The sequence below is a fragment of the Limoniibacter endophyticus genome (assembly GCF_014652835.1).
GTDB lineage: Bacteria > Pseudomonadota > Alphaproteobacteria > Rhizobiales > Rhizobiaceae > Limoniibacter > Limoniibacter endophyticus.
The window spans coordinates 343,588-401,258 of record NZ_BMZO01000001.1; the positions used below are offsets into that span (position 1 = coordinate 343,588).

Sequence of the window (57,671 nt, forward strand, 5' to 3'; positions counted from 1 at the left end):
GTCTTGAGCGTTTCAGCGACCAATGCCGAGGATCAGTTCGACAGCAAGGCCCATCAACTGATCGGCAGCGAAGAAGAAGATCGCAGCCAGAAAAGCGAAGATCAGAACCATGATCGTCGAAATCATCGTCTCACGACGCGACGGCCACGACACCTTCGCGGTCTCGCTCTTGACCTGCTGAAAGAATACGAATGGATTCTTGGTTTTCGACGCCATGACCGCTCATCGAGACGCCGAAACGCCTCACCATTAGCCCGTTACCGGGAAGATTTCCTTAAGGCTCAATCCGCAGCTCGAATCAGCAACGAGATTTAACCATGAACACAAGGCGCGTAGAACCAATTACAGGCTCTGCGCACCTTGATCTGAACCACTCAATAATGACGATTCTTCTTTTCCGCAAGGGTTAAATTTGCAGATTTACCCAACATCGCGCGAAACGCATAGATGCATGACGTTAATGGCGGATTTGTGACTACGATCCCCCGAACCTTCTGAATGGTGCAGAAAACCGAAATGGCAGGGGCAGCAGGGCTCGAACCCGCGACCTGCGGTTTTGGAGACCGCCGCTCTACCAACTGAGCTATACCCCTTCGCAAGAGGCATTTCAACAGCGCCTCGTGAAGACAGCGGCTTCATAATCCAGTTCGGTTCTCCATGACAAGCCTTTTATGATCCCTTGTCGACAAAAAACTTTGAGTATAGGCGAGCTACCATCGCCAACCATAGCTGGCGCGGGCCGAAGCTTCCCTTTCATCCCTAGCGGGATTGTTGAGTGTCAGATTGAGATTGACGTTCTGCAACGCATTTTGCTCAATCGAAAGACTATTTGTCACGTCCGTATTGTTACTCGAGATTGAGCTACGCGCCACGATCGCGGTCTTTGTTTCGGGTACACTGAGGCGCACGGACTGGGAAGCGTTCGCGTCGTGGCAATAAGCCTCATAGCTGTTACATTGGAGGGTGAGATTGCGCACGACCTCGACGTCGAGTTTCTCAGTTGCAATCCATCGACGCATCCGCTTGATGCTGATCTGCCCACGGCCCGATCGTGTGTCTACATTGAGATCGAGTTCGCGACGCACCGTCCGCCCATGCTCCACTGCCTCATCAACAGCCCTGCCCCAGACAGCGACGCGAGCGGCATTTTCTACCAACTTGCCGTGCTTGTCAGCAGCAAGGGAAAAATCAGTTCCGCCTGAGGCTTGCCACCCGTTCTGATAGTTAATGCCACTACGGACTTTATAAGCGCTATCATTGAGCTTGGAGGGCACCCATACATAAGCCCTTTCCTGCGCGACGGTCGAGGAAGAAAAGTTTGCGACAAACAATGCGAGAGTGGCCATCTGCGCCACTTTACGCGCCTGTTTCATTTCTGCATATCCTTGGGTTTGTTACGGGATGTCCCATCCGACACGCGTCTCAAATCGCGAAGAACCGCCGCAACAGAACAGGAAACGGGGGCGCCGATCCCTGTTCTCGCCATGTTACGATTTTAACATTTCGTAACAGTACGTGATAAATGTGATTATCCCGCGGACAATCTATGGCGATATTCAGGCAGAAAAATCCGCTACGGGCTTCTCCCCACGGTTGCTACTTTGCATACCGTGCCTGAGCGGGCAACCATTATGCCCAGAGAAGAAAGAGCGTGAAACGGTTCCTGATTTTTCGCCCCCCTTAAAGCAGCGGCCGTGTGGAATAACTGGACCTGTAATTCGAGCCGTAGCAGGCTCGATCTGACCTCCATCACAAGGAATACCCAAATATCGCGTGCGCCATGAGTTTCGAACCGTCGAGCTTCACTCAGGGACGGGCCTGAAAGCCAGACAACTGATGCGCTCACGAACCACGCACCTGCATCGATGGCCGTCCTTTGCCGGAAAAGGTCCTGGGGATGTCGGAACGTAACGCCGCGCAGCTGGTTGAATTCGGAAAGGAGACGATCATGCCTGGACTAATTCATAGCCTGATAGCGGAGTTGAAACCGCGATGGCTGCACGACAAGCAGGAAGAAACCCTGGCGTTTCCCCGCGAGAATCAGGACGATCCGCCTATGCCCGCACCGACCTGGAAACCGGATATCAGCGAACCGCCAATAGAACCGGAGAGCGACGAGACGGAAGAGATCATACCACCCGTGAAAAGAAGAGAGATTCGCGATCCGGAAAATAATAATCCGCGGCTCCGCCCCAGCCCCCATTCTGTGGCTGAATCAGGTGACACTCATCCATACCGACAGCGTCAGGAAGAGATTAATACGCTCGACAAACAAGAAACTCGGGCCAGGTAGATCGGACCGACGTGCAAAACTGCGTAGCCAGCCACGCTTTCTCTTTACAGCGTCGTAAATTATGCTAGGGAAGCGCCCATTGCCCTTGTAGCTCAGCTGGTAGAGCAGCGGTTTTGTAAACCGAAGGTCGCGGGTTCGATTCCTGCCGGGGGCACCAGTTCTCTTTCACCGTTCAATATCCACGTTCGAGTTTCACGATTCCTCGCATCGGCTCCCCCACCCGATAGTAGTGCAGATTGGTCGCGATTGCATTGGCCAGCATTTCGACGCGCGTGATGCAGGCGACATGCGGAGTCAAGATAATCTTAGGATGATGCCAGATCGGATGATCTTGCGGCAGAGGTTCCGGATCGACGACGTCGAGAAAGGCCGAGCGCAGGTGGTCGTTGTCGAGTGCATTCAAGAGATCGTCTTGCTGGAGATGCTGTCCACGCCCGGCGTGGACAAGCGATGCACCCTTCGGCAATTGCGCAAACAGCGTCTTGTTCAGGATGCCGCGCGTCTCTTCCGTCAAAGGAAGCAGGCAAACAAGAATATCGAGAGAGGAAAGAAACGCCGCGATCTGATCCGGCCCATGGAAACACGCTACGCCGTCGATCTCGCGTTTGCTGCGTGCCCAACCTGAGCGCTGGAAACCTAAACGCCCCAATATATCAAGCGCTCCCCGCCCAAGTTCGCCAAGCCCCATGACGCCGACGCGACGCTCGCTTGCAGGCGGTGGAACCGAAACCTGCTTCCAGACGGCAGCTTTCTGCTGCGCGACATAGGCGGGCAGATCGCGGTGGACGCTCAGGACGCCCATCGTCACATATTCCTGCATCATTGCAGTCAGCCCGGAATCCACGAGACGAACGAGCGTCGCGCCTTTCGGAACACCCGTTTGAATGAATTGATCGACTCCCGCCCCCACGGAGAAGATGATTTCCAGATTGGAGAAGCGCTCGAGGTTTTCTGGTATCTTCCAGGTTAGAAGATAGCGAACGTCACTGGCAGCGAAATCCTCATCCGGCAAGACAAGCCGTTCGTTCGGCACGATCGCAGCAAAACATTGACGCAGCTTTTCGCCCCGTTCTCTGTCGATATTCGCAAGAAGCGCCATGGTTTTCGAAACCCTACATATGATCGCTGCGAACGTCGAGCGCGTCGCGCAAGCCGTCACCGATGAAATTAAAACTCGTTACAGCAATGGTGATGGTGATACCCGGAATGATGGCGAGCCATGGCGCAGTCGAAAGATATTGCTGCGCGCCATTCAACATGTTGCCCCAGCTCGGCAGTGGCGGCTGAATGCCATAGCCAAGGAAGCTCACATAAGCTTCAAGCAGGATAGCGCGCGCGACGGTCAAGGTCGCGGCAACAATGATCGGACCCATTGCGTTCGGCAATATCTCACGGAACATGATATGCGCGCTACTCAAGCCGATCATGCGGCTGGCCTGCACGAAGTCGCGCTCGCGCAGGGAACGCACTTCCGCCTCGACGATACGTGCAACCTCCATCCAACTCGTCAGCGCAATGATGACGGTGATCATGATCGGTGTAGGCTGCAGGAGGGCAGCGAGCGCTAGAAGCAGAAAGATTGACGGAAAGGACAGAAACGCGTCGACAAAGCGCATCAAAGTTGCGCCGATCGCGCCGCCAAAGTACCCCGAAACAACGCCGATGACTGTGCCGACAACGGTAGATAGCAGCATCGCGAAGAAGCCAACGAGCAGCGAAATGCGCCCAGCTTCGAGAAGACGCGCGGCAATGTCGCGCCCCAGTGGATCGGTTCCGAGGAAATGATAGCCTGTGAGCGGCGGTGCGAAGCGGGCCCGCAAGTCGATATAGAGCGAGTCATACGGAAGAAGGTAGGGGCCGATTACACAAGCCAATGTCAGCAAGGTAATCATGACGAGACCGATGATCGCGAGCTTGTGACGGGCAAAGCGACGCACGCCACGGCTGCGCCACCACGGCGTGGATGCGGGGGATGTGGCGATAACGCTCATGATACTGTTTCCTGCTTATGCGCGTTCATGAAGCATCAGCCGACGCGGATGCGTGGATCGACCATTGCGACGAGAAGATCGGCGATGAGATTTCCCAGCAGCACGAGAATGGCTGAGACCATGAGAAGCCCCATCACAACGGGGTAATCGCTATAGCCAAGACTATCGAGGAAAAGACGTCCCATGCCCGGCCATGTGAAGACGGTCTCGGTGACGAGCGCGCCGCCGAGGATGCTCGGCAGTTGCATACCAGCCAGCGTGATCATCGGCACCAGCGCGTTGCCTACGACGTGCTTCATCAGCACACGTTTTTCGGTGAGGCCCTTGGCACGTGCGGTCTTGACAAAATCCTGGTTGATGACGTCCAGCGTGGCCGTGCGCATGTAGCGACTCCAGATTGCAACGTTGACCAGCGAGAGCACGAGACTTGGCATGATCAGATGGTGCACATAGTTCAGAAACGAGCCATTGCCGATCGTGTACATGTTACCGGCTGGCAGCCAGCCCAGTTCCAGGGTGAAGATATAGATCCCGACGAGGCCGAACCAGAAAGTGGGGATCGACAGGGCGACCATTGCGCCAATCGTGGCGGCATAGTCGAACATTGAGTAGCGGTGCGTTGCACCGCGAATGCCTATCCACGTACCGATGGCGATCGAAAACGCGGTGGATGTCCCCATTAGAAGCAGAGTAGCGAAAATGTGGCGACCAATGACCTCGAGCACCGGCTGGCCGTCGCGATAGGAGGTTCCCCAGTCGCCCTGCAGGAGTCGCCAGCCCCACTCGAGATATTGCACCGGCAATGGCCGGTTCAGACCCATCTGCTCGGCAATGCGATCCATCGCCTCCTGCGTCATACCGGGCGTCAGCGCAAATTGCGAAAGCGGTCCGCCAGGTGTCAAATTGAGCACGGCAAAGCCGATGATCGAAACGATCACCAGCAGAATGAGGCTCTGCCACAGGCGATTGAGGAGATATCCCGCCATGATCTGATTCCTGCAATTAATATAAATAGATAGACCGACGGCACAGGGAACGTGCCGCCGGCATGTGGCGAAGTCAGCTCGCCCAGTAGTAGGCAGCGGTATTCCAGGTATCGATACGCGTATTGATATTCGGCTCTACGCCCTCGATTCCTTCTTTGCGACCCCTTACCGTCATATTCTGATAGAGTGGCAGAAGCGGAAGATCGGCACGGATTTTCTCCTGCACCTGACGATAAATAGCCTTGCGGGCTTCCTGGTCGAACGTCTTGCCACCTTCTTCCAATAGCGCGTCCACTTCCGGATTTTTGTACTGGCCATTATTGGCGCCCCGTCCTCCTTGCGCTGGAATCGCGTCGGAGTGGAACCGGGAGGTGACGTCGGGATCTGCGCCTATCATGAAGATGACACTCACCAGAACGCTGTCGAACTGCGACTGCGTCCAGAATTCCCCCCACATGACGGCGGGCGGCAGGTTCGATATTTTCATCTCGACGCCGATTTCGGCAAGTGACTGCTGAATGAACTGCTGCGCCTGTTCTCTCAGATGATTTCCCGACGTCGTGGAATTGGTGAAGGAGAGACGTACGCCGTCCTTCTCGCGAATACCGCCAGCCCCCGGCACCCAACCCGCTTCGTCAAGCAACTGCTTGGCCTTCTCCGGATCATATTCCTGCTTTGGAAGGTCCGGATTATAATAGGCCGATTCTTGCGGCATATAGGTTTCCGTGGGCGTCGGCAGACCGTAATAGAGCGCGTCGATGATCGTCTGCTTGTCGATCGCGGCATATATCGCCTGGCGAACGGCGAGTTCCTTGAACTGCGGACGCTCCAGATTGAGATAGACGGACTCGATGCTGGCCGTTGGAACTGTCGTTATGACCTTGCCTGGAAGGGTTTTGGCTTCCTCGTAATTGTCCGGCGTAATATATTGCGAACCGATGATGTCGATGTCACCGCTTTTGAACTGTGTGTAGAGGACCGTGAGATCGGGAATATACTTATAGATCAAACGTTCGATATATGGCCCTTCGCCATAATATTCTGGATTTGCTACGACCTCTATATGATCCCCCGCAACGCGGCTTGCCCATTTGAAAGGGCCAGTACCGATCGGAGCATTATTAAAAGGCGCGGTATTGGGATCTTCCGCCTCTCCAAGAATATGTTTAGGAACGATAAAGGTGTCCGCTAGGAACGAAAGATAGGGAGCGAACGCGCTCTCCATTTTCCACGTAATCTCTGTCGGCGAGACTACAGTGATGTCCTTCACCAGCGTGTGGCCGGTGGTGCGCCAGCTGCGGAAATTCGGGTTGACGATCAGTTCCAGTGTGTATTTGACATCCTCGGCCGTAAAGGGCGTTCCATCGTGCCATTTCACATCATCCCGTACCTTGACGCGCCAATCCAGGCCGTCCTCGGAAATGCCGCCATTTTCCACGGATGGCACTTCCGCCGCCAAAGCTGGCTGAAACGAGCCGTCCGGCCCAATGCGAAAGAGAGCGTCAAACAATGAGAAATGAACGCCATCGTCAACTTCGATGCGCGGCATCAATGGGTTGAACACGGTTGGCTCTTGCGAGAAACCAACGACAATGCGTCCCGTAGGCGTCGCTGGCGGTGTCGCGGCGAAAGCAGGCTTTCCCAAGAGGGCTGGTGCGAATATGGCAGCAGCGCCGGAAAACCCCATGAACTTGAGGGCGTCGCGGCGAGTGGCGGTGTATCTGGATGGCTGATCGGTCATGCGAATGTTCCCCTAGCTTTTTACAGTTCGTCAGACGATTTGCGTATTGATTTCAGGCCGCGACGTTTTCTCCAGGAATCGCTGCGACAAGCTCCTGCGTGTAGGCGGATTGCGGATTGCGGAAAATTTGCGAGGGCGGTCCCTGTTCCACGATATGACCGCGCTGCATAACCACGATCTCGTCACAAATCTGGCTGGCGACGCGTAGATCATGCGTGATGAAGATCATGGAGACACCTGTTTCGCGCTGGATCTGATCGAGCAGCTTGAGGATCTGCGCCTGGATCGAGACGTCGAGCGCCGAGACAGCCTCGTCGGCGATCAAGAGCTTCGGCTTGAACATCAACGCTCGGGCAATGCCGACGCGTTGGCGTTGCCCACCAGAAAATTCATGTGGGTAGCGCTCAAATGCACCACTATCCAGACCGACATGCTCGAGCAACGCCCTCGCCTGCCGGCTCGCTTCCTTATAGGACACCCCGTGGGAAACAGGTCCCACCGTTAAAATATGACCAATGGTAGAGCGTGGATTGAGCGAGGCGAAGGGATCTTGGAAGATCATCTGGATTTGCGGGCGAAGCGCACGGAATTCCGCTTCCTTCATCTGAGCGATGTCCTGTCCATCGAACAATATCCGCCCGCCATCACTATCCATCAGCTTAACAAGAAGACGTCCGAGCGACGATTTGCCCGACCCGCTCTCGCCGACAATGCCAAGCGTTCTGCCGGGCTGCAGCGTGAAAGAAGCCTCCTGCACAGCCTTGACGGCCCGTTCCTTGCCGAAGAATTTGCTACCGCTACGATATTCCTTTGACAGACGTTCCACGGCCATGATGGGTTCGGAGACTTCGCCCGGTTCATGCGCCCGATCATTTTCAGAAAGGCGCGGCACGGCGGCAATGAGTCGTTTAGTATAGGGATGTTCCGGGCTTTGGAGGACTTTTTCAGCCGTCCCCTGTTCAACGATGTGGCCCTTTTCCATGACGATCACACTATCGGCAATCTCGGCGACAACGCCGAAATCATGGGTGATGAACATGACACTCATACCTTTGCGGCGCTGAATATCGCGGATCAGGTCGAGTATTTGCGCCTGAGTAGTGACATCCAGTGCCGTCGTGGGCTCATCGGCAATGAGAATGGTCGGCTCCAGTGCCAGAGCCATGGCGATCATTACGCGCTGACGCTGTCCCCCCGAGAGACGGAATGGATACTGATGATACATCAACTCCGGCTCTGGAAGGCCAACCTCCTTCAGCAGCGCGAGAGAACGGGTGCGACGGCTTTCGCGCGCCCCTTCGCCATGCGCCAGCATGACTTCCTCAATCTGTTCGCCAACGGTCATCAGCGGATTAAGCGCGGAAAGCGGATCCTGGAAGATCATCGAAACCACGCGACCACGAATGCTTCGGAACGTCGCTGGCGAGGCATGCGTCAGATCAAGATCGCCACAGGTGATACTGCCTTCAGAGATATTGATCACCCTCGGAAGAAGCCCCATCACAGCATTCGCGGTCACTGACTTGCCTGAACCGGACTCTCCAATGATACAGAGGATCTGGCCCGCTTTCAGGTCGAAGGAAATATCCTTGACCGCGTGCTTACGCTCCATGCCCTTCGGCAGGTCCACGGTCAGATTGCGGACGGCAAGCGCAACTTTGGAGCCAACTGTAGCGTCACGATTTTCCATCCCTGAACACCCCTCTTGTTTTTTTCATTTTTCTTGGATGATACGCGTATATTGAAAATTTTGACAAGAGCGATTTGAACGGCTTCTGTCGGTAAATTTTAAAATCCCACACACATACTACTTAAGCTACTGTTTTTAATAATTTATTTTTCTCGACATCGCATGCTTGTCATTTTCTGCACGCCTAGGAGAATAAAAATATTGAAATTCACTCCACAATATTTCACTTTTTTGTTTATGCGAGGGGCAGGAGAAATAGATTGAGCGAAATAACTAAAGGAGCGCAGTTCCTGCTAGGAGCCACGCTCCGACAATTGCGAACGGCAAAGGGCATGTCGCTCCAGCAGCTGGCAGACAGCTCCGGCGTCTCTGTTGGCATGATCAGTCAGATCGAGCGCGATCTTGCGAACCCTTCCATGCGCGTGCTCACTGCTATCCGGCGTGCCTTGAACATCTCTCTCCAGGAGATGTTTGGAGAACAACCGGACGATCCTGTTCACCAGGGTGATCCCGCTTTTGTACGCCGGCACGAAGATCGACCCTTGATAGACCTCGGATTGCTCAAGAAGGAATTACTGACTGCCGGAGGCCATCACCATTTGCAGATCATGATTCTGCGCGTGGAGCCGGGGGGGGTGTCTGGCAATACGGCGCTTAGCTATCCAGCGGAAAAGGGCGGCCTGATCCTTTCCGGCGAGTTGACGCTCACCATCGATGGGCAGGAAGCAAACCTGCGAACCGGAGACAGCTTCGTTTTCGACAGTTCGCTACCCCACAGTTTCCGAAACACGGGAGAAAAACCGGCCGAAATCCTCTGGATCATCGGCGCGGTACAATTTGACCGTCATCTCTAAAAGCTCAAAATAATGAGGGGAGCGCGAGAGCGACATGCAATCAAATTCGCAACACGACCATAAAACGACGCCATTCTGGTGGGAAGCAGCACCAGTCAAGCCGTTGCCACCTAAATCGCTGCCAACCAAAATCGACGTGGCAATCGTCGGCGCAGGCTATGCGGGATTGAGCGCGGCCCTGCAGCTCGTCCGGGCAGGACGATCCGTAATCTGCCTCGACAAGATGAACCCTGGTGAAGGGGCTTCTTCGCGCAATGGTGGCATCACCAGTGGCAACATTCGCCTTGACCACGCGACGCTGGTGCGTCGTTTCGGCGAAAACCGTGCGCTTGCGATCGAGGCAGAGGGAAAAAAGGCGCGCGAATTTCTTTACAGCTTCATCGAAAGTGAGGGGCTGGCCTGCGATTTCAAACGCGTAGGGCGTTTCAGCGGTGCAGTTGGCAAACAAGATTATGAGGGCCTGGCTCGTACGGCGGAAAAGCTGGAGAAGAAGCTTGGAATTGAAGCCTTTGCGGTGCCACAAGCTGAACAGCGAAATTATTTAGGTACGGATTTCTATCGTGGCGGATCGGTCCGAATGGACATCGGCGGTCTCCATCCAGCAAAGTTTCATGCCGAGATTTTACGTGTGGCGTTGGAGGCCGGGGTGCAGGTGCATTCCGGCGCGGCTGTTCGCAAGGTAGATCGCCTCAATGACGGCTTCAACGTATTGACCGACGCCGGCCAGGTCTTGGCACGGCAAGTGCTTGTCTGCACGAACGGCTATACTGATGCTTCCGATCCATGGCTGCGTCGCCGCATGGTTCCCGTGCGCAGCCGCATCATCGCAACGGAGGAGCTGTCGCCCAATCTAATGGCAACGCTGATGCCCAGATTGATGATGTGCAGCGAAACGCGCAATCTCGGCTTCTATTACCGCCCCTCGCCCGATGGAAAGCGGATTCTGCTTGGGGGACGCGACGGATCAACGAGCGGTGATCCGATCGAACCCACCCTCCATCTCAAGCGCAATCTCGATGAACTTTTCCCCGAATTGCAGAACGTATCCGTCACCCATAGCTGGTTCGGACATGTGGCGATGCATCGCGACATGATACCTCGCATCTTCGAACGTGACGGGATCGTCTATGCCACGGGATTCTGCGGTTCCGGGGTGGTATGGGCACCATGGATTGGCGCGCAGGCAGCAAAGAAGCTGCTCGATGCACAAATGCAGGCCCGTTCAGCTTTCGACTTCCGTCCTCCAGCAGCCGTACCATTCTACAGCGGCAAGCCCTGGTTCATGCCCGGTGTCATGGCATGGTATCGCCATCTGGATCGCAAACTGATGCGGCGCGCCGGACGTTAAAATCACCCGGCTCATGCGCGGAAAAGTGTATGAGCCGCTCCCTCTGATTGGAAAGCTCATGTCCCCTGCCCATGATACCAGTTCCGTTGGCACGCGTTATAATTTGAACACCCCTGCCCTTGTGCTCGATCTCGATGTGTTCGAGCGAAACGTTGCGACGATGGCGGAGATCATAAAGGCGCATGGTAAAGGTCTGCGCCCGCATGCCAAATCGCACAAGTGTCCGACCATCGCACAAGCCCAGAGAGACGCCGGCGCCATCGGTCTTTGCTGCGCAACGTTAGATGAAGCGCAAATCATGGCCGCAAATGGCCTTTCGGGAATTTTGATTACTTCGCCGGTTACGACAGGATACAAGATCGGGCGTGTCGTTGCACTTGCCGAGCAAACTCCGGACACGATGATCGTAGTGGACAATCCGGACAATGCCCGGAATCTTGCAGCAGCAGCAGAACAGAAGAGCCTTCAGATCAACGTCCTGATCGACGTTGAATTGGGCTTTGGGCGAACGGGTGTCACGTCTCCGGAAGCAGCGGTACAACTCGGAAACACAATCAGAAACCTGCCTTCCCTCGTCTATTGCGGCATTCAGGCCTATGGTGGACATCTTCAACATACTGTCGATCCAATCGAGCGGCTCGATCTATGCCGTCAAGCTCATCGACGGATCGAAGGGATCATGGATGCTCTTGCTTCGATCGAGATGAGTCCCCCCATCGTCACGGGTGGCGGGACGGGCAGCCATCTTATAGATGCCCAGGAAGGCCCATTTACTGAAATTCAGGCCGGATCCTACATTTTCATGGACGCAGAATATCAGACGGTGATCTATGCAGAAGGCGAGAAATGGCCGTTCGATAATGCGCTCTTCGTGCAGACATCCGTCACAAGCACAAACGTGCCCGGCTTCGTCACGACGGACGCCGGTACAAAAGCTTTTGCTCTGAACGGTCCCGAGCCGCGTGTAATCACAAGTGGCCTGGAAGTGACGACTTACGAATATGCCGGTGACGAACATGGCCGGCTGCATCTGAATGGTGCCAATGTTCGACCTTCGATCGGGGATATCATCGAATGCGTCGTCCCACACTGCGATCCTACGGTAGCTCTTTATGGTCGTTACCATTGCGTCCGGGGCGATAAACTCGTCGATGTGTGGGAGATCAGCGCACGTCGTTGAATTCAGGTGCAGATATTCTGGGAAATGCCTTGAAGGCCATGAGCAAAAGCGTGAAGAATTTAGCGGCTAATGAAAATTGCGGCTTTTTATCCTGAGCGTCTCGCCCTCTTGGTCTTGAATAGGCTTGTCTTCTAAGTGCGCTCGATGAACGTTTGCTTTGCTATGAGAAAATCCATCGCCTCGGCAAGCAGGAAGGGGGAAATCATGATCCCGATCGGCAAGACCAGCGAGTTCGCCTGAGAGGTCGAAGAGTTTCCTGGCAACGAGATGCACAACCTCGCCCTCCCTCTGCACCTTGGCGTCAATTCCTATCATCGTCGCACCAAGGACGACTTGTCTTTGTCGCTCGAAGAGCTTTGGCCAGACGACGAGATTGGCTGATCCCGTTTCGTCCTCAATAGTGACGAACACAACGCCTTTTGCCGAACCGGGTCTTTGGCGGATAAGCACGAGTCCGGCGGTTCTCACCCAATATCCGTCGCGCGATCTCATAGCCTCCTCGCAGGTGATTATTCCGCGTAAGGCAAGATCACGTCGCAAGAAGGAAAGCGGATGATCACGCAACGTCAGGCCAACATGCGTATAATCCTTCACGACATTGTGTCCCGCAGTCATCTGCCGCAGATCGATTTGCGGCTCCTGCTGTTCGACAATTACACGGCCCTCTCGAGCGGTAGCAGCGGCAAATAATGGTAGAGGTTCGTCGCGTAAAGCTTTGATTACCCAGAGCGCATCGCGTCTCTGAAGCGCCATTGCAGAATAGAATGCATCGGCCTCTGCAAGCTCTACGAGCGATGCCACCGACACGCCGGATCGTCGCCAAACCTCGTCTATACTCTGGAATGGCTGATCTGCCCGTGCAGCAACAATCCGCGCTGCCTCGGTTGATGCAAGCCCCTTTACCATGCGCATCCCTAAGCGAACGGCATGATCATCGGTACCCTCGATCTTTTCCAGCGTACAGTCCCAACGAGATTGATTTACACAGACCGGCCTGACCTCAATGCCATGCTTTCGGGCATCCGCAACTATCTGAGCAGGCGCATAAAAACCCATAGGCTGAGAATTGAGCAAGGCAGCGCAAAATGCCTCCGGATAATGGCATTTAACATAGCTTGATGCATAGGCGATCAACGCGAAAGAGGCAGCGTGCGATTCCGGAAACCCATAGGAACCAAACCCTTCGAGTTGAGCGAAGGTTTTCTCAGCAAAATCGCGCGTGTAACCATTTTTGATCATGCCGTTGATGAGCTTTTCTTTGAAGCGGAAAACTCCGCCAGTCATCTTGAAGGTGGCCATGGATTTGCGCAGTTGGTCCGCCTCACCGCCGGTGAATCCAGCACAAACCATTGCGACCTTCATGGCCGACTCCTGAAATAATGGAACTCCAAGCGTTTTTTTTAACACCGCTTCCAACTCCGGCGTAGGATAACTGACCTCCTCCTCACCTTCGCGTCGACGGAGATAAGGATGAACCATATCGCCTTGAATCGGTCCGGGCCGCACGATCGCAACCTGAATCACCAGATCGTAAAACTCTTCCGGTTTCAGGCGTGGCAGCATTGACATCTGAGCACGCGACTCGATCTGGAAAGTGCCCAAGGTATCGGCACGCCGGATCATCGCGTAGGTCTTTCTGTCATTTGTTTGCTTTATCTTTGCCAGGTCGAGATTCTTGCCCTTGTGCGTGCGAATGAGATCAAAAGCCTTGGACATACAGGTCAACATTCCCAACGCGAGCACATCGACCTTCATCATCTTCAGGGTTTCGACATCATCCTTATCCCATTCGATGATTTGTCTCCCCTCCATTGCGGCCGGTTCTATCGGCACCAGCTCATCAAGCCTGTCCTGCGTCAGCACGAAACCGCCCGGATGCTGGCTAAGATGACGTGGCGCGCCTATCAGTTGCTGCGCCAGCTTCAATGTCAGGGCAAGGCGACGATCGTCAGGGTTGAGATTGAGCTCACGGAAACTGTTCTCACTTACGCCTTCAGACCAAGACCACAGGCTGGATGAAAGCGTCTTGATCAGGTCCTTCGGCAGACCAAGTGCCTTGCCTATATCGCGAATCGCCCCTTTTGCCCGATAGCGAATGACAGTTGCACAAAGAGCAGCCTTGTCTTGTGTATAGGTCTTGTAGATCCATTGGATGACCTCCTCGCGGCGCTCATGCTCGAAATCGACGTCGATATCGGGCGGTTCATCACGCTCCTTCGAAATGAACCGCTCGAATAAAAGATCGATTTCCTCGGGATTGATGGAAGTAATGCCAAGCACATAACAAACAACCGAATTGGCTGCCGAACCGCGCCCCTGACATAGAATACCCTGCGAGCGCGCATAATTGACTATGGAGAAGATCGTCAGGAAATACGGCGCATATTTCATGGTATGGATCAGGTCGAGCTCATGACGTATGGCTGCGGCAATCTTCGGCGGAACCGCTTGCGGATAACGCTGCGCCAAATATTTTTCGACATAATGCTCAAGCGATTGCTGTGCATCCATGCCCGGCATCAGGGCTTCATCCGGATACTGATAGGTCAGTTCTTCAAGCGAGAATGTGCAGCGCTCGACGATCTCAAGGGTCCTAGCCAATGCCTCAGGATAACGCGGAAACAGACGCGCCATTTCTTCCGGCGGTTTCAGATAACGATCGGCATGACGTTCGCGCTCAAATCCCACATCGTCGATTGTCGTGTTGGTGCGAATGCAGGTTACGATATCCTGCAATTGTCGACGGGATGGCTCGTGAAATAAAACATCGTTGGTAACGACCGTCTTCACCTGAAAGCGTGTCGCCAGATTGGAAATATCATGCAGACGCAGCTGATCGTTCGGGCGACGTCGCAGACATAGGGAGACATAAGCCCGATCTGCAAATATCTCGGCCATTTTTCTGAGCTGCAGCGCACAGATTTCATCAGCAATATCCGGTACAAGAATACCAATCAGTCCTTGCGCATGCTGCTCGACATCGTCGAGATGAAGAATGCAATTGTTCTTACCGCCACGCTTCTTGCCCAGCGTTATCAGTCGCGTCAGCCGCGAATAGGCCGCCCTGTCGGTCGGATAAACCAGAATCGACATGCCATCCTGTAAATCCAGACGGCAACCCACGACGAGCGGCAGACCCGTAGCCCGTGATGCCTCGAGCGCACGCACAATTCCGGCCAAGGAATTCCGGTCGACTACGCCGATAGCCTGAAGCCTTAAAAGTTTGGCGGCAGCAAACAACTCGTCTGCTGAGGACGCCCCGCGAAGAAAGCTGAAGTGAGTGGTTACCTGCAACTCGGCATAGTTCATGCGAAAACTCCGTGCAGGAACCATTCCTGAGAACCTGTTTGCGCATCCACGCCATCGCCGGTGCGAAAAATCCAGAACCGCGCGCCCTCGTCTTCCTCAACCACGAAATAATCCCGCACCAAATCATACTCGGCATCACGGTGCCACCATTCGCCGAAGATGCGCTCTGGCCCATCCGCACGCTTGATACGACGGCGCTTGCCGCGCCATGTGACGCTAACAGGAGGGTGATCGGGAAGAAGCGCGATCACTTCTACTGCCTCCGGACGCGTCAGAAGACGAACTGGCCGCGGCCAAAGCTGCGTCCAGGAAAGTTCAGGGGCCGTCTCATTGAATGCGACCCGACGTACCGATCGCTCTGGAATATCCGACGCATAGGGCAAAACACGGTACACGCGCTGCCCTCGATTGGCATAAATATCCATCAGAGGAACAATGTCCATGTCATCGTCCGCAACCAGGGAAGACGATTTTTGCTCCTCGAGCAAAGATTCGGCTACGGAGGCAACAAGCGATAACCTCTCGATACCAGCGCCTGGGTCTATCTTTTCCCGACGATCCCGCAAAAGCCTGGTGAGCCATGCAATATCGCGCGTTGGTTTTGCTGTTCCTATGCGCAGGGCCTTGCGTGTCCCGTCAACCTGCTCCACGACAAGATCGGCCTTGCGCACACCCAATCCTTTTTGTTGCAATGCTTCAACCAGTTGAACGGTGAGACGGGCAACATACTTGTCAATTGTCTCAGCTGCACCTATCGGCTCGGCAAACAAACGAGTGACTTCGATCTGTTCAGTCGCGCGAATGGGAATAATAGGCTCGGCGATTTGTCCAAACATCTGGTCAAGACGTCGCCCCACCTCTACCCCGAAACGAAGCACCAGGGGACCGCGCGGCAGACGAGAAATTTCGCCAATGGTTCGAAATCCAAATGTGCGAAAATCCCGTACAACGTGTTCCGGCAGCCGAAGACCAGCGATGGGCAGATTCTCGACGGCACGAGCATTTTGCCCTCTCGGCACTATGACAGTCGGACGGCGGATTACCCGCGCACAGGCATGAGCAGCTCCCCACGTGTCGGCAATGGCAACACGAGCCGTCAAGCCTTTTGCCTGAAAACATTGGAAAATTGCATCGAGCATGGCTTGCTCACCACCGTGCAGATGGTCGGCACCTTCAGTGTCCAGCACGATACCATCCGGCACATCGACAGCAACCAGGGGCGAATATTGCCGCAATGCCCATAGTGCAATCTGTTCCAAGACTTTCTGGTCAGCGTCATTATCCTCATCGAAAATCAGTAAATCGCGAAAAACCGCCTGCACCTTCGCAGCCTGCATACCGATCCGTACGCCGGCGCGTCTGGCGGCCTTGTCGGCAGCCGATACAAAACGCTTCGATCCGCTTTTCATCAGAACGACGACGGGCTTCTCAGCGCCAATGGAGGGATCGAGCCGTCTTATCCTGTCCGTAGCCAGATCGGGAAAGTATATCGATACAACCCTTGTCATCGCAGGCTCCAACTACAAATGCGGCGGGTTCTCCCGCCTTTGCGCGAACCAATTCGAGAAACCATTGCGCCCGCCCAACACCCGGCACCGGAAGCGGCGCGGAAGGCAGCAAGCTGATGCGCCATTTCGTGGCAGAGGCGGTCGGCTGGCTGAAATCGTCAGCATCCGCCATTCGTCCCCACCGTCTGACGGCAAGAGCCAGGTTACCTTTCTTTTCCGCTGCCAATTGCAAACGGCGCGATGCTGTCATCGGCAACCGGACGATCTCACCCACCACTGCTCCAATCCGACCATAGGAAAGCCCCTCTTCCATGTTTGCCAGAACATCCTCCTCTCTGTCAGATTCAATGAATGTGACACGCGATGGATGAAGACCAGCCTGCGCCAGTGCCGGAAAAAACAAATCTGGCCGGGTCAGACACCAGACGATGGGTCCTTTCGTACGAGCCGCGATACCGGCAGCAAAAAGAGCGGCGGCCGCACCATCGGTCGCTCCATCTTGATTGCCCGCAAACTCATGCAATGCTCCGTAGCTTAATCCACCGCCAGGAAGCACAGCATCAACTTCTCTCACGCCAAAAGGGAGTGATCCGACCTTGCGTTTGCCTTCTCTTTCCAGAGATGCAAGGCGCTGGCGCAAATCGGCCATGACGTGCGCACGGGATATCGTCATAATGCACCCTTTGACTTGCGATCCTTCATCAGACGCAAGGTAAGTTGAATTAATGTTCTTCTTTTGTTCTTTTTAACAAAAAAGTCAAGCCAAGCCCGACACAACCCACAGCAAAGGAGTTTCATAAGCGGCGGTGAACCCCATATAGGCCATATCGACGCGGTGCTTTGTACGATGTCGCCATCTCCTTAACCCTTCATTTTCCTAAACACAGCCTTCGTGCCGCATCTTGCGCGCACGCGCTCAAGACCGTACATCCGTTGGCTAAGAGTTGCTTCGTGCGCTCGATCCGAATGATGCGAACGGGGTGCGTCTCCTTGAAAATCGCCTTTACTTACGCCGCGACCGATGATGCACGTATCGCTGCCGAGACACTTACTCATCGTTACGGCCACTGTCGGATCGACCAGGCCGACGTCATCGTAGCGCTTGGCGGTGATGGCTTCCTGCTTCAGACGCTGCGCGAGACTATGGGTTCTGGCAAACGCATCTATGGCATGAACCGCGGAACGGTCGGTTTCCTGATGAACGAATTCGAGGTCGACGGCCTGTATGAGCGGCTTTACGCGGCCGTTCCGGATACGATTCGTCCGTTGGAAATGCATGCTGTGACACAGGAAGGCCGTATTGACGCAATTGCCATCAATGAGGTCGCGCTCTGGCGTCAATCCTATCAAACGGCGCGCATCCGTATCTCGATAGATGATCACGTGCGTCTCGACGAATTGAGCGCAGATGGTGTCATGGTGGCAACACCTGCGGGTTCAACCGCCTATAATCTTTCGGCGCACGGCCCAATCCTGCCGCTCGATGCACCGCTGCTGGCCCTGACACCGGTCAGCCCGTTTCGTCCGCGACGTTGGCGTGGTGCCCTCATTCCGCAGATCTCGAAGGTGCGCTTCGATATACTTGAAGCGGAAAAGCGTCCGGTCAACGTGGCAGCTGACCATATTGAGGCAAAGTCCGTCCTTTCCGTGGAGATCGTGCAGTCGCGTCTCCTGACTGCGACGCTCCTCTTCGATGCAAAACATTCCTGGAACGAACGAATTCTCACCGAACAGTTCAGATATTGACCGGAAATGATAATTATTATAGCGCAGAGACCACGGATTCATCCGGTTTTGCGGCTGTTGCGGTTGACAAATTCTTCGTCAAACCTTACGCGAACACAATCTCTGCAGGTCAAGGCGGTCCCTGCGTCAGTCACTTAAAGCCGCCTCCAATCAGCTAGAATTTGAACGAGCAACTTGTCCTCTGATTCTTTGAACGAACAAGACGCCGCGACCACATTTGCAGACCTCGGACTTTCCGACAAAGTCGTGTCTGCCGTCGCTGATGCAGGCTACACCACACCGACCCCGATCCAGGCCGGGGCCATTCCCCATGCGCTCGCCGGCAAGGACGTGTTGGGCATTGCCCAGACCGGAACGGGCAAGACCGCTTCCTTCGTTCTGCCGATGCTGACGCGTCTGGAACGAGGCCGTGCCCGTGCCCGTATGCCGCGCACGCTGATCCTGGAGCCGACGCGCGAACTGGCAGCCCAGGTTGAGGAAAATTTCGTCAAATACGGCAAGAACCACCGCCTCAACATCTCTCTGTTAATCGGCGGCGTTTCCTTCGACGAGCAGGACCAGAAGCTGCAGCGCGGGGCCGACGTGCTTATCGCCACGCCTGGCCGCCTGCTCGATCATTTCGAGCGTGGCAAGCTGCTTTTGACAGGCGTCGAACTGCTCGTCATCGACGAAGCCGATCGCATGCTCGATATGGGTTTCATCCCCGATATCGAACGTATCTGCAAGCTGATCCCATTCACCCGCCAAACACTGTTCTTCTCGGCTACCATGCCGCCGGAAATCACCAAGCTGACGGAACAGTTCCTGCATGCGCCGGTGCGCATCGAAGTGGCAAAGGCGTCAAGCACGGCCACCACAGTCGAGCAACGCCTCGTCAAGTCAGCACCGAAGCCTTGGGACAAGCGCGCGGTTCTTCGCGATCTCATCCTCTCTGAAGGCGACGAGATCAAGAACGCCATCATCTTCTGCAATCGCAAGGTTGACGTCTCGGAGCTTTTCCGCTCGCTGACGCGCCACGAGTTCAGCGCCGGTGCCCTGCATGGCGACATGGACCAGCGCGCCCGCATGACGATGTTGTCAAACTTCCGCGAAGGCAAGCTCAAGCTTCTGGTGGCATCCGACGTCGCCGCACGCGGGCTCGATATTCCCGATGTCAGCCACGTATTCAATTACGATATCCCGATCCATGCCGAAGATTACGTGCATCGTATTGGCCGCACCGGCCGCGCGGGACGCTCGGGCAAGGCCTTCACGATCATCACCAAGAACGACAAGAAGTATCTCGATGCTGTTCTGTCATTGATTGGCAGGGACATAGAGTGGCTGGACGGCGATCTTTCCACACTGCCTGCCGTGACGGAAGAAGACGATACTCCGCGCAAAGGGCGTGGAGCCAAGAAGGAAAAAAAGCCTACGCGCGAACGTGCGCGCGGTCCTCGTCGATCCGGTCACGTCGATGCCGGAACGGTGGCTATAGAGCAAACAGAGCAGCCATCTGTTGCTGTACCGGAAGAAGCGCCGAAACAACAGGCCCGGGTCGAGAAGCAGGAACGTCCGGTCCGTCAGGAACGTCAAAGCGATAATCGCCGTCCGCAGCGTGACGACAATCGTGATCAGAATCGCGACAATAATCGCCGCCGCTACCGTCGTGATGATGATGATTTCGAGCCGGTTCTAGGGTTCGGTGACGATGTCCCCGCCTTCATGCTCATCAAGACAACGAACGTCTGAAAAAAAGCCCGGCAAAGACCGGGCTTTTTTTTGGTATCATGTTTAAATGCGAGGCGGAATTTAGGCCCGCGCCTCCGCCAGCGCCTTCAGATCCGCCGCCTTCAACTCGACCGATTCGCCGCAGCCGCAGGCTGACGTCTGGTTGGGATTGTTGAAAGTGAAACCGGTGCGCAGCGTCGTGCGCTCGAAGTCCATCTGTGTTCCGAGGAGATAAAGCGCTGCTTCCGGTGCGACATAGATGTGCGCACCTGCGTGTTCAACATGATCGTCCTTCGCACTCGGCTCGGTGACAAGGTCGATTGTGTATTCCATTCCCGCACAGCCGCCCTTTTTGATGCCCACGCGGATACCCTTCGCGTCGTCGCGCGATTTGACGATCTCGCGCACACGTTCGGCTGCTGCGTCCGTGACTGAAATAACCGAAAAACGACCCATTTTTTCATCTCCATCTGCTTTCTGATTCAAGGTCAGAAGCGGATTGTAATCTTTATTATATGCGGCCTGCCCTCTTAAGGATCAATAGAAACCGGTCGCGACTTGAGCTTCTTCGGACATGCGATCCGGCGTCCAGGGTGGGTCGAACGTGATCGTGGCGGTACAGTCGAACACCCCTTCGACGGCTCGCACAGCATTTTCTACCCAGCCTGGCATTTCGCCCGCCACCGGACATCCCGGAGCGGTCAGCGTCATCTCGACCTTGACGTGGCGATCATCTTCAATGTCGATACGGTAGATCAGCCCAAGCTCATAGATATCGGCGGGAATTTCCGGATCATAGACTGTCTTGAGAGCCGCGATAATATCGTCAGTCATCCGCAGAAGCTCATCCTGCGGAATAGCGGAATTCGCCAGCGGATTTTTGCTTACCGACTTTTCGGTCTCTATGGTTTCATCAGTCATTTTCGAGAACCCCATGGAAACTCGGAACATCCGGTTTCCTTCACCATGTCGCGGTAGCTGTTCAATATCCTACCGCCTTTCGAAGCGCATTAAGCGAAGAAACTTTTAGCCTTCAGAAGTGCCGCCGCGAGCGCATCGACTTCCTCAAGTGTATTGTACATACCGAACGATGCCCTGCATGTGGACGTGACGCCGAAGCGTTTCAAGAGGGGCTGCGCGCAATGCGTGCCTGCACGTACGGCCACACCTGCGCGGTCAATCACCATCGAGACATCATGCGCGTGGATGCCTTCCAGTTCGAAGGAGATAATCGCCCCCTTGCCGGGCGCCTTACCGAAAATGCGCATCCCTCCGATCGCCTCGAGTCTGTCATGCGCGTAAGTACATAGCTCGGATTCATGTGCGGCAATGCGGTCACGGCCGATTTCGCGCATGAAATCGAGTGCGGCGCCAAGGCCTATGGCCTGAACGATGGGTGGCGTACCGGCTTCGAAGCGATGCGGCGGCGCGTTATAGGTGACGTCGTTTTCCGACACATCAAGGATCATCTCGCCACCGCCTTGGAAAGGACGCATGGCCTCCAGTGCTTCGGCCTTGCCGTAAAGCACGCCAATGCCCGATGGACCGTAAACCTTATGCCCGGTGAAGACGTAGAAATCGCAGTCCAGATCCTGCACGTCCACATGCATATGCACGGCCGATTGTGAGCCATCTACCAATACAGGAATACCCCGCGCGTGCGCGGCTGCGATGATCTCCTTCATAGGCGTGACAGTGCCTAGCGCGTTCGACATATGCGTAATAGCGACGAGCTTGGTGCGATCCGTCAGCCGTTTTTCAAATTCCTCCAGGTGAAACACGCCGTCGTCATCGACTGGTACCCAGACGAGTTTAGCCCCTTGGCGCTCACGAATGAAATGCCACGGAACGATGTTCGAATGATGCTCCATGATCGAAAGCACAATTTCATCGCCCTCTCCGATCCTGGGCATCCCATATCCATAGGCAACCGTATTGATCGATTCAGTCGTGCCCTTTGTGAAGACAATATTATCGGTCTGAGGAGCATTGAGAAAGGCGCGGACCTTCTCACGTGCCGCTTCGTAGGCCTCCGTTGTCGCATTAGAAAGGAAATGCAGGCCACGATGCACATTCGCATACTGGTTGCGATAGGCATCATCAACGGCTTCGATGACGGCCAGCGGTTTCTGCGCCGACGCCCCGTTGTCGAGATAGACGAGTGGCTTGCCGTGCACCTGTCGCGACAGAATCGGAAACTGGCGACGGATCGCCTCGACATTGTAGGGAGCAGCGCTCATCTGATCCATTTCTTGATCTCCGGACGGAGTATTGCAGCGGCCCGCCAAAGGTCCGGGCGGGCCACTTATTCAGATCAACCGTGATTGACGAACCAGTCGGACAAACGCCTTTCCAGCGCTTCTACGATAGCCTCATCTTCCAATTCCTCAATCACTTCGGCAAGAAACGCCCTAACCAGGAGGCCACGCGCCGTCTTCTCATCAACACCGCGCGCCATCAAATAGAACAGATGGTCGGGGTTGATTTCGGTAACGGTCGCGCCATGGCCGCAAGCAACATCATCCGCAAAGATTTCCAATTCGGGCTTTGCCGAGAAATCCGCGTCATCCGACAGAAGCAGCGTGTTGCATGCCATGCGCGCATCGGTTTTCTGCGCTACCTGATGCACGTTGATGCGCCCCTGGAAAACGCCGGAGGCTTTCCCGGTAACGACATTTCGGACGATTTCCGTTGAAGTCGTTTCCGGAACGGCATGGTCGAGAACCATGGTCACGTCCGTGTGCGTATCGCCGGCCAGAAGATTGACACCGCGCATCTGAAAATCAGCACCCTCGCCCTCCGCAATGACGCGAACTTCCTGACGCACCAGCTTGCCGCCCTCATTCATAAAGAACAGCGTCAGCTTGGCGTTCTTGCCGAGTTTGGCGTTGAATTGCGCAAGATAGGTGGAATCTGCCGTCTGGTCCTGAAGGACGATGTAGAGCACTTCCGCATCATCTTCGATGACGAGATCAGTAACTGAACTGACGAAAGCCCGCTCGGTGCCCGCCTGACGCTCGACTATGGTAGTCTTGGCGCCCGGTTTCACATCGACAACGAAACGAGCAAAGACCTGGCCGCCGCCGTGCAGGTTCTGCAACTCGACGGGCTTCTCGTGCTCCCCTTCGATTGAAAGCATATAGCCGTCGCCGACAAAAGCCGCATTGATCGCACCAACGGCGTCGTCGTCTGCTGCCGGAACGAGCGCAGCCGCCGCCGTGCCGTCGAGCAAACTCTTTTCAAAGCGCGCGATCGTCAGGCCTTCGATGGCAGCGGCATTGGAAGCAACGCCATTTTCCATGACAAGCACGTCGCTGTCAGCCAGAAGTGGTGCTAGCGTCTTTGCGTTGGCAGAAGGCTGCGCACTCGGCAGAGTCGTCAGCAGACGACGCAGATCCGTATAATGCCAGGCCTCTATGCGCTTGGTCGGCAGGCCGCGCTTGAGCATTTCGATGGCTGTGTCACGGTTCGCAAGCACTGCGCTGTCGCCGGCAAGCGTCGAAAGCCGTTCGCCGTAAGCCTCTACCAGCGCAGTTTCGGCCGCCGTACGCTGGGGTGGGTTTGCGTGGAGGTTCATGGATATTCCCCTTACGCAGCTTCGCCGATGATGCCGGCGTAACCGTTATTTTCCAGTTCGAGCGCAAGATCCTTGTCGCCTGACTTGATAACCTGGCCCTTGTAGAGCACGTGAACGCTGTCCGGCACGATGTAGTCGAGCAGACGCTGATAGTGGGTAATGACGATCATGGCGCGATCCGGCGAACGCAAAGCGTTGACGCCATCAGCAACGATCTTCAGCGCATCGATGTCGAGGCCGGAATCGGTTTCATCAAGAACGCAGAGCTTGGGTTCCAAAAGTTTCATCTGCAGAATCTCGGCACGCTTCTTCTCACCGCCCGAGAAGCCGACGTTGAGAGGGCGCTTGAGCATCGCCATGTCAACATTAAGCTCATTCGCGCCTTCCTTGACGCGTTTCAGAAGATCCGGAACCTTCAGCGGTTCTTCGCCACGCGCCTTGCGCTGCGCATTAATGGCGACCTTGAGAAATTCCATGGTCGCAACGCCCGGTATTTCCATCGGATACTGGAAGGCGAGGAAGACGCCAGCCGCCGCACGCTCGGCAGGATCCATTTCCAGGATGGACTCGCCGTTGAAGAGAATGTCGCCTTCGGTGACTTCATAATCCTCACGTCCGGCCAGAATATAGGAAAGCGTCGACTTGCCCGAACCGTTCGGTCCCATGATGGCAGCGACTTCGCCAGCCTTCACGGTCAAGTTCAGGCCACGAATGATCTCGGTGCCTTCTTCAGCAAGGCGGGCATGGAGGTTTCTGATCTCAAGCATATTTCTTTTCCTGATTTTGTGAGCGTCGCGCGCGAATTATCCAACCGAGCCTTCAAGGCTGATACCGATAAGCTTCTGCGCTTCGACGGCGAATTCCATCGGCAGTTCCTGGATCACTTCCTTGACGAACCCATTGACAATAAGCGCGATCGCTTCCTCCTCCGGAATGCCGCGCTGCATGACATAAAACTTCTGATCGTCAGAAATTTTCGATGTGGTTGCCTCGTGCTCGAACTGTGCCGTCGAGTTCTTGGCCTCTATGTAAGGCACGGTATGCGCGCCGCACTGATCACCGATCAGAAGGCTGTCGCACTGGGTGAAGTTGCGGGCATTGGTCGCCTTACGATGCGCAGAGACCTGACCGCGATAGGTGTTGCTCGAATTGCCGGCGGAAATGCCCTTGGAGATGATCCGGCTTGACGTGTTCTTGCCGAGATGGATCATCTTGGTGCCGCTATCGATCTGCTGATAACCGTTGGAAACGGCAATCGAGTAGAACTCGCCGCGGGAATCATCCCCGCGCAAAATGCAGCTGGGATATTTCCACGTGATGGCAGAGCCTGTTTCAACCTGAGTCCAGGAAATTTTCGAGCGGTCGCCACGGCAGTCGCCCCGCTTTGTAACGAAGTTATAGATGCCACCCTTGCCCTCAACGTCCCCGGGGTACCAGTTCTGGACGGTCGAGTATTTAATTTCGGCATCGTCCAGCGCAACGAGTTCCACCACAGCTGCGTGCAGCTGGTTTTCATCTCGCTGCGGAGCGGTGCAACCTTCGAGATAGGAGACGTAAGCGCCTTCTTCAGCAATAATCAGCGTACGTTCGAACTGACCAGTGCTCTTTTCGTTGATACGGAAATAGGTCGAAAGCTCCATGGGGCAGCGGACGCCCTTCGGAACGAAGACGAAAGAGCCGTCGGTGAAGACCGCCGAGTTCAACGTCGCATAGTAGTTGTCGGTGGTGGGCACGACCGATCCGAGATACTTGCGCACCAGATCGGGGTGCTCACGCACCGCTTCGGAGATCGACATGAAGATGACGCCGGCCTTCGCCAATTCTTCTTTAAAGGTAGTGACGACCGAAACGGAATCGAAGACGGCATCGACTGCGACGCGACCAGAAGCATAGACATTATCGCTCGGTTCATCCGACTGAGGCTTCTGAACACCAGCGAGAATTTCCTGTTCCTTCAGCGGAATACCTAGTTTTTCATAAACCCGCAGAAGCTCTGGATCGACGTCATCAAGAGACTTTGGACCGTCAAAATTCTTCGGGGCCGCATAGTAGTAGAGCTCCTGAAAGTCGATCTTCGGATAATCGACACGCGCCCAGCTGGGCTCTTCCATCGTCAGCCAGCGCTTGTAGGCGTCGAGACGCCATTCAAGCATCCATTCCGGCTCCTGCTTCTTGGCCGAGATGAAGCGGATGATATCTTCGTTCAGGCCCTTCGGGGCCTTGTCCGTTTCGATGAAAGTCTCAAAACCGTACTTATACTGGTCGACGTCAATCTGGCGGACCTGATCAATGGTTTCCTGCACCGCAGGCATCAGCGTTCTCCATTCTTGCCGGTTCAAGTCCCGGCAGTTTCCTTACGCAAGGTAGGCAGTTGCCCGCTATATAGTCGATCCTCGCGCTCGATCCATTAGCCCAGACATAAAAATGGAGTGTCTGGGGAAAGTTTCTCCCTTTATTCGGCAGCTTGTGACGGTATATGCCGCTTCACCAGCCGATCGAGTACTTTTTCAAAGGCCTGAAGTTCACGTTCCCCGGTCTCGCAACCGATCGATACGCGCAAAGCGCCAAGATCGCCCTCGACGCCCATGGCCGCTAGAACATGGCTTGGTCCTACCTTGCCCGATGAGCAGGCGGACCCTGCGGAAAGCGCTACGCCGTCGAGATCAAAAGCAATCTGCGCCGTCTCGGCCTTCAGCCCGGGTACCGAAAAGAAGAGTGTGTTCGGCAGGCGCGGCGCCTGCGCCCCGAATATAATAGCATTATTGAAGCGCGAAACGATCGCAGCTTCGAAACGATTACGCAGCACGCCGACCTCGTCTGCATGCACGAGATTATCCAGCGCATTGCGCGCAGCAGCTCCGAACCCCGCAATTGCCATCACGTTCTCCGTTCCGGCGCGATGACCCTTTTCTTGCCCGCCGCCCTTGACGAGCGGAACAGGCGTCAGCACCTCCCCTTGAGAGACGATTGCCCCTGCTCCCTTCGGCCCACCGATCTTGTGGGCCGAAAGAACAAGAAAATCGGCACCAAGCGCAACCATATCAAGTGGAATCCGGCCGGCGGCCTGCACGGCGTCAAGAACGAGAAGCGCACCATGCGCCTTGGCAACGGCTGCAATAGCAGGTGAATCCTGAATCACGCCGGTTTCGTTGTTGGCGAGATGGCAGGCGACCAGCGGCAGGCCTTGCACCTTGTCATGCGCTGCCAGAGCATTTTCCAACATATCCAAACGCAGCAACCCGTCCGCGTCGACCTCGATTCGCGTCACCTGCTCGGTCGCGAAATGGCCGCCATTCAGCATACAAGGATGATCCGCCGCGCAGACGTAGAGGTGCGATACGTGAAGCGGAGCAGCCCCCATCTTCCATGACGGGGTCAGAAGCATCGAAGCCGCCTCCGTCGCGCCAGAGGTGAATATCACATGCGAAGGATCGGCATTGACCAGCGCAGCAACATCCTTGCGAGCCTGCTCGATAATGCGTCGCGCCTCCCGCCCCTCATGATGCACAGAGGACGCGTTGCCGCAAAACGCCAAGGCAGCACTAGCAGCCGCCAACGCATCTTGCGTCAGAGGGGCGCTGGCATTGTAATCGAGATAGGCGCGCGCAAGCGACATGAAGCGATTATCCTGTCATTTCAGGCAATAGTTGCTAGCTGTGCGTTATTTCCTTGAATTTCCAAGGTCAAACATCCTAATTAGCGTCATCAACAGAATGCGCAAGATAGGCTACCTTGGAACCATTCTAATCTGGTTTTAAGTCCCTGTCGCGGTCGCGTCAAGGGCAGTTACCGACGCAACCGAGCCGAAACCGGAGTACCCTATGCCCGAAGTGATCTTCAACGGTCCAGCAGGTCGTCTCGAAGGCCGTTATCAGCCTTCGCCAGAGCGCCACGCACCGATCGCCATCATCCTGCACCCTCATCCACGCTTCGGCGGGACGATGAACAATCCGATAGTCTACAACCTCTTCTACATGTTCCAGAAGCGCGGCTTTACGACGCTTCGTTTCAATTTCCGCGGCATCGGCCGCAGCCAGGGCGAATTCGACCATGGCCAGGGCGAATTGTCGGATGCGGCGGCAGCTCTGGATTATATCCAGGCCATCCATCCCGATTCAAAGAGCTGCTGGGTTGCCGGCTATTCCTTCGGCGCCTGGATCGGCATGCAGCTTTTGATGCGGCGCCCGGAAATCGAGGGCTTCATCTCGGTTGCGCCCCAGCCGAACACCTACGACTTCTCCTTCCTCGCCCCTTGTCCATCTTCGGGCCTGATCATCCATGGCGATCAGGACAAGGTGGCGCCGCCAAAGGACGTGCAGGGGCTTGTCGACAAGCTCCACACACAGAAGGGCATCACCATTACGCAAAAGACGATGATCGGTGCGAACCACTTCTTCACCGGTCAGGACGATGTTCTCATCGACGAGTGCGCAGATTATCTCGATCGTCGTCTGAATGGCGAACTGGCTGAGGCGCGCCCTAAGCGCCTGCGCTGATTCTCGAAGCATAAAGCAGAAAACCCCGGACATCGTGTTCCGGGGTTTTCTACTTCATAATCAATTAGCGGGCGCTTTCGCGGTTTCCGGCGGCGGAACATTCGATTTCTGCAAACACGCCTTCAGCCACACATCGTAAACGGGGTGTTCCACGGCGCTGATGCCGGGGCTTTCTGCAAACATCCAGCCGGTAAAAATGCGGCGAATCTTGCGGTCCAGAGTGATTTCATCAACCTCGACAAAGGTGGTGGTTTTAGGCTCCTCCTCATCCACGCGCGAATAACAGACGCGAGGAGTGACTTGAAGCGCACCAAATTGTACGGTCTCGCCGATATATACGTCGAAGGTGATAATGCGGCCGGTAATCTTATCGATACCAGCAAACTGCGCGACCGGATTTTCAATACGTTCGGCCTGCGCTTGAGGAACCACAGCAAGGACGGCAATGAGCGCGGCTAGAGCTGATGCTTTCAAACGCTGCATGATCATCCGTTTTCGAGTCTGCATCCGCCCCCACTCTCCTTATCAGAATACTTGACGGATAAGCCTCGTAACCGCTTCATACGTCAAAAACGAGGCATGCTAGCCAGCAGCTTAATCGCCAGGTGTCCAGGCGTCGTAGTCGCCGGTGACGCGCGGACGCGTACCGTTGCTGGTCATTGATCCCTTGGGGCGATAGGCCTCCGGCGAACCGGTCAGATTCGGCTTGTGCGGTTTCTGCCACTCGCGCGGCTGATATTCTTCCTGGCTTGGCGCAATATCGGTTCGATGGTGCATCCAGCCGTGCCAGCCCGCAGGAATAGCCGAAGCTTCTGCATAACCATTGAAGATGACCCAGCGACGCGGACGGCCTTCATTATCTTTCGGACCTTCGTAATAGCTATTACCGAATTCGTCCTGACCGATCTTATTACCAAAGCGCCACGTGTAGAAGCGCGTTCCGATCGTCTGTCCGTTCCACCAGGTGAATACCTGCTTGAGAATGCTCATCTCACGGTCCTCGCAAACGGCATAAAGCCGCCATAGTCCTTCAATTCCTGCGCAGGGCTTTGCACCCGGCACAGCTTTATGTCAATCGCGCAGTTTCATTTTGAAGCCCGCATGGCTATGCGAAAAGCCCAGGCGTTCATAAAAACGGTGGGCATCCACACGGACATTGTTAGACATAAGCTGTATAAGACGTACGTCTTCACTTTTTGCCTTGTCGATCGCGAATGTGATCATTCTGGCACCGATCCCACGACCGCGCATCGTGCTTTTCGTCTGCACCGCTTCGATGATCATGTTCCTGGAGCCCCGTGCCGTCATCGACCTGACGAAGGTCAACTGAAACGTTCCCACCACCTGGCCATCCATCTCAGCAACGTAAAGCGTATCATTGGTGCTCTGCTCAATTTCGATGAATGCGCGACGATAGCCGGGCAAGGCATCTGCGCCTGTAGTGTCACCATGACCGCCTAGCGCATCATCGGCAAAGAGCGCAACGATTGCTTCAACGTCGCTCTTTTTAGCCTCGCGGATAATTAGCTCGCTCACTTTCAGTCCGCCCAGAGAATTGGTCGCTCAAGCGTCACGGTCGTGAAGCCTTCCATCGGTCCTGGCTCCGACTTTACGCGGGCGAAGCCTTGAGCCAGGCAATAGGAGATAGCACGCACATTCTGCTCCTCAACTTCGAGGCGGATGCGTTCAGCGTCGGGAAAGCAGCCCTCTATCTCGTCGAGAAGGCCGGTGCCTATGCCCTGCCCCTGCAACTCCGGGAGCACATAGAGCTGGCGCAAGATAATTGTCTTGCCACCGTCAATCGCTTCGGCGAAGACCACACCGCCGATGCGCTTTCCGTCGTCAGCCAGCAGGAATTCCGACTGCGGCTTCTCGATGTATCGCGAAAGAACACTGATGGAATGCCACTCATCGGTAATGCGCGCCACGGCATCTGGACCGTAGATCATGTCATAGGTCGCGTGCCACGTCTCCGCGAGTAGCGAGCGCACTGCCGCCAGATCGCTCTTGGCGACAGTGCGTGCAAAGAACATCATTCGACAATTCCGAGCTTTGTCTTGACGAGATCGTTAACTGCTTGCGGGTTGGCCTTGCCGCCAGTTGCCTTCATCACCTGGCCGACGAACCAGCCGGCCATGGAAGGCTTTGCCTTGGCCTGTTCGGCCTTGTCCGGATTGGCGGCGATGACATCCTCAACAGCCTTTTCGATAGCACCAGTATCGGTAACCTGCTTCATGCCGCGGCTCTCGACGATCCCGGCAGGGTCCCCACCTTCGTTCCAGACGATTTCGAACAAATCCTTGGCGATCTTGCCGGAAATCGTGCCCTGCTTGATGAGATCGATGATCGCACCAAGCTGTTCTGGCGAGACCGGAGACTCTTCAATATCCTTGCCAGCCTTGTTCAGCGCACCGAGCAGATCATTGATGACCCAATTGGCAGCAGCCTTGCCGTCACGTCCCTTTGCAACGTTCTCGAAATAATCGGCAATCGCTTTTTCGGATACGAGAATCGACGCGTCATAGGCCGATAGCCCCATCGAATTGGTCAGGCGCTCCCGCTTGACATCCGGTAGTTCCGGCAGGTCCTTAGCCAGATCGTCCACATAAGCCTGATCGAATTCGAGCGGCAAGAGGTCCGGATCCGGGAAATAGCGGTAGTCATGTGCTTCTTCCTTGGAACGCATGGACCGCGTTTCACCCTTGGTCGGATCGAAGAGACGCGTTTCCTGCACGACGTCTCCACCATCCTCGATAAGCGCGATCTGGCGGCGAGCCTCATACTCGATGGCTTGACCGACAAAACGGATCGAGTTGACGTTCTTGATCTCACACCGCGTACCGAACGCACCGCCCGGTCTGCGCACGGAAACGTTGACGTCGGCGCGCATCGAACCCTCGTCCATGTTGCCGTCGCAGGTACCAAGGTAGCGCACGATCGTGCGCAGCTTGGTAAGATAGGCCTTCGCCTCATCAGACGATCGAATGTCGGGCTTCGACACGATTTCCATCAGCGCCACACCGGAGCGGTTCAAATCGACATAAGACATGGTCGGATGCTGATCGTGCATGGACTTGCCCGCATCCTGCTCCAGATGCAGGCGCTCGACGCCGATCTCGATCTCCTCGAACGCGCCTTTATTATCGGGGCCGACGGATACCTTGACGACGCCTTCTCCGACAATGGGCTGCTTGAACTGCGAGATCTGGTAGCCCTGGGGCAAATCAGGATAGAAATAGTTCTTGCGATCAAAAACGGACTTGAGATTGATCTGGGCATTCAAACCAAGCCCGGTGCGGATCGCCTGACGCACGCATTCCTCGTTGATGACAGGCAGCATACCGGGCATGGCCGCATCGACGAGACTCACATTATTATTCGGTTCGGCACCGAACGTCGTAGACGCACCTGAAAACAATTTGGCTTCGGAGGTGACTTGCGCATGTACTTCCATGCCGATGACGATTTCCCAGTCACCGGTCGCGCCAGAAATGAAGCGTTTCGGATCGGGTGTGCGCGTATCAACAAGGGTCATGGGTCATCCGAGAAAAAGTGTCATGTCAGATTGCTCCGCACTGGCTAGTCCAAAGCGGGCCGTGGCGCAAGATCGTTGCGCCTCAGAATCCCCGTTAAGTGGGCATCAGGCAGAAGCTATGTATGCTTTCATATGCTCAGCCTCCTGCTCGACTTCGCTGATCCGCCATTTTACGACGTCGCCGATGGACACGATGCCATCGAGCATGCCGTTCTTCTCTACAGGCAGATGACGGAAGCGACCATGGGTCATGACGCGCATCAAATCGTCCAGCGTATCCTCTTCCTTGCAGGTCTTGACCGCACTCGTCATGACGCTGGCAACCGAGTGCGACCCGACATCCGCGCCATGCTTGGCCATTGCACGAACAATATCACGCTCCGACAAGATTCCGACGATGCGCCCATCGACTCCCAAAACGACAAGCGCACCGACGCCCTTTTCCGCCAGAAGCGTAACGGCATCTACGAGAGTTTTAGTACCTTCGATAGTAAAGACACCATGGCCTTTATCTTCCAGGATCAGTCTGACTGACATGCTATCCTCCACCTTGTCCCTCATCCATGGTGCGACTAGTTGAAGGAGAAGGCAAGATCATAAGCTGCGGCAAACTTAGGCGTAGCTTCGGTCTCGACGCGGCGTAAAGGCGTCAATGACAAGAAAACCGGCAAGAAAACCGCCGACATGAGCTTCCCACGCGATCTGCGAAACATTGCCACCTCCTACACCCACCATGCCCGTCACAAAGTTGACCGCGAACCAGATCAGCACGAAGGTCAGAACTGGTCGGTAGCGCAGGCATTCGATATGGCCGAGCGGCTCGCCCTGAAAGGCCGGCATGCGGCCCGAACGGTCGATCTGGAAGCCGAAACGAGCCGCAGCTCCCATCATGCCTGAAATTGCACCGGATGCCCCGACAACCGGCACCATTTCGCCCGTGTGCAGGAAATAGTGGAGCGCTACGGCACAGAGCGAAGAAAAAAGCCAGAAACCCAGAAAGCGCGCAGTGCCTAGTCGGGTAACCAGCGGCGAACCGAAGGCGGCGAGCCAAACAGAATTAATGATGAGGTGCGCCCAGGATGCATGAAGAAAGGCGTAAGTGAATGGCGACGTGAGCCACGACATGTCCCACCCGCCATATTCCGGTAGATAGCGCGCAGGGATGAATGCCCCATAAAGCATCATCGCAATGTATCCATCGCTGTCGAGAACATATTCCTGAAGGATGAAACTGAACGCGCAAATGGCGATCAAGGCCGTGATGATGCCGGGAATATTGAAAAGCGGCTCGCCGCGCCCGCCTGTTGAATCGTTCATGAATGTCTCTCGGTGCTGGAGATGCTCGTGCAGGATAAATGGTAAAAAAAGGCCGCCAGGTCAAACCGGGCGGCCGAGTTCCACTGCACAACGAACTTGGAGGTCTCCAGGAACAAATGTCTGTTCCCACTGGATAATCAAGTTGGCCCTCATCTTACGCGAACCGGCGGGGAGCGCAACAGTAAGCTTTTATTAACCTTAATTCGTAAGTTTCATGAACAAAGAATTAATACACCTGTGCCGCGCGGCGCATTTCAGTCATAAGATTAGGTCAAATCTATAAACAAGATATGTTGCGCGAACTCTGCGTAACCGCGGCGGACATTATAAATGTATCTTCAAGGCTCCCTGAATCTTCTGCAGCAGTGGGAAAGATGGCGCGGTCGGAACGTGGTGCCAGCACGTCACGATATTAAGCCGCTCGACGTCAAGACGCTGCTGCGCGATATGTTCATTCTGGATATTGATGCCGATGCACACGTTAATTTTCGTCTTGCCGGTACGAGGCTTTGCTCGGCCTTTGGACGAGAACTCCGCAGTACCGCTTTCGCAACGCTGTGGCAGCGTATCGACCAGCCCGTAATGCTTAACAAGCTTGGACGAGTGATCACGGATCGCGAAGCAGATGCGCTCGATGTCGTCGGCGTAACGGGCACAGGACGCGAAGTTGCTTACGAAATTGCATTCTTCCCCTTGCTGCGCGAAGGCGAAACGCACCACGTTCTCGGCCTGGCTACGCCAAAGGCCCTGCCATATTGGTTCGCCTCGGAACTTCTCCTCGGATTTCGCAGCCTCTCCGCCCGGACGCCTAAACCGGATTTTCTAGATGTCCGCGAACGTGTCTCACGCGGTCGCCTACCCCCGATGCACATCAATGCGCGGCAGGTCGGCCACCTAACGGTGTACGACGGCGGGAAGTCATAAGTAATCCTCCGAAATCTGAAATGATTTTAGCTATTTAGCTCTTACTTAGGAAAATGTAGGCGAAGGCTCTTTCCCTGTAACTTACCCTACGTTAAGACGAACCTGCCATAGTACCCTCACCTACGGAAAGACGTAGCGACCAAGGCTGATGGCTTTCAGAGCATGACGAGACGGCTGGTGAGGATTGAGACTAAAATGATGACAAACCAGATACAGATCGACGGAGGTCTTGCCGAACGGCGCCAGAATCAACGCGTGCGTATCAACGTCACGGGGCGCTACATGCTGGAGGACCATCAAGATTACGAATGCCTCGTTACCGAAATGTCGCGTGGAGACATGCTACTGCAAACGGCCAAGGTGGGAAATGTAGGCGAACGCGTTATAGTCTATCTTGATCATTTCGGACGCCTTGAAGGCACGATCGAACGCATTCTGGCCGACGGCTTCAGCCTGGCCGTGCACGGAAGCGATCACAAGAAAGATAAGCTCGACGCCCAACTGAACTGGTTCATAAATAAGGACAAGCACGGACTTCCTGAAGATCGTCGCCACGCACGTATGGCCCCGAAAAATTCGAACAATGTTCTGCGCTTGGACGACGGACGCGAGTATCATTGTGAGATCATCGATCTGTCGCTTTCGGGTGCCGGTATCCGGCTCGAAATCCGCCCGTCCATCGGGACACATGTTGCGCTCGGCTCAATGACGGGAAAAATAGTGCGCCATTTCGAAGACGGCGTCGCCATCCAGTTCGATGATGTTCAGGACCAGGAGACCTTAGACCAGAACTTCCGTTAATTCATTCAGTTAGGAAATTCTCCTAATGTACCCACTGAAGATCCTCATCTATATTCAAAGATCGATCTGAAGATGCCGGGCGCAACCGCCGATAGCGGATTCAACTCCAACGTCGGTGAGTCGAACAAGCCGGTAAGGCGATAGGTGACACCGATCAGCCCCCGGTCGCGACCATTGCCGAGCAGCGCACCGATTACCGGAATTTCGCCGAAAACGCGATTGAGCCCGTAGGCGGGCATAAACGTGCCTGTCATGTTAATCCGGTTGTTCGCGTCGATAAGCGTTCCCTGGAAGGTAGAGCCGATTTCCGGTCCGCGTACTACGCCCTGACTAATATCGATACGGCCGCCCGAAAAGGAAAGGAGCGCTTCCCCACGCTGAAACTGTACGCGCGTCGTATCCAACTGGCGATTAATAGCCTGATTGAGGCTCCGTTTGTCGCCAGGCGGTGTGCCTGAGACGAGAGACTTTAACTTTGGCTCGTTGACGACGAGAAAATTGTCTATTGCGAGTTGGCCGCCATAGCTGCCCCGTCCCGACTGCGACAACGCAAAAAGCATGCTTCCGCCCTGTACGTTGCGATAGAGATCCGTGAATGAAAGCGCAGCGCCTGCGTCGCTAGTCCGCACGACAAGTTGCTTTCCTCCATTTTGCGCCTCGACAAGCGCACCTGAGGGAAATACGCCCCGCATTGAAACGACCCCTGTCACTGGATGCGTACCGCTGTAATCGAGACGGAAACCATTAATGCTCTGCCCTCCAAAGCCGCGCAAGGTTTCAATGTTTGCGGAAATGCTCGTTCGCACGGCCTCGTTTGAGTCGCCTCCGCTACCGCCAGTACCAGGTGCCGCCAGATAATGTTTGATAAGCGCTCGAGCATCCAGCGCGCTGCCATTAGCCCCAATTCTATAGCCACCCTTGGAGCGGGCGATCGTAACGGAGAAATTATCGCCATCATTGAGCTTGGCACGTGTGAGCTTCGCCTCGATCAGACTTCCTTTGTTCAAAGCGATCTGGCCGGAAGCGCCGAAGGACTTCCCGACGAGATTGAAATCCTGCAACGTCTTTCGATCACCGTCCTGCACGAGATTAAAACTCGCTTTGGCTGCGACGCCTTTCCCCTTGCTCCATCCTATCCATGGCAGGGACAATGTAGCGTTCGCCATGTCGATCGTCACAGCGTAGCCGCCTTCATCACGAAGACTTGCCTCGACATTGACCGGACCGCTGACCATCTCCCCGAGTCCCGGAACGAGCTTATCACGGTTTTCATCGCTGAGTGACAAAGTCACGCTGCGTTTGCGCGCCACGGCGTCTTTTCGTACCGGCTCAATAATATTGAGCTTACCCTTGACGCCGTTCAAAGATGCGTCTGCCGTAATTTGGGCCTGCTGCGGATCGACGACCAAAGTTCCATCCGCGTCCGCGATCGAGATGCCGTCAAATGGTTTGACGATTGCAAGTTTCGAGAAATCAAGAGCAACGCGCCAGGCCAGCGGCGGCATGTTCTCCACACGCGTGAGAGGCACATCGGCAACGACTCGACCTTTCGCTGTACCCGAAAGGTCCTCTGGTTGGAAAGGAAGGTCGCGAAATGCATTGAGCGGCGCCTGTGCCGCGATGCTGGCAAGTGCATCGACATCCCCCTCCAAATCAATTTCAAGCTTACCGATCAGCGGACGCTGCCCTGCATCGCGCAGCGTCAACGTCCCATTTCCCGCCTTCACTTTCTTTCCCTTGGCATCCACAACGCCGCTTGCCAGCGCAATGTCCACATCGCTGCCCTGAAACGCTATGCGTCCAACGGCTTCGTTGACAGGAGGCAGATCGCCGACGATCGAAAAACGTGTATCGGTGACGTTGAACACGCCGCTGATTTCGTTCCTATCAAGGGGAACACCATTTCCAAGCCGCCCCGAAGCAACCTTGAAGTCAATTCGACTATCCGAGACATAGCCTTCGAAGAGATTATCCAGCACCCAGATCCGAGCACCACGAGCCGAGAAGAAGGGCCAGAGCTGTTTGACATGGCTTACAGGCATGGACGGAATGTCGAGCGTTAGCTCAATTGCAGGCGCCCCTTGCCCAAAGGCAACCCGCCCCTCTGCATAAGCCTCGCCGCCTTTGGTTCGGATTGCAATATCGTCAGCCGCAATGACATTTTTCGAGGGATCGTAGGTACCGGCGATCCTTCCGCCGAGCGGCAAGACCGGCTCGCTGGAATCCAGTGGTGACAGGCTCGCATCGTTTGTGATGAGTTCGAAACGGTAACGCGGTGTGTCCTGCGCAGAGACATCCGGCCCGATCGCACCATTGAAATTGAAATTCGACCGCCCTGTACGGATGGAAAGACTCTCGACCTCGACCTTACGCGCACCGCCTGCCAGAACGGCTCTGAAATCCACAGTCGCGGGGAGCGCATCCTGATCACCTAGATCAACCGTAACATCCGTCATGCCGCCGCTAAGCTCGATCCGCCGCCCTTCGAGTTCGTCGGCATTCTCGCCCTTGATCCGTACATTGAGGGAGCCGACGCCCTTGCGCGCCGTGATATCTTGATTGGTAGAGAATATCTGGCTCGCCTTCAGCCGGTCCGCTCCCGCTGGCGTCAGCGCCATTTCAAAACTGCGGATCGCATTGTTGCGTTCGCCAGCCAGTGCGAAGCCTTCCAGCTTGAAGACATTCTTTCCTGCCAATAGATCGACACGCAGATCCAGTCTGCCCTTCTGGTCATAGTGCAGATTGGCATGTCGAAGGACCAAGTGCCCGAGGCCGGTTGTGGGGCTGACATCGAGTCCGACATTTTCCAGCGTGACTTCCGGAATCGTACCGCGGCGCATAGCACGAAGACCGTTATCGAGGCCATTCAGAATAACTTCCAGGCCCCTGTCAGGATCGAGCAACTGGTTTTCATCACGTATTTCAGCCAGCCACGGCCGCGAATCTTCTTCCCCTTGCGGCATTTGGGCCAGGGAAAGCTTCGCATCGCGGAACGTCAGGCTCTGAGCCATGACGTCACCGTTTAGCAAGGGCCTCAGGCGCAAGCGCACATCAACCGTACCGACATCGGAGAAAACGGTATTTGTCTTCTTGTTGGTGAGAACGACGTTATTGACCTGAATTGCGAGAAAGAAACCGTCGTCGAGCCAGACGCGCGCTGCGCCGACATCGACATCCGCATCCTCGCCCGCAAAGCGCTGAAGAATACTCTCCGCCTGAGACTGAAGACGAGCTGCGCCCCAAGGGGTCTGGGTCAGCACGAAAGGTATAGCAATCAACAGTATGATCAGTCCGACAAACGCAGACAAAAGCCAGAACAACGGTCTTTTGCGGAAGGGCCGCTTACGCCCCGTGTTCATCTCGTCCGTCACAAATCCGCGCCACGCACCTGCAGGTTTGTATTACAGGAACGAAGCGCTTGAACCGCGCTCCGAATCCCTTTTGTCTAAGCTGTACCCGCTGACCAAATGCACGGCAAATTACAAAGGCTTAATGAAACGGATTTCCCCGCTTCACTCGCCTCTCGCATCATGCAAATGACTGTCGGGCTGCGGCGAAGAAAAACAGAGAAGAAGGGCAATGATATGACGCAACTCGAAGAAGGCCGCAAAGCTCCGGATTTTTCCATAAAGCTGACGGACAGACGAGCCGCGACGCTCGGGAGCTTCGCTGGCAAACCACTTGTCATCTTCTTCTATCCGAAGGACAATACACAGGGTTGTACGCTGGAAGCCAATGAATTCAGCGCCCTTCTCCCCGAGTTCGAGCGCGCGGGCATACAAGTCATCGGCGTCTCGCCGGACGATCTTAGTAGCCACGAGAAATTCTGCCGCAAGCACGATCTGAAAATCACGCTAGGCTCCGATCCTGAACACGCGATGTTGGAAGCGTATGGAGTGTGGAAGGAAAAAAGCATGTATGGGCGCACCTACATGGGAGTAGAGCGCACAACCCTCCTCCTGGACAAGGACGGGACCATTATTCGTCTGTGGCCAAAGGTGAAGGCGGCCGGACATGCAGCGGACGTATTGGAAGCTGCTCGCATACTTTAACAATCCTTGCATACGGCTCCGGCTGGACAGGCTTTATTAACCTTAACAGTCGATGATTGCCTTGACCTAAAGGCAAGCAGTCAGAGGCTCCTCATCCGTGGCCAATCCAGCGCATTCCAGCGTCTTCGAGAAACGTCGCGAGCCGCACACGATCATCATCGCGCGTGGTGAAAAATTGTACCATTTCACGGTACGACCCTGGTTTTTCATCTTCACCTCCATTCTCCTCGCGCTCGTTGCCACAAGCGTGATTTTGTCTGCGGGTTACCTGATCTTTCGTGATGACCTCGTCGCGGCGACAGCAACACATAACGCCCGCATGCGCCAAGGATACGAAAGTCGCATCGCTCTTCTCCGCGCCCAGCTCGACCGCGTCACCAGCCGTCAGATCCTGGATCAGGAACTGATGGAGACGAAGGTAGCCGAGCTTTTGCAGCGCCAGATCAATCTGACTGAACGCCAAAACAAGCTTGCACCATTAATTGGCACCGCTGACGCGTCGCAATTTGCAGAAGTTGAGGATACGCCGCTCGACTTTGCTGCACCGGACAACGATCGAGCGACGCCTGCCCTTGTTCCGCTTGGACATACGCCGACCGTACAGCAATCCGATCCGTTCTCTCTTCTGCGCCTCGGCAACGAGGAACCGAATAAGAACGACAAATCCGCGCTACTCACGTCGGGCGATGAAGCAGACCGTCTATTTCTATTTATCAATAACTCCCTCAAAGAAATTGAAAAGAAACAAGAAAAGCGTCTAAGCATTCTCGTCGAAAATCTCGTAGGAAATGTGGAGCAGATCGAGGCTGCATTAAAGTCTGCCGGACTCACACGCTACATCAGCCTCAGCGCTGACGAAGCGGTTGGAGGGCCTTACATCGCAATTGACGACGATGCCGGCTTCGAAACGAAGGTCTCTCAACTTGACCTTGCTCTGATGCAGTTCGACAGGATGGTGGGCTATGCTCGCCAATTTCCGCTTGCTAATCCTAGTCCTGGCACCCCTGTCAGCAGCACGTTTGGGGTGCGTCGCGACCCGTTGATCGGACGACCCGCCATGCATGCCGGTATGGATTTCGCCGTACCGACAGGAACGCCGGTGAGAGCTACGGCCGAAGGTACAGTGGTCGCGGCTGGCTCGAATGGCGGTTATGGCAATATGATCGAGATCGAACATGCTAATGGCTTCACCACGCGTTATGCGCATCTCAGCCGCATCACCGTCAGCGAAGGCCAGAAGGTCGGGACAGGTGACTTTATAGGGCACAGCGGGAATACGGGACGCTCGACGGGCCCTCATCTACATTACGAGATCCGTCGCGATGGCGAGGCGGTCAATCCACTGCCCTTCATCAACGCCGGATACAAGATCAGCGGAATTCTGTAGCGGCTACAGGATCAGAGACTGTCGATAACCCATTGAGTCAGCTCTACGGCAACTTGCGCAAAAGCGCGATCGATAGCGTTGGCATAAGCGTCGTTACCGCCAGCCTGCATGGAAGCGCGTGCAGTGAAACTGCGCGATGCAGCGACCTGGCCATTGCGGTCGTTGAGCAGCCGGGCATAAATTTCGACATTTGCCGTATTGCCATTATCGACCGCCACATCAAAGGCACGAATTTCCGTCTGTACCTGATAGTCGATTGCCAACCCCTCGCCCGACTTGCCGACGCCACGGAACTTATCGGCCTTCTGCAAGGTTTCGATCAGCTTGGCCTGCACAAGCGGCGGAAGGCGGTCCGCCCACTGGGCACCGCTCAAATAGGAAATCTCCGTCGGCCGCGGCTGAACAACGATTCGTTCGCCATCATAAGCTTTCAGAGCCGTCGGCTCCGTCACAAGAAGCTGCACACCCGAGCGAACACCGCCGCTATAAGTGGAGGCCGGAGAGGATAATGAGAACGTGTCGAGCGCCGCAGGGCCCGCGCCAAGCAGGGCACATCCGGAAAGAAAATTTCCAGCCAGAAGGATGGCAATGACGAGGCCGGACGTTTTCACCATGCGACGATCCTCATTTTTTAACTCAATAATACGCATCAGCGCCTCGCCCGGCCATCATATTCGCGAACCTGCCCGTCGCCACCAGTAATGATACGCTGGGGGTTCTTTTCGAGTTCGCTGACCGCGCGTTCAATACGCGTGATCGAGCGGCGGCTTTCTTGGATCAAAGCCTCAAAATCACGCAATCCCTGGCCCGAGAACCTGGTCAATCCGTCAGTGATCGGCGCCACGCGAGAATTGATGCTTTCCGCTGTCTCGCGAACCGCTGCCAGCGTACGCCGCGCATCTTCGATCACGCCATCCGCCTCTTCCCCTCCGAGCACCTCTTCGGCGCGCGCAAGCACGTTATTCAACCGATCCGACGCTTGGTTAAGTCTCTGACCAATCACGCGAGCGTCGGCCATGAACTGATTGATATTGCTACTATTATCAGAAAGTGCCTTGGAGAAGTTCTCAACATTCTGCGCCGTCTGCTGCAACGGCTCGCGAACATTGTTGACAAAGCCCTCGAGCGATTTCAGAACCGCATCAGCGCGCGCGAAGATATCCTGAGCCGTCTCCAGAAGGTTCGTCACCGCAGACGGATTGGCCGAAATCACGGCGATCTGATCATTAGCTTCGGCGACGTCGAGCAGATTTGGTTCGTTAAGATCGGCACCGGTCAACGAAATGTTTGATTGGCCTGTCAGCCCCGCAATACCAAGATCGACGCGCGTAGACTGCGTGATCGGAGTGTTACGATCAACCCGCGTATCGGCAATCGCGACATTCGGATTGCTCACGTCAATATAGACGCGTCCCACTTCACCGACCTTCACACCATTGAAATAGACGATGCTGCCCCGGGCCAAACCAGACGCAGATCCCGGAATGCGTACGCGTAACAGGGCAACCTCACCGCGCTCACCTATACCGGAAGACCAGTAGACGAAGCCGAAGGCTGCGAGGATCGCGACCAGCGTGAAGATGCCGACAGTCACATAATTGGCTCTGGTTTCCATATTAATTCCGTGCGGTCAGATCGATCTGGCGGGCCCGCTTGCCGCGGAAATAGGATTTCACCCAAGGTTCTTCACTGGCAAGCATGTCTTGCAGCGAGCCTTCCACCAGCACTTTCTTTTGTCCCAGCACCGCAATCCGGTCACATACGGAAAACAGGCTATCGAGGTCGTGAGTTACCATATAGACGGTCAAACCCATGGTGTCGCGCATTTTGGCCACCAGCTCATCGAAGTCGGCAGCACCGATCGGATCGAGACCCGAGGTAGGCTCGTCGAGAAAGATAATGTCAGGATCGAGCGCCAAGGCGCGTGCAAGGGCGGCGCGCTTGATCATGCCGCCAGACAGTTCGGAAGGATATTTGTCTGCCGCATCGGCTGGGAGGCCGACAAGCTTGATCTTCAGGAGAGCCAGCTCGTCCATCAGTCTCTGTGGCAAATCGAGATATTCGCGCATCGGAACCTGTACGTTTTCCTTCACCGTCAGGGCCGAAAAAAGCGCACCATGCTGGAACAGCACGCCTATACGCATATCAACAGCCACACGCTCGGCATCGTTGATCTCATCCGTGTTTAGGCCGAATATCTCGATAGTGCCGCTACTCTTGCGATTAAGGCCGAGGATTGTCCGCAAAAGGACAGATTTGCCGGCACCAGAGGCGCCAACAAAGCCCAGGATCTCCCCTCGATAAATGTCCAGCGACAAATGATCCAACACGGCTTTCGGACCAAAGGATACACTTACATCGCGTACCTTGAGAATAACGTCACGATCCGCATTCTGTGGCGGAGCGGACGCGGCTTCCAGGTCTTGATCTTGCATATGTTCCACCGCCTCCCTCTTCTCAGAAATCGATCGCGGCGTAGAACATGGCAAAAAGGCCATCAACGACAATGACGACGAAGATCGATTTCACCACGGAGGATGTCACGCGCGCGCCCAGCGACTCCGCCGAGCCGCCGACTTTCATACCTTCCACGGAAGCCAGGATGCCGATAATCAAAGCCATGAAGGGGGCCTTGATGAGACCCGCAAAGATCGTCGATAGATCGATACTCTCTCGCAAACGGTCTATGAAGATCGTCGGCGTGATTCCTGAATAGAAATAGGACACTGCGACAGCTCCTCCCAATGCAGCGAAATTGGCTGCAACCGTGAGGCACGGCAGCGCAATGACAAGCGCCACTAGACGCGGGAAAACGAGGACGCCGACGGGATTAAGGCCGATGACTGTAAGTGCATCGACCTCTTCGCGCATCTTCATCGAGCCGATTTCAGCCGTGATCGCGCTGCCTGAGCGACCTGCAATCATGATGGCGGTCAGCAATACACCGAGTTCGCGCAGCACCAGAATGCTCACAAGATCAACGACGAAGATTTCCGCGCCGAAATAGCGCAGCTGAAACGCGCCCTGTTGCGCAACAATGGCTCCGACAATAGCGGACATGAGCATGACGATCGGAATGGCGCCGACGCCCATCTTGTCAATTTGACTGACAATGGCCGCGGGATTGATCGTCTGCCTGCGTCCGGCCTTCATTTGCGCACCCTGGATCGTCGACCCCAGAATGTGCATGGCAAAAATGAAATCGCGATAGAAGCCAACGACAATACGACCGAGCGCTTCGAGAAATCGGACGACGATATTAGGGCGGTTGCGCGCATCCGCGTCATCATCGCCTTCGCGTGTCTCAGCAATCGCGTTGAGCAGGATGTCCGCGTTTTCGCTGCGTCCCTCGATCCGAGTCTCAAGATTGGCCATGTTGCGTTTGGCAATGAGGCGGTCGATCAACCAGGCGCCGGCCGTGTCCATGCGACCGATCTGCGAAAGGTCAAGCGAAAGCGGTTGGCCGGACGATTCTCTCTCCACCTTGCGCATATGCTGATCAACCGAATGGATACGGCGCGTCGTCCAGTTGCCGGACAGCACCAGCACCCGCGCATCACCACTCTCCTGCCAATCCAGCTTCGGCTCCGCGGAATCTGCCATTTCTCTCTTTTCTTTCCCTCGCTTGCATAGAAGGAATCGAAAGTGAGGTTCGATCCGCTCGCAAGACCGTGGAGGGAAAAATCTGTACCACTATCATCCTATAATCGTGGAATTTACATAGTTTACCCATGAAAGCGACGCGGATTTCGATCTTAACCGGTTATTAATCCTGTTTATCCTGTCAAATTTCGAGGATTTCAAATGAAGCGTGATATTTCTGTCGCCATCGAACGCTTCCCTATCGCGGGGCATTTCACGATCGCCCGCGGTTCGCGCACCGAAGCTACGGTGATCGTTGCGACGATTCGCATGGACGGTTCGGTCGGTCGGGGCGAATGCGTACCTTATGCGCGTTATGGCGAGTCGTTAGAGAGTGTGGCAGAACAGGTGCAGAACGTCCGCGCTGCTGTTCAGGACGGCGCAACGCGGAAGGATTTGCTCACTCTTCTGCCCGCCGGCGCAGCACGCAACGCCGTGGATTGCGCGCTTTGGGACCTGGAAGCACGGCGCAGCGGTATTAGCGTTGCTGATACACTTGGCGTTCGACTGTCACCCCTGACAACAGCGTTCACGCTCTCGCTAGATACAGCGGAAGCCATGGCGGCAAAAACGCGTGCGAATGCACAGCGCCCTCTGCTCAAGATCAAACTCGGCTCAGAGAATGACGCTGCCCGCATGGAAGCAATTTCTAAAGCCGCACCTAATGCTCGCCTCATCATCGATGCCAACGAGGGCTGGAACGCCGATAATATCGAAGAGAATTTTGCCGCAGCAGCACGCTTTCGCGTAGATCTGATCGAACAGCCCCTGCCCGCCGGAAAAGATGATTTACTAACGCAGATTAAGCGCCCAGTTCCGATTTGTGCCGATGAAAGCGTCCACGGCGATGAAGATCTCGACGGCCTCCTTGGCAAATATGATTTCGTCAATATCAAGCTCGACAAGACCGGCGGGTTGACCGCTGCGCTCAAGGTAAAGGCCGCAGCGCAGCAGCATGGTTTCGGCCTGATGATTGGCTGCATGGTGGGATCGTCGCTCGCCATGGCGCCAGCACTCTACCTGGCGCAGGATGCCGAGTTCGTAGACCTCGACGGTCCTCTCTTGCTCGCGAGAGACCGAGATGGCGGTCTGCGCTACGAAGGTTCCACCATCTTTCCGCCGGATACTCTATGGGGCTAAACTCAACTACCTGTGCGCCAGAATTCCGGAGAAGCGTCGTGACTTCCGCTGTGACGTACCATACGTTTCAACACCAACGCCGCAATGTGCAGCTCCCTGTCAACATATGCAGGATTGGCCGCGCCGTAACGGTAACGCTCAATGGCGCTCGTCGGCCCGTGCCGTGCCGGGTTGGCGTTGATTGCGACAGCATTTGCGGAAATACGTCCAACACCGCGTGCGCGAACCGGCATCACCGGTTGGTCAAACATCATGCTCCGCCCCGCCCTGTGCGTTTCGAACATCATCGCTCCCCTACGCCGCCTTGGCCGTTTCAGGCGGGAGCATTACCGGCACAAGCTTCTCGCTCGCAATAGGCATATCTGACTGGATCTCCGTCCAACGGAGAATCTCCATTCTGCCGTCGAAATACTCGCCGACAGCTGTGCAACTTTCGACCCAGTCGCCGGTATTGATATATTCGATTCCGTCAATCACGCGGATCGTGGCATGATGGATATGGCCGCAAATGACGCCATCGACGTCGCTGCGCTGCGCTTCCTGAGCCACGACTTCTTCAAAGGAATCGATGAAGCTGACAGCTTTCTTGACGCTGCCCTTCGCCCAGGCCGAAAAAGACCAATACGGCATGCCAAGGAGCCTGCGGCCGAAGGCAACGGCGCGGTTGATGAGGATCGAGGCGTCATAAGCGCGATCACCGAGATAAGCGAGCCAGCGAACATTGTGCACGATCGAGTCGAACTGGTCGCCGTGCAGGATCAGATATCGCTTGCCATTGGCATTGTGAAAGACGACGCGGTCGGCAACCTCGATGCCACCGAAATGGCGCCCCTGAAACTGGCGCAGGAACTCATCGTGATTTCCCGCAATATACGTAACCTTCGTTCCCTTGCGAGCTTGGCGGAGTATTTTTTGTACGACGTCATTATGCGATTGCGGCCAGTGCCAGGAGCGCTTCAGGCGCCAGCCATCAATGATATCGCCTACCAAGTAGAGATGCTCGGCCTCATGGTGACGCAAAAAGTCGATGAGAAAATCCGCTTTTGCGGGCTTTGAGCCCAGATGCACGTCGGAAATGAACAGCGTTCGAAATTTGCGCGGTTCCCTCGCGGTCATGATTCCGTCTCCGGCCGGATGAAAGCTGGTTTTCCTATGGCTGAATCGTGCAACAGAGATATGACGGACGACGACAATCCTGACTATCCTGCAGCTTTCCTCGCCATCCACTTGTAAACTGAGAACCTGATTTGACCGGCTACCGCCAATGCAGCTAGAGCAGTCGTTCCGACGCAATTCTCGACGCAAAACCGGTTTTTACTTTTGCCGGAATTGCTCTAAAGGTTCGGCAACGGCTGGGGCCAGATGGCGCGAGATCAAAAAGGGCGAAGATAGATGAGTTCAGAAGGCACAAAGAAAAACACCTCCGAGTTCGATCAGGCGGCGCTTTTCTTCCACCAGTTCCCAACCCCGGGGAAGCTTGAGATCCAGTCTACCAAGCCCCTTGGCAATCAGCGCGATCTGGCGCTTGCCTATTCGCCCGGCGTGGCAGTTCCCTGCCTCGCCATCAAGGATGATCCCGAATCTGCCGCCAAATACACCTCCCGCAGCAATCTGGTAGCGGTCGTCTCCAATGGCACAGCAGTTCTCGGCCTTGGCAATATCGGGCCTCTTGCCTCCAAGCCGGTAATGGAAGGCAAGGCTGTCCTTTTCAAGAAGTTCGCCAATATCGATGTATTCGACATCGAACTGGATGCCCCGACCGTCGATCAAATGGTCAGCACGGTGGCAGCGCTCGAGCCAACCTTCGGCGGCATCAATCTGGAGGATATCAAGGCCCCAGAATGCTTTGAAATCGAAGAGCAGCTGAAAGAGCGCATGTCGATTCCGGTATTTCATGACGACCAGCATGGGACGGCGATCATCGTCGCGGCAGCCGTGCTGAACGGTCTCGACCTCGCCGGCAAGAAGATCGAGGACGTGAAGATCGTCACCTCAGGTGCTGGTGCGGCGGCCCTCGCGTGCCTCAATCTTCTTGTCTCTCTGGGTGCCAACACCGACAATATCTGGATCACCGACCGGCACGGCGTTGCCTATAAAGGCCGCGTCGAGGAGATGGACCGCTGGAAGGAACCCTATCTGAAGGAGACCGACAAGCGAGAGCTCGCTGACGTTATCGGTGATGCCGACGTGTTCCTGGGTCTTTCCGCTGCGGGTGTGCTTAAACCCGAATTACTGGCCACAATGGCAGAAAAACCGCTCATTCTGGCGCTCGCCAACCCAACGCCGGAAATTATGCCCGAACTCGCGCGTGCGGCGCGCCCGGATGCTATGATCTGCACCGGCCGCTCCGACTTCCCTAATCAGGTGAACAACGTACTCTGCTTCCCCTATATCTTCCGAGGTGCGCTCGATTGCGGCGCTCGTGCCATTAACGAAGAGATGAAAATGGCCGCCGTACGCGCCATCGCAGCCCTTGCTCGCGAAGAACCCTCAGACGTCGCGGCAAAGGCCTATTCCGGGGAAACACCGACATTCGGACCGGATTATTTGATTCCTTCGCCATTCGACCCGCGCCTCATCCTGCGCATTGCACCAGCTGTTGCTCTGGCAGCAACGGAAAGCGGCGTTGCTGCACGTCCAATTGAGGACATGCCAGCGTATCTCGACAAGCTCAATCGCTTCGTCTTCCGCTCCGGTCTCGTGATGAAGCCAGTCTTCTCAGCCGCGAAGAACGCATCTGCCAACCGCGTCATCTATGCAGACGGCGAGGACGAGCGTGTCTTGCGCGCAGCCCAGATCGTGCTGGAAGACGGCACGGCACAACCGATCCTGATTGGTCGTCCCAACGTCGTCGACACCCGCCTCAAGCGCTACGGCTTGAAAATCCGCGCAGGCGTCGATTTTGAACTGATCAATCCAGAAGACGATCCACGTTATCGTAATTATGTCGATCTGCTGAGTCAGCTTGCCGGTCGTCGTGGCGTTTCACCGGAAGCAGCCCGCGCCCTGGTGCGCACAGATCCGACGGTGATTGCAGCACTTGCGATCAAACGCGGCGAGGCTGACGCCATGATCTGTGGCCTGGAAGGTCGATTCTCGCGTCATCTTCGTCATGTGAAACTTATCCTCGGAGCACGAGAAGGTCTTGGTGAGGACGATTTCTCCGCGCTCTCGCTGCTTATCAGCCAAAAGGGTGTGGTTTTCATGACCGACCCCTATGTCTCGGAAAATCCGAGCGCAGAAGAACTTGCACGGATGACCGTGCTTGCTGCCGAAGAAATCCGCCGCTTCGGCATCACGCCGAAAGCCGCTCTGCTTTCCCACTCCAACTTCGGATCGCGCGACACGGCGAGCGCACTCAAGATGCGCGCAGCCGCGGAAGTGCTGCGAAAAATCGCACCAGATCTCGAAGTCGATGGCGAAATGCATGGCGACTCCGCTTTATCGGAAGAGTTGCGTCAACGCGTCTATCCGCATTCGACGCTGAAAGGTGAAGCAAATCTACTGGTCTTCCCCAACATTGATGCGGCCAATATTGCCCTGACAACAATCCGTGAAATGACCAACTCCCTGCACGTCGGTCCAATCCTGCTTGGGCCTGCTGCACCTGCGCATATTCTGACCCGTTCCGTCACGTCACGCGGTGTCGTTAACATGACCGCTCTCGCTGTCGTCGAAGCTAATAGCCGCGCCGTAAAGCCAAAATAATACCGGGCGTTTTCTCTTTTCCTCTTTGGAATTTTAGTGCAATCTAATGCACGCCTTCCCTTGGAAGGCGTGCATTGTTTTTTCCTGCTACCCTTGGAATATCTCCATAGACCGTGAAAGTAGATTCAAGAGGATATGCATTCTTAAGGGGTGTCGCGAATAATTTTACGTGATGCTCCACCAGAGTACATACAGGATGCTGAAGATGTCGTGGCGTTTCGTTGCATTCGCATTTCTCGTACTGTCTTTCTCGCTTTTATCCGGTGAAAGTGTCGCGCAATCCCGGCAATGCCGACAAATCAGCATTGAACTTTCTTCTCTTCCCGCGGCTGCCCGTGATAATGGCGCTCAACGCCGACAGATGCAGCGCCTTCAGGCCGCGCTGAACCGGGAAAACTGCAACAGCGGCTTTCTTGGTCTTGGTGGTGGTCGCTCCTGCCCCAAAATACGTAGTGATATCCGCAACTTGCAAAACGCGATGGGCGGAGCCCGAACGAGCAGCGCTGCCATTCAGCAACGTCGAGCTCGTCTTTTGTCCGCCCTGCGCAATTATAAATGCGATGCCGCGGCTGGCGATCGGACTCGGAACGTCGAAAAAGCAGCAGTGAGAAGAGGAAGTGACAACGCCAACTCTTCCCGACGCAATCGGGAGGGGCAGGAGCGCACGCAGCGTGCCGATAATGGGACGGTTCCACGCCTCGCAGCTGGTCGGTACCGCACTTTATGTGTTCGCAGCTGCGATGGCTATTTCTTCCCGATCTCAGGCGTTTCCAATCGCGCTGATTTCACTCGCGACCAGAAAAACTGCCAAGCGATGTGCCCGGCAGGAGATGCTCAGCTTTATTATCACGACGTCAATGATGAAGAGAGCGAAGACATGGTTGCCGTGACGACTGGGCGGCCATATCTTGACCTGCCCGCGGCCTTCGACTACCGCTCTCTTTCCTCCAGCCGACCCGGTTGTACCTGCCAGCCGAATGGCGGGAAGCGTCCTCCTATGAGCGTGAGGGCTGCAAAGACGATCAGGTCCAGCAAATTACCCGTTCCCGCAATACTTCCGCTTATACGGCCGGACCCACATGCGGCTCCGGAAATAATCGCAAATATTGAAGGCGGCTTGAACAAAAACTCGATCATGAAGCTCTTTGCGGAAACGGGAGAAACCACCCAAGGGAGCGTCAGGGTCGTCGGGCCAGTGTTTCTTCCCGACCCAAAAGGGGCAATAGATCTGCAAGCTCGGGTCCTGAAGACCTCCCGGTAAGCGCAATACGTAGGGGCATGAAAAGCTGGCGACCTTTGCGCCCGCTTGTTTTCTTCACGACATCCGTCCACGTTTTCCAGGTTTCACGGCTCCATGGCTCCGGGGGCAAATGATCGAAAGCCTCTCGTACGAAAGCAACGTCCTGGCCATCCAGACTTTCCGTCTTGTCTGGACCTCGTGTCACGATGCCCCACCAGTCGGCAGCTTCATCGACGCGTGAGAGATTGCCGCGAATAAGTTCCCAGAAATTTTCCGTCTTGCCGCCGGCGATCCCCAACCGCGTGAGACGCGGCTGCACCGCTTCGTATGAGAGGTTATGTACCAGCTCCTTGTTCAAAACCCAAAGTTCCTCCGGATCGAACTTCGACGACGACTTGGCGCTGCTATCCGGTGTAAATTGCGCAGCAAGCGTGGCCATGTCGGGCTTCGCTTCCACTGCCGAGGAAGTACCTATAAGCGATGCGAGCGATGCCACCGCCATCGGCTCGACGCCTTCCTCACGCAGGCTCTTGATGGAAAGTGCGCCGCTGCGCTTCGACAACCCCTCACCGCTGGTCGTGGTGATGAGATTGTGGTGGCCGAATTTCGGCGCTTGTCCCTTACCAGCCAAGGCCTCGAAAATGGCGATCTGCACACCGGTATTGGTCACATGATCGTCGCCGCGAATGATATGGGTCACTCCCATATCGATGTCATCGACGACGGAAGGCAGCGTGTAGAGATAAGTGCCGTCCTCGCGGATCAGCACCGGATCGGAAAGAGAGCCGAGATCCACGGTCTGCGGACCACGAACAACGTCATCCCATTCAACAACATGGCGGGCGACCACAAAGGGATCAGCATCAAAATTGGGAAGAAGGAAGCGCCAGTGCGGTTTCCTCCCCTCGGCTGCATATTCAGCTTTCTGCTCTTCGGTTAGTTTCAGCGCCGCACGATCATAGACCGGCGGCAGGCGACGCGACAATTGTATCTTGCGCCGCAGTTCCAGTTCCTCTGCCGTTTCGTAGCATGCATAAAGAAGGCCCGCTTCGCGTAACGTCTGCGCCGCAGCATGGTAAATTGCAAAACGTTCTGACTGCTTGGCGGTTTGCGCAGGCTTGATGCCCAGCCAGTCCAGATCTTCTGCAATCTGACGCGCATATTCATCCTTCGAACGCTCAACATCCGTGTCGTCGAAGCGCAGGATAAACGCACCGCCGTTCTTCAGCGCAAAAAGCCAGTTGAATAATGCAGTGCGTGCATTGCCAATGTGAATATTGCCGGTAGGCGACGGCGCGAAACGAACGGTAACGGACATGATTAACCTGTAAAAGCGTTCAAAAAATCAGTTCTTGTCGCGGAAGCGATTGGTGATCGGATAGCGCCGGTCGCGCCCAAAATTCTTGCGGGTGATCTTCACGCCCGGTGCGGCCTGACGGCGCTTGTACTCGGCAATGTAGAGCAGGTTTTCGATACGCTCGACCGTCTCCCGATCGTGCCCTCGTGCCAAAACCTCTGGGACCGACATCTCATTCTCAACAAAACACTCAAGAATGTCATCAAGTACCGGATACGGCGGCAGTGAATCCTCGTCTTTCTGATCAGGGCGCAATTCAGCGGATGGTGCCTTCTCGATGATCGACATGGGAATCACTTCGCCGCTTGGTCCAAGCGCAGTTGCCGGCACATGGGCATTGCGCCAGCGCGACAGCGCGTAAACCTGCATCTTGTAAAGGTCCTTGATCGGGTTGAAGCCGCCATTCATGTCGCCATAAAGCGTAGCGTAGCCAACCGACATCTCGGACTTATTGCCGGTGGTGACGACCATAGCGCCGAACTTGTTCGAGATCGCCATCAGTATGACGCCGCGCGACCGCGACTGAAGATTTTCCTCCGTGACGCCACTATTCGTGCCTTCGAACATCTCGGCCAGAGCGCTTGTAAAGCCTTCCACCGGTTCGACGATAGGAACCGTATCATAGCGACAACCGAGTGCTTTGGCGCAGGCCTCCGCGTCCTTGATCGATCCCTCGGACGTGTAGCGATATGGCAGCATGACGCAATGCACGCGCTCCTCGCCCAGCGCATCGACGGCCAGCGCCGCACAGATGGCCGAATCGATGCCGCCAGAAAGCCCAAGCACCACACTTTTGAAGCCGTTCTTGTTCACATAGTCGCGGAGCCCCAGCATGCAGGCTCGATAATCGGCTTCTTCATTTTCTGGCAGGCGGCTCATCGGTGCTTCCGCGCAGACAAATCCGCTTTCCTCGCGCTTCCAGGTAGTGACTAGAACGCTTTCCTCGAACTGGCTCATCTGCATGACGAGCTTCTTTTCCGCAGAAATTGCGAAGGAGGCGCCATCGAACACGAGCTCATCCTGGCCTCCTACCTGATTGGCATAGATCAAGGGAAGATTGGTTTCGATAACCTGCCGGATTGCGACCTGATAGCGGTGATCCATCTTGTCTCGATGGTAGGGCGAGCCATTGGGAACCAGAAGTATCTCGGCGCCACTCTCGGCAAGCGTCTCACAAACACCTAGATTGCCCCAGATATCCTCGCACACAGGAACGCCGATGCGCACACCGCGGAAATTGACCGGTCCTTGCAGTTCGGGACCTGCCTGAAAAACGCGCTTCTCATCAAACTCGCCATAATTTGGAAGATCAATCTTGAAGCGTTCGGCAATCACCTTGCCACCATCGGCAATTAGAACGCCGTTATGCAACCCGCTGTCGCGCTTTAACGGAGTGCCTATGACAATGCCGGGACCATTGTCAGCCGTATCCGCCACCAGCTCAAGGGCTGTGCGCTCACAAGCCGCGACAAAAGCCGGCTTCAGCACGAGATCTTCCGGTGGGTACCCTGCAATAAACAGTTCCGTATAGAGAACGAGGTCTGCACCGGCTTGTGCCGCTTCCGCCCGAGCAGCGCGCGCCTTGGCAAGGTTGCCTGCAATATCTCCGACGGTTGGATTGAGCTGGGCGATTGCAATGCGCAGAACGTTCATTTGGCTCACTTCGGTCATGACATGTTTCGGTCATTGTATAGCGCATCGGAAAACGCTTTGCCTACCACCCTCGAAGCGCACGCCCAAGCAAACTCAAATGACGGCAGAGCGGGGAAACAGACGGGGGAGCAGAAAGACAGCGCTGCGGGTCTGCCTCGATCCGATCAAGATAGTGCCCAACTATGGAAAGTGGCAGGAAAGCGGGGCGCAAGCCTGGAGGCACAGCTTTCGCAGCCTTCTCGAAATCGCGCAAATGTTGACGTGCCACGGCAGCAAGTGCGGCGACGGCCATGCCGCTGCGCCCATCACCTGCCGCATTGAATTCCTGGGCCGACAAGCCTGTCGCGTTCAAAATATCTCCGGGCATGTAAACCTGTCCGCGGCGGCGATGCGCTGGTAACGCTCGAAGAATCGCGACCATTCCCTGTGCGCAACCGCCGTGTCCTGCAGCGTCGGCAAAACCTGCCGCGCTCACCGGATCAAGAATGAGCGCCGCAAGCTGAAGCAGTGCGCTCGAGGTCTCGCCGAGATATCCTTCGAGATGGGTCTTCGACGGCATCGGATCGTCATAAAGGTCGAAAATTCGCGCTTCCAGATAGTTGTCAAAAGCTTGAAGAGGCAGAGCGTAAACAGTGATCGCTTCATTCAACGAGGAAAGAACCGGATGCCCCTGCTCTGCGTCGGCAGCGCCACGTGCCGCCGCCTGCAACTGATCACGCCACCATTGAATACGCATTTCACCGGCGAGTGGCTGCGTCACCTTCTCGCGAATACCGGCGATCTCGACATTGAAGGCATAAAGCGCCTGCAAGGCGCGACGCTTTTCAGCAGGCGCGAAAAGCGTCGCGAGATAACGATCGGAATCGGCGCTGCGTAAATCTGCGGCGATTGCATCGGCGCTGTCGGCCATCAGGCGTCAAGCCTCGTCCACGGCAATGAGGGCCGCCGCAACGCGGCGTTCTTCGGCAAGGAGCACATTATACGTGCGGACTGCCGCACCCGTCGACATTGGATCGGCAGAAAGCCCATGTTCCTTCAACATAACGCGCATGGCGCGCGGGATTGGCATCAATTCCTTGCCCGTCCCCACCAGGAGAAACTCGATCTCCGCCTTTTCGGCGATAATCGGGCTCAGATCCTCAATTTCTACCGGCCAGACAGGTTGGACTTTCCAGCCGTGTACCCCTGAGGGCAGACAGAGGATCGAGCCCTTATGGGACATATCCGCGAAGCGAAATCCACCATTTCCGTAAGCCTCAATAGGAGCCTTGCCGGGAAAATGCGCTTCGCGGATCAATATACCCTTGTTCTGCTCCATCAGAACTGTGCGCCTGCGGTAGGCAGTGCCTTATCCTCTTCTCCCTTCTCTTCAAAAGCGTCTGGGCGCAACTTGAAGAGGATGAGCATCGGCCCTGCAATGAAGACTGACGAATACGTACCGATCAGAATACCGAAAATCATCGACAGGGTGAAGGAGCTAATGACCTCGCCGCCGAACCAGTACAGCGCAAACAGCGCCAGCAGAGTAGTCGTCGCCGTCAGCAAGGTGCGCGACATCGTCTGGTTTACCGAGATGTTAATGACCTCTTCGAGGGGCATCTTCTTGTAGCGTCGCAAATTCTCACGGATACGATCGTAAATGACGACAGTATCGTTGATCGAGTAGCCGACGATTGTCAGGATGGCAGCGATGCTTGTCAGATTGAATTCGATGCCGAAAATTACGAAGAAACCCACCATCATCGCAATATCATGTGCTGTCGAAACGACTGCACCGACGCCAAACTGCCACTCGAAGCGTATCCATATGTAGACCAGCATAGCTGCGAGCGACGCAAGAACAGCAAGTGTACCGGCCAGCGCCAATTCGCCGGAGACGGTAGGACCTACGACCTCGACACGACGGAACTCATATTGATCGCCCAAAGCCGCACGTGTCTGCTCGACCGCCTGCTGCATAGCGACGTCGCCGCCTTCCTGAGCCTGCAGCTTGACCATCACGTCACGCGGTGATCCGAACTCCTGCACCTGAACTTCACCAAGATTGAGTCCCGCAAGCTTTTCGCGAACATCGGCGATATCGGCTACCTGCTCCTTCGATTGAATTTCGATTACCGAGCCGCCCAGGAAGTCGATTCCGTAATTCATGTCCTTGGTCATGAACAATACGCCTGCTGCGATCGTAGCAAGCGCAGAAAGCGTAAAGGTTAGTCGGCGCAGGCGCATGAATGGAAATTTCGTGCCGTCAGGAATAAGGCGCGCCGCGATACCACGCGGGATTTCCGTAGGCTTGAAGCGACGCAACCAGAAAGACACGAGCCAACGGGTCAAAGTCACCGACGTAAACACGGTGGTCGCAATGCCGATAACGAAGGTCACTGCAAAGCCGCGAACCGGTCCGGAGCCCATGTAGAAAAGAATGAAGGCAGCAATGAAAGCCGTCGCATTCGAATCGATAATAGTCGCCATGGCTCGTTGGAAGCCCTGGTCGAACGACTGAATAAGCGACTTTCCACTCATCCGTTCCTCACGGACACGCTCGTAGATCAGAACGTTTGCGTCGACCGCCATACCGATCGTCAGCACAATGCCGGCAATGCCTGGCATGGTCAGCGTTGCACCAAGAGTGGTCAAGATCGCGATCAGCATCCCGATATTTGCCACCAGGGCCAGGTTGGCGATGATGCCCAGGCTGTTATAGCAAAACAGCATGAAGATGACGACGAGCAAAGTGCCAATGCCGGCCGCCACTTCGCCAGCCGCAATCGAGTCCGCACCAAGGCTCGGACCGACCGTCCGCTCTTCTACGATGGTCAGGTCGGCGGGCAATGCACCGGCACGCAGAAGCACGGCAAGGTCGTTTGCGCCCTGTACCGTAAAGTTACCGGAAATCTGACCGCTGCCCCCAAGGATCGGTTCGCGGATCTGAGGTGCAGAAATGACTTTGTCGTCCAGCACAATGGCGAACAGACGCCCCACATTCTGCTGCGTCGCTTGGCCGAAACGCTGCGCGCCACGCGAGTCAAAGCGGAACGAAACCACAGGCTGGTTGGTCTGCTGCTCAAAAGTCGCCTGCGCATCGACAAGGTTTTCGCCCGATACGATAACGCGATCTTCGATCAGGTAGGGAACGGACGGCTCGTCCTGCGAATACATGACGGTCGTGCCAACCGGAGGGCGTCCCTGAATCGCTTCCTGAACCGGCGTCGATTGATCCACCATCTGGAAGGTGAGCTTGGCGGTCTGGCCAAGAATTTCCTTCAGGCGCGCCGGGTCCTGAAGACCAGGAACCTGAACGAGAATGCGATCATCGCCTTGACGCTGGATGATTGGTTCGGTTGTACCAAGCTCGTTGATGCGACGCGAGACGACTTCGATCGATTGCGTCACGGCGTTCGAAACGCGGTGGTCGATACCTTCATTGGTGAGCGAAATGCGGAAGAGGTCTGGTTCCGGTTGGTCGATTTCGACTTCCCGCAACAATGTCGTTCCGAAGAGCCCGCCAGAAACCTGCTCGGTCAGCGGGTTGAGCGCCGTGCGTGCTTTCTCCGCATCGACCGCATCGCGCAGGCGCACTTGAAGGGTCTGTCCGCTCCCCGTCAGCCCCGTATAACCGACGCGTGCATCACGTAGAGCCGTACGGATTTCATCGCGTACGGCAGTCGCGCGCTCATTGATAAGATCCTGGCGATCAACCTGCAGCAGAATGTGAGATCCGCCCTGGAGATCAAGGCCAAGTGTCAAAGTCCGCGTCGGCAGCCATCCCTCCACGCGTGATAGCACGGATTGCGGCAAGGCGTTCGGCAAGGCAACGATAATGCCAAGCAGAACGACGGCCCAAATGGCAAAGGTCTTCCAACGCGGATAGTAGAACATGAATGGCGTCCAGTATGGCGGATCAATAAACGTACGTTAGATTAACGGCTATTTTTGGGTATTTTCGTTGGCGACCGGTTCGCCCTTGACGCGGACATCGGCGATCAACGAACGGATTGCGGTGACCTTGACACCTTGCGCGATTTCAACTTCGAGCTCGTTGTCATTGATCACTTTGGTCACCTTACCCAAGAGGCCACCACCCGTCACGACCGTATCACCACGACGGATCGCATTAAGCTGTTCCTGGCGCTTCTTCATCTGGGTGCGCTGCGGACGGATCAGCAGGAAATACATAAGTACGAAAATAAGAATGAAGGGCAGAACAGACATCAGCACTTCAGGCGCGCCGCCAGTTGCTGCCTGCGCATATGCCGGGGTGACGAAAGACATGGAGAACTCCCAGGATCTCGGCGTAAAAGCCGCATTGTAAATGTGCGCGGAATATAGACTTTGCGCCGCTCATTGCAACAAGAGGCGGCGATCCGTGCAGGCTTTTCCGCAAAGGAACATCTTCACGCAGATCACAAAGGTAGTTCCGTTCGGCAAGGATTCGTTGCCGGGACCTGCAAAAACAGACAGAAGATTGCAAATAAATCCATGATTTCCG

51 protein-coding genes, 2 tRNA genes and 1 pseudogene are annotated in these 57,671 nt (G+C 55.5%); 15 read left to right on the plus strand and 39 right to left on the minus strand.

The genetic code is table 11. The features are described 5' to 3' along the window. Positions 1-12: 12 nt before the first annotated feature. The 3 genes from secE to IE151_RS01770 all read right to left on the minus strand — a co-directional run bounded on the left by secE (position 13) and on the right by IE151_RS01770 (position 1,373). Positions 13-216 (minus strand): preprotein translocase subunit SecE, encoded by a 204-nt coding sequence (gene secE, locus IE151_RS01760; RefSeq protein WP_189487249.1) that lies wholly within the window; start codon positions 214-216, stop codon positions 13-15. 301 nt (positions 217-517) lie between these two features. Further along, positions 518-593, minus strand: a tRNA-Trp gene (locus IE151_RS01765). Between the two features lie 117 nt (positions 594-710). Beyond that, positions 711-1,373, minus strand: coding sequence for a hypothetical protein (locus tag IE151_RS01770; protein ID WP_189487251.1), 663 nt, complete (start codon positions 1,371-1,373; stop codon positions 711-713). A gap of 575 nt (positions 1,374-1,948) precedes the next feature. Between IE151_RS01770 and IE151_RS01775 the strand changes: the two genes are divergently transcribed. After that, complete coding sequence (locus IE151_RS01775; protein ID WP_189487253.1) at positions 1,949-2,293, plus strand: hypothetical protein; 345 nt, start codon at positions 1,949-1,951, stop codon at positions 2,291-2,293. A gap of 81 nt (positions 2,294-2,374) precedes the next feature. After that, positions 2,375-2,450 (plus strand) — tRNA-Thr (locus IE151_RS01780). Positions 2,451-2,465: 15 nt separating this feature from the next. On the opposite strand, the gene IE151_RS01785 is transcribed toward IE151_RS01780, so the two are convergent. The 5 genes from IE151_RS01785 to IE151_RS01805 all read right to left on the minus strand — a co-directional run bounded on the left by IE151_RS01785 (position 2,466) and on the right by IE151_RS01805 (position 8,701). After that, entirely contained in the window at positions 2,466-3,392 is a 927-nt protein-coding gene (locus tag IE151_RS01785; protein ID WP_189487255.1) for a 2-hydroxyacid dehydrogenase, read from the minus strand. A gap of 13 nt (positions 3,393-3,405) precedes the next feature. After that, on the minus strand, positions 3,406-4,284 hold the full coding sequence (locus IE151_RS01790; protein WP_189487257.1) for an ABC transporter permease: 879 nt from the start codon (positions 4,282-4,284) through the stop codon (positions 3,406-3,408). Positions 4,285-4,319: 35 nt separating this feature from the next. Then, complete coding sequence (locus IE151_RS01795) at positions 4,320-5,270, minus strand: ABC transporter permease (protein WP_189487259.1); 951 nt, start codon at positions 5,268-5,270, stop codon at positions 4,320-4,322. A gap of 73 nt (positions 5,271-5,343) precedes the next feature. Further along, positions 5,344-7,011 (minus strand): peptide ABC transporter substrate-binding protein, encoded by a 1,668-nt coding sequence (locus IE151_RS01800; protein ID WP_189487261.1) that lies wholly within the window; start codon positions 7,009-7,011, stop codon positions 5,344-5,346. 52 nt (positions 7,012-7,063) lie between these two features. Next, a complete protein-coding gene (locus IE151_RS01805; protein ID WP_189487263.1) occupies positions 7,064-8,701 on the minus strand; it encodes an ABC transporter ATP-binding protein in 1,638 nt (545 codons plus the stop codon). A gap of 260 nt (positions 8,702-8,961) precedes the next feature. Here IE151_RS01805 and IE151_RS01810 point away from each other — a divergent pair, with 260 nt between their 5' ends. Genes IE151_RS01810 through IE151_RS01820 form a run of 3 tightly spaced genes read left to right on the plus strand, consistent with a single transcriptional unit; the run spans position 8,962 to position 12,083 of the window. Further along, positions 8,962-9,555, plus strand: a complete 594-nt coding sequence (locus tag IE151_RS01810; protein ID WP_210310849.1) for a cupin domain-containing protein — start codon at positions 8,962-8,964, stop codon at positions 9,553-9,555. Positions 9,556-9,589: 34 nt separating this feature from the next. Beyond that, positions 9,590-10,903, plus strand: a complete 1,314-nt coding sequence (locus IE151_RS01815) for an NAD(P)/FAD-dependent oxidoreductase (protein ID WP_189487266.1) — start codon at positions 9,590-9,592, stop codon at positions 10,901-10,903. A 58-nt stretch (positions 10,904-10,961) separates the two neighbouring features. Continuing rightward, on the plus strand, positions 10,962-12,083 hold the full coding sequence (locus IE151_RS01820) for a DSD1 family PLP-dependent enzyme (RefSeq protein WP_189487268.1): 1,122 nt from the start codon (positions 10,962-10,964) through the stop codon (positions 12,081-12,083). 66 nt (positions 12,084-12,149) lie between these two features. On the opposite strand, the gene IE151_RS01825 is transcribed toward IE151_RS01820, so the two are convergent. The 3 genes from IE151_RS01825 to IE151_RS01835 are packed head-to-tail and all read right to left on the minus strand — an operon-like array spanning position 12,150 to position 17,573. Beyond that, the gene (locus IE151_RS01825) at positions 12,150-15,392 is read right to left on the minus strand and encodes an error-prone DNA polymerase (protein ID WP_189487270.1); all 3,243 of its coding nucleotides are present in this window, start codon (positions 15,390-15,392) and stop codon (positions 12,150-12,152) included. After that, on the minus strand, positions 15,389-16,900 hold the full coding sequence (locus tag IE151_RS01830; RefSeq protein ID WP_189487272.1) for a Y-family DNA polymerase: 1,512 nt from the start codon (positions 16,898-16,900) through the stop codon (positions 15,389-15,391). Before IE151_RS01830 ends, IE151_RS01825 begins: the two co-directional genes overlap by 4 nt. After that, the gene (locus IE151_RS01835) at positions 16,821-17,573 is read right to left on the minus strand and encodes an ImuA family protein (RefSeq protein ID WP_189487274.1); all 753 of its coding nucleotides are present in this window, start codon (positions 17,571-17,573) and stop codon (positions 16,821-16,823) included. The genes IE151_RS01830 and IE151_RS01835 overlap by 80 nt, the downstream gene beginning before the upstream one ends. A gap of 296 nt (positions 17,574-17,869) precedes the next feature. On the opposite strand from IE151_RS01835, the gene IE151_RS01840 reads away from it, so the two are divergent. Continuing rightward, the gene (locus IE151_RS01840; protein WP_189487604.1) at positions 17,870-18,646 is read left to right on the plus strand and encodes an NAD kinase; all 777 of its coding nucleotides are present in this window, start codon (positions 17,870-17,872) and stop codon (positions 18,644-18,646) included. 174 nt (positions 18,647-18,820) lie between these two features. Then, positions 18,821-20,377, plus strand: a complete 1,557-nt coding sequence (locus tag IE151_RS01845; RefSeq protein ID WP_189487276.1) for a DEAD/DEAH box helicase — start codon at positions 18,821-18,823, stop codon at positions 20,375-20,377. A gap of 60 nt (positions 20,378-20,437) precedes the next feature. Here the strand turns inward: IE151_RS01845 and sufA are convergent, their stop codons facing one another. From sufA to IE151_RS01880, 7 genes are all read right to left on the minus strand, one after another. Continuing rightward, positions 20,438-20,812 (minus strand): Fe-S cluster assembly scaffold SufA, encoded by a 375-nt coding sequence (gene sufA, locus IE151_RS01850; RefSeq protein WP_189487278.1) that lies wholly within the window; start codon positions 20,810-20,812, stop codon positions 20,438-20,440. Positions 20,813-20,893: 81 nt separating this feature from the next. Continuing rightward, complete coding sequence (locus IE151_RS01855; protein ID WP_244636564.1) at positions 20,894-21,277, minus strand: SUF system Fe-S cluster assembly protein; 384 nt, start codon at positions 21,275-21,277, stop codon at positions 20,894-20,896. A gap of 89 nt (positions 21,278-21,366) precedes the next feature. Continuing rightward, positions 21,367-22,605: a cysteine desulfurase gene (locus tag IE151_RS01860; protein WP_189487279.1), complete on the minus strand. Its 1,239-nt coding sequence runs from the start codon at positions 22,603-22,605 to the stop codon at positions 21,367-21,369. 65 nt (positions 22,606-22,670) lie between these two features. Next, complete coding sequence (gene sufD / locus IE151_RS01865) at positions 22,671-23,933, minus strand: Fe-S cluster assembly protein SufD (RefSeq protein ID WP_189487281.1); 1,263 nt, start codon at positions 23,931-23,933, stop codon at positions 22,671-22,673. A gap of 11 nt (positions 23,934-23,944) precedes the next feature. After that, positions 23,945-24,700 carry a Fe-S cluster assembly ATPase SufC gene (gene sufC / locus IE151_RS01870; protein WP_189487283.1) on the minus strand — a complete coding sequence of 252 codons (756 nt, stop codon included), beginning with the start codon at positions 24,698-24,700 and terminating at the stop codon, positions 23,945-23,947. 36 nt (positions 24,701-24,736) lie between these two features. Beyond that, positions 24,737-26,245: a Fe-S cluster assembly protein SufB gene (gene sufB / locus IE151_RS01875; protein WP_189487285.1), complete on the minus strand. Its 1,509-nt coding sequence runs from the start codon at positions 26,243-26,245 to the stop codon at positions 24,737-24,739. Positions 26,246-26,385: 140 nt separating this feature from the next. Beyond that, positions 26,386-27,549: a cysteine desulfurase family protein gene (locus IE151_RS01880; RefSeq protein ID WP_189487287.1), complete on the minus strand. Its 1,164-nt coding sequence runs from the start codon at positions 27,547-27,549 to the stop codon at positions 26,386-26,388. 196 nt (positions 27,550-27,745) lie between these two features. Between IE151_RS01880 and IE151_RS01885 the strand changes: the two are divergent. Continuing rightward, positions 27,746-28,429, plus strand: a pseudogene (locus IE151_RS01885) (alpha/beta hydrolase); the annotation flags it as partial. Between the two features lie 60 nt (positions 28,430-28,489). On the opposite strand, the gene IE151_RS01890 reads toward IE151_RS01885, so the two are convergent. The 7 genes from IE151_RS01890 to IE151_RS01920 all read right to left on the minus strand — a co-directional run bounded on the left by IE151_RS01890 (position 28,490) and on the right by IE151_RS01920 (position 33,281). Further along, positions 28,490-28,936 carry a DUF2155 domain-containing protein gene (locus IE151_RS01890; RefSeq protein ID WP_189487292.1) on the minus strand — a complete coding sequence of 149 codons (447 nt, stop codon included), beginning with the start codon at positions 28,934-28,936 and terminating at the stop codon, positions 28,490-28,492. Positions 28,937-29,023: 87 nt separating this feature from the next. Then, positions 29,024-29,419, minus strand: coding sequence for an NADH:ubiquinone oxidoreductase subunit NDUFA12 (locus IE151_RS01895; protein ID WP_189487294.1), 396 nt, complete (start codon positions 29,417-29,419; stop codon positions 29,024-29,026). Positions 29,420-29,500: 81 nt separating this feature from the next. Continuing rightward, a complete protein-coding gene (locus IE151_RS01900; protein WP_189487296.1) occupies positions 29,501-29,965 on the minus strand; it encodes a GNAT family N-acetyltransferase in 465 nt (154 codons plus the stop codon). 2 nt (positions 29,966-29,967) lie between these two features. Beyond that, the gene (locus IE151_RS01905; RefSeq protein WP_244636565.1) at positions 29,968-30,465 is read right to left on the minus strand and encodes a GNAT family N-acetyltransferase; all 498 of its coding nucleotides are present in this window, start codon (positions 30,463-30,465) and stop codon (positions 29,968-29,970) included. Beyond that, complete coding sequence (gatB, locus tag IE151_RS01910) at positions 30,462-31,964, minus strand: Asp-tRNA(Asn)/Glu-tRNA(Gln) amidotransferase subunit GatB (RefSeq protein WP_189487298.1); 1,503 nt, start codon at positions 31,962-31,964, stop codon at positions 30,462-30,464. Before gatB ends, IE151_RS01905 begins: the two co-directional genes overlap by 4 nt. Positions 31,965-32,069: 105 nt before the next feature. Continuing rightward, a complete protein-coding gene (locus IE151_RS01915) occupies positions 32,070-32,501 on the minus strand; it encodes a CBS domain-containing protein (RefSeq protein ID WP_189487300.1) in 432 nt (143 codons plus the stop codon). A 75-nt stretch (positions 32,502-32,576) separates the two neighbouring features. Then, complete coding sequence (locus tag IE151_RS01920; RefSeq protein WP_189487302.1) at positions 32,577-33,281, minus strand: rhomboid family intramembrane serine protease; 705 nt, start codon at positions 33,279-33,281, stop codon at positions 32,577-32,579. Positions 33,282-33,611: 330 nt separating this feature from the next. On the opposite strand from IE151_RS01920, the gene IE151_RS01925 reads away from it, so the two are divergent. Together IE151_RS01925 and IE151_RS01930 are read left to right on the plus strand one after the other, a co-directional pair. Continuing rightward, positions 33,612-34,205 carry a PAS domain-containing protein gene (locus tag IE151_RS01925; protein ID WP_189487304.1) on the plus strand — a complete coding sequence of 198 codons (594 nt, stop codon included), beginning with the start codon at positions 33,612-33,614 and terminating at the stop codon, positions 34,203-34,205. 195 nt (positions 34,206-34,400) lie between these two features. After that, positions 34,401-35,006, plus strand: a complete 606-nt coding sequence (locus IE151_RS01930) for a PilZ domain-containing protein (RefSeq protein WP_244636566.1) — start codon at positions 34,401-34,403, stop codon at positions 35,004-35,006. A gap of 44 nt (positions 35,007-35,050) precedes the next feature. On the opposite strand, the gene IE151_RS01935 is transcribed toward IE151_RS01930, so the two are convergent. Then, positions 35,051-38,284, minus strand: a complete 3,234-nt coding sequence (locus IE151_RS01935) for a DUF3971 domain-containing protein (RefSeq protein ID WP_210310850.1) — start codon at positions 38,282-38,284, stop codon at positions 35,051-35,053. A 306-nt stretch (positions 38,285-38,590) separates the two neighbouring features. Here IE151_RS01935 and IE151_RS01940 point away from each other — a divergent pair, with 306 nt between their 5' ends. Then, complete coding sequence (locus IE151_RS01940) at positions 38,591-39,058, plus strand: peroxiredoxin (RefSeq protein WP_189487308.1); 468 nt, start codon at positions 38,591-38,593, stop codon at positions 39,056-39,058. Between the two features lie 97 nt (positions 39,059-39,155). After that, the gene (locus tag IE151_RS01945) at positions 39,156-40,445 is read left to right on the plus strand and encodes a M23 family metallopeptidase (protein ID WP_189487311.1); all 1,290 of its coding nucleotides are present in this window, start codon (positions 39,156-39,158) and stop codon (positions 40,443-40,445) included. Positions 40,446-40,456: 11 nt separating this feature from the next. Here IE151_RS01945 and IE151_RS01950 read toward each other — a convergent pair whose 3' ends face one another. From IE151_RS01950 to IE151_RS01965, 4 genes are read right to left on the minus strand one after another with little or no spacing between them, the layout of a single operon-like run. Further along, positions 40,457-41,059 carry an ABC-type transport auxiliary lipoprotein family protein gene (locus IE151_RS01950; protein ID WP_189487313.1) on the minus strand — a complete coding sequence of 201 codons (603 nt, stop codon included), beginning with the start codon at positions 41,057-41,059 and terminating at the stop codon, positions 40,457-40,459. A gap of 35 nt (positions 41,060-41,094) precedes the next feature. Continuing rightward, positions 41,095-42,060: an MlaD family protein gene (locus IE151_RS01955; protein WP_189487315.1), complete on the minus strand. Its 966-nt coding sequence runs from the start codon at positions 42,058-42,060 to the stop codon at positions 41,095-41,097. A gap of 1 nt (position 42,061) precedes the next feature. Next, a complete protein-coding gene (locus tag IE151_RS01960) occupies positions 42,062-42,880 on the minus strand; it encodes an ABC transporter ATP-binding protein (RefSeq protein WP_189487317.1) in 819 nt (272 codons plus the stop codon). A gap of 22 nt (positions 42,881-42,902) precedes the next feature. Then, complete coding sequence (locus IE151_RS01965; RefSeq protein ID WP_189487319.1) at positions 42,903-44,048, minus strand: ABC transporter permease; 1,146 nt, start codon at positions 44,046-44,048, stop codon at positions 42,903-42,905. 201 nt (positions 44,049-44,249) lie between these two features. Between IE151_RS01965 and dgcA the strand changes: the two genes are divergently transcribed. Next, on the plus strand, positions 44,250-45,227 hold the full coding sequence (dgcA, locus tag IE151_RS01970; RefSeq protein WP_189487321.1) for an N-acetyl-D-Glu racemase DgcA: 978 nt from the start codon (positions 44,250-44,252) through the stop codon (positions 45,225-45,227). A 2-nt stretch (positions 45,228-45,229) separates the two neighbouring features. Here dgcA and IE151_RS01975 read toward each other — a convergent pair whose 3' ends face one another. Next, a complete protein-coding gene (locus tag IE151_RS01975) occupies positions 45,230-45,481 on the minus strand; it encodes an exosome complex component (protein WP_189487323.1) in 252 nt (83 codons plus the stop codon). Between the two features lie 40 nt (positions 45,482-45,521). Further along, positions 45,522-46,343, minus strand: coding sequence for a UDP-2,3-diacylglucosamine diphosphatase (locus IE151_RS01980; RefSeq protein WP_189487326.1), 822 nt, complete (start codon positions 46,341-46,343; stop codon positions 45,522-45,524). Positions 46,344-46,619: 276 nt separating this feature from the next. Between IE151_RS01980 and IE151_RS01985 the strand changes: the two genes are divergently transcribed. Then, a complete protein-coding gene (locus tag IE151_RS01985) occupies positions 46,620-48,935 on the plus strand; it encodes an NADP-dependent malic enzyme (protein ID WP_189487327.1) in 2,316 nt (771 codons plus the stop codon). A 256-nt stretch (positions 48,936-49,191) separates the two neighbouring features. On the opposite strand, the gene IE151_RS01990 is transcribed toward IE151_RS01985, so the two are convergent. Continuing rightward, on the minus strand, positions 49,192-49,452 hold the full coding sequence (locus IE151_RS01990) for a hypothetical protein (RefSeq protein ID WP_189487329.1): 261 nt from the start codon (positions 49,450-49,452) through the stop codon (positions 49,192-49,194). On the opposite strand from IE151_RS01990, the gene IE151_RS17910 reads away from it, so the two are divergent. After that, positions 49,414-50,196, plus strand: a complete 783-nt coding sequence (locus tag IE151_RS17910) for a DUF2865 domain-containing protein (RefSeq protein ID WP_382344718.1) — start codon at positions 49,414-49,416, stop codon at positions 50,194-50,196. The two genes, IE151_RS01990 and IE151_RS17910, sit on opposite strands and share 39 nt — an antisense overlap. Here the strand turns inward: IE151_RS17910 and gltX are convergent. From gltX to yajC, 6 genes are read right to left on the minus strand one after another with little or no spacing between them, the layout of a single operon-like run. Then, positions 50,114-51,493 (minus strand): glutamate--tRNA ligase, encoded by a 1,380-nt coding sequence (gltX, locus tag IE151_RS02000; protein ID WP_189487333.1) that lies wholly within the window; start codon positions 51,491-51,493, stop codon positions 50,114-50,116. The two genes, IE151_RS17910 and gltX, sit on opposite strands and share 83 nt — an antisense overlap. Before the next feature lie 27 nt (positions 51,494-51,520). Beyond that, positions 51,521-53,203 carry an NAD+ synthase gene (locus IE151_RS02005; RefSeq protein ID WP_189487335.1) on the minus strand — a complete coding sequence of 561 codons (1,683 nt, stop codon included), beginning with the start codon at positions 53,201-53,203 and terminating at the stop codon, positions 51,521-51,523. Between the two features lie 43 nt (positions 53,204-53,246). Then, positions 53,247-54,095, minus strand: coding sequence for a phytoene/squalene synthase family protein (locus IE151_RS02010; RefSeq protein WP_189487337.1), 849 nt, complete (start codon positions 54,093-54,095; stop codon positions 53,247-53,249). A 6-nt stretch (positions 54,096-54,101) separates the two neighbouring features. After that, positions 54,102-54,503, minus strand: a complete 402-nt coding sequence (locus tag IE151_RS02015; protein WP_189487338.1) for an Mth938-like domain-containing protein — start codon at positions 54,501-54,503, stop codon at positions 54,102-54,104. Then, entirely contained in the window at positions 54,503-57,061 is a 2,559-nt protein-coding gene (gene secDF / locus IE151_RS02020) for a protein translocase subunit SecDF (RefSeq protein ID WP_189487340.1), read from the minus strand. Before secDF ends, IE151_RS02015 begins: the two co-directional genes overlap by 1 nt. Before the next feature lie 48 nt (positions 57,062-57,109). Beyond that, positions 57,110-57,454: a preprotein translocase subunit YajC gene (yajC, locus tag IE151_RS02025; protein ID WP_189487342.1), complete on the minus strand. Its 345-nt coding sequence runs from the start codon at positions 57,452-57,454 to the stop codon at positions 57,110-57,112. Between the last annotated feature and the right edge of the window lie 217 nt (positions 57,455-57,671).

Excerpts from the sequence above, each read along its gene's own strand:
- secE (WP_189487249.1), bottom strand. The coding sequence starts at position 216 with ATGGCGTCGAAAACCAAGAATCCATTCGTATTCTTTCAGCAGGTCAAG.
- IE151_RS01770 (WP_189487251.1), bottom strand. The coding sequence starts at position 1,373 with ATGAAACAGGCGCGTAAAGTGGCGCAGATGGCCACTCTCGCATTGTTT.
- IE151_RS01775 (WP_189487253.1), top strand. The coding sequence starts at position 1,949 with ATGCCTGGACTAATTCATAGCCTGATAGCGGAGTTGAAACCGCGATGG.
- IE151_RS01785 (WP_189487255.1), bottom strand. The coding sequence starts at position 3,392 with ATGGCGCTTCTTGCGAATATCGACAGAGAACGGGGCGAAAAGCTGCGT.
- IE151_RS01790 (WP_189487257.1), bottom strand. The coding sequence starts at position 4,284 with ATGAGCGTTATCGCCACATCCCCCGCATCCACGCCGTGGTGGCGCAGC.
- IE151_RS01795 (WP_189487259.1), bottom strand. The coding sequence starts at position 5,270 with ATGGCGGGATATCTCCTCAATCGCCTGTGGCAGAGCCTCATTCTGCTG.
- IE151_RS01800 (WP_189487261.1), bottom strand. The coding sequence starts at position 7,011 with ATGACCGATCAGCCATCCAGATACACCGCCACTCGCCGCGACGCCCTC.
- IE151_RS01805 (WP_189487263.1), bottom strand. The coding sequence starts at position 8,701 with ATGGAAAATCGTGACGCTACAGTTGGCTCCAAAGTTGCGCTTGCCGTC.
- IE151_RS01815 (WP_189487266.1), top strand. The coding sequence starts at position 9,590 with ATGCAATCAAATTCGCAACACGACCATAAAACGACGCCATTCTGGTGG.
- IE151_RS01820 (WP_189487268.1), top strand. The coding sequence starts at position 10,962 with ATGTCCCCTGCCCATGATACCAGTTCCGTTGGCACGCGTTATAATTTG.
- IE151_RS01825 (WP_189487270.1), bottom strand. The coding sequence starts at position 15,392 with ATGAACTATGCCGAGTTGCAGGTAACCACTCACTTCAGCTTTCTTCGC.
- IE151_RS01830 (WP_189487272.1), bottom strand. The coding sequence starts at position 16,900 with ATGACAAGGGTTGTATCGATATACTTTCCCGATCTGGCTACGGACAGG.
- IE151_RS01835 (WP_189487274.1), bottom strand. The coding sequence starts at position 17,573 with ATGACGATATCCCGTGCGCACGTCATGGCCGATTTGCGCCAGCGCCTT.
- IE151_RS01840 (WP_189487604.1), top strand. The coding sequence starts at position 17,870 with ATGCGAACGGGGTGCGTCTCCTTGAAAATCGCCTTTACTTACGCCGCG.
- sufA (WP_189487278.1), bottom strand. The coding sequence starts at position 20,812 with ATGGGTCGTTTTTCGGTTATTTCAGTCACGGACGCAGCAGCCGAACGT.
- IE151_RS01855 (WP_244636564.1), bottom strand. The coding sequence starts at position 21,277 with ATGACTGATGAAACCATAGAGACCGAAAAGTCGGTAAGCAAAAATCCG.
- IE151_RS01860 (WP_189487279.1), bottom strand. The coding sequence starts at position 22,605 with ATGGATCAGATGAGCGCTGCTCCCTACAATGTCGAGGCGATCCGTCGC.
- sufD (WP_189487281.1), bottom strand. The coding sequence starts at position 23,933 with ATGAACCTCCACGCAAACCCACCCCAGCGTACGGCGGCCGAAACTGCG.
- sufC (WP_189487283.1), bottom strand. The coding sequence starts at position 24,700 with ATGCTTGAGATCAGAAACCTCCATGCCCGCCTTGCTGAAGAAGGCACC.
- sufB (WP_189487285.1), bottom strand. The coding sequence starts at position 26,245 with ATGCCTGCGGTGCAGGAAACCATTGATCAGGTCCGCCAGATTGACGTC.
- IE151_RS01880 (WP_189487287.1), bottom strand. The coding sequence starts at position 27,549 with ATGTCGCTTGCGCGCGCCTATCTCGATTACAATGCCAGCGCCCCTCTG.
- IE151_RS01890 (WP_189487292.1), bottom strand. The coding sequence starts at position 28,936 with ATGCAGACTCGAAAACGGATGATCATGCAGCGTTTGAAAGCATCAGCT.
- IE151_RS01895 (WP_189487294.1), bottom strand. The coding sequence starts at position 29,419 with ATGAGCATTCTCAAGCAGGTATTCACCTGGTGGAACGGACAGACGATC.
- IE151_RS01905 (WP_244636565.1), bottom strand. The coding sequence starts at position 30,465 with ATGATGTTCTTTGCACGCACTGTCGCCAAGAGCGATCTGGCGGCAGTG.
- gatB (WP_189487298.1), bottom strand. The coding sequence starts at position 31,964 with ATGACCCTTGTTGATACGCGCACACCCGATCCGAAACGCTTCATTTCT.
- IE151_RS01915 (WP_189487300.1), bottom strand. The coding sequence starts at position 32,501 with ATGTCAGTCAGACTGATCCTGGAAGATAAAGGCCATGGTGTCTTTACT.
- IE151_RS01920 (WP_189487302.1), bottom strand. The coding sequence starts at position 33,281 with ATGAACGATTCAACAGGCGGGCGCGGCGAGCCGCTTTTCAATATTCCC.
- IE151_RS01925 (WP_189487304.1), top strand. The coding sequence starts at position 33,612 with ATGTATCTTCAAGGCTCCCTGAATCTTCTGCAGCAGTGGGAAAGATGG.
- IE151_RS01930 (WP_244636566.1), top strand. The coding sequence starts at position 34,401 with ATGATGACAAACCAGATACAGATCGACGGAGGTCTTGCCGAACGGCGC.
- IE151_RS01940 (WP_189487308.1), top strand. The coding sequence starts at position 38,591 with ATGACGCAACTCGAAGAAGGCCGCAAAGCTCCGGATTTTTCCATAAAG.
- IE151_RS01950 (WP_189487313.1), bottom strand. The coding sequence starts at position 41,059 with ATGGTGAAAACGTCCGGCCTCGTCATTGCCATCCTTCTGGCTGGAAAT.
- IE151_RS01955 (WP_189487315.1), bottom strand. The coding sequence starts at position 42,060 with ATGGAAACCAGAGCCAATTATGTGACTGTCGGCATCTTCACGCTGGTC.
- IE151_RS01960 (WP_189487317.1), bottom strand. The coding sequence starts at position 42,880 with ATGCAAGATCAAGACCTGGAAGCCGCGTCCGCTCCGCCACAGAATGCG.
- IE151_RS01965 (WP_189487319.1), bottom strand. The coding sequence starts at position 44,048 with ATGGCAGATTCCGCGGAGCCGAAGCTGGATTGGCAGGAGAGTGGTGAT.
- dgcA (WP_189487321.1), top strand. The coding sequence starts at position 44,250 with ATGAAGCGTGATATTTCTGTCGCCATCGAACGCTTCCCTATCGCGGGG.
- IE151_RS01975 (WP_189487323.1), bottom strand. The coding sequence starts at position 45,481 with ATGATGTTTGACCAACCGGTGATGCCGGTTCGCGCACGCGGTGTTGGA.
- IE151_RS01980 (WP_189487326.1), bottom strand. The coding sequence starts at position 46,343 with ATGACCGCGAGGGAACCGCGCAAATTTCGAACGCTGTTCATTTCCGAC.
- IE151_RS01985 (WP_189487327.1), top strand. The coding sequence starts at position 46,620 with ATGAGTTCAGAAGGCACAAAGAAAAACACCTCCGAGTTCGATCAGGCG.
- IE151_RS17910 (WP_382344718.1), top strand. The coding sequence starts at position 49,414 with ATGGGCGGAGCCCGAACGAGCAGCGCTGCCATTCAGCAACGTCGAGCT.
- gltX (WP_189487333.1), bottom strand. The coding sequence starts at position 51,493 with ATGTCCGTTACCGTTCGTTTCGCGCCGTCGCCTACCGGCAATATTCAC.
- IE151_RS02005 (WP_189487335.1), bottom strand. The coding sequence starts at position 53,203 with ATGACCGAAGTGAGCCAAATGAACGTTCTGCGCATTGCAATCGCCCAG.
- IE151_RS02010 (WP_189487337.1), bottom strand. The coding sequence starts at position 54,095 with ATGGCCGACAGCGCCGATGCAATCGCCGCAGATTTACGCAGCGCCGAT.
- IE151_RS02015 (WP_189487338.1), bottom strand. The coding sequence starts at position 54,503 with ATGGAGCAGAACAAGGGTATATTGATCCGCGAAGCGCATTTTCCCGGC.
- secDF (WP_189487340.1), bottom strand. The coding sequence starts at position 57,061 with ATGTTCTACTATCCGCGTTGGAAGACCTTTGCCATTTGGGCCGTCGTT.
- yajC (WP_189487342.1), bottom strand. The coding sequence starts at position 57,454 with ATGTCTTTCGTCACCCCGGCATATGCGCAGGCAGCAACTGGCGGCGCG.